Raw genomic sequence first — 57,671 nt, 5'->3', positions numbered from 1 at the left:
ACAACTACGCCATTCCCTACTCCTTTGGCTCCTAGAATCATTCACTTTTAAGTATTCTTACCGGATATCTCATCTTGTTTATTCGTTTGTCGCAGCTGCGACTTAATACATTATCTGTATTCGCCATGACGTTTCAAACTCCTGCCATTTTGACATACAGAAAAGGCACCGCCGTGGCGGTGCCTTTTTATCGCTGGTTGCCGGTGGCAATCAGATCATGTTCTTGACGTAGGAGTCGTAGAGGCTCTTGAGCTCTTCGACTTTGTCGTACATCTCGACCTGCAGGCCGGATGCCGTTGCGTAATCGCCATCGTTGAGGGCGTTGATGAGGAGCGTGAAGAGGGACTTCTCATCGATGCTGTCCTTGGCAAGGTAGCTGCGGATGCCGTTGATCTTGTTCCAGTTGTAGGAATCGAGGTCGGTGACGAAGTCCGTTTTGGCTTCCTTGGCTGCGCGGACGATGTCGCGGTTCTCCGGGATGATGCGGGCGATGAGCTCGGTCTTCCAGCGCGTCAGAGCACCAGCGCGGAAGGCTTCGATAATCTGGTCACGCAGTGCGCCGCCAGCCGTGATGACGGCGAGCTTTGCCGGGTAGTTCTCGAAGTTCTGCATGTTCTCCCAGACCGTAGCTGGCGGAGCACCGAAGAGGCGCGTGCGCTCTTCTTCCGTGTAATCTTCGAAGACATCGTCTTCACTGCGGTATGCGCGGTCTTTCTCGAGGTAGAAGCCCTCTTCACCGGCATCCTTGGAGATCTCGGCGAGGCATTCTGCCGTCGTATGCGTAGCGCAGGCCTTGACACCGTCGAGGCAAGCCGAGTAGATGGCTGCGAGGACGAGGTACGTATTCGTGTACGGGTTGCATGCACGCAGCTCGAAGCGCGTTGCATACGGGTTGCTGAGATCGCGGATCAGGCCAGCGAGGATCGTGCGGTTACGCGACGGGATCTCCGGCGTATGGCCGAGGGACGTGACGACGCAGACCGGAGCCTCGAAGCCCGGTTTGAGGCGGTTGAGGGAATCGTTCGTAGCGGAGACGAACGGGTTGATGACCTCGTAGTTCTTGAGCAGGCCCATGAGGGAGCCGTAGCCGATGGCGCTCATGAAGTCTTTTTTCTGATCGTCAGCCGTGAAGAGGTTGTGGAGCTTGCCGTCTTTCGTGATGGCAGCCATGCCGATGTGCGTGTGCTCGCCGTTGCCAGCCAGGCCGATCATCGGTTTTGCCTTGAAGTTGACTTCGAGGCCCATGCCGCGGAAGACTTCTCTTACGATCGTGCGGACGAAGAGCTCATTGTCGGCAGCCTGCAGGGCATCTGCAAAGCGCCAGTCAATCTCGAGCTGCTCGCAGACATGCGTCATGCGGCCGCTCTCGTCAATCTGTGCTTTGAGACCGCCGACTTCCTTATGGCCCATCTCGACCTTGAAGCCGTATTTATCGAGGACGAGCAGGCACTGCTCCATAGCCGTGCGGACGATGCCGTGCGTGCGCTCCCAGTACTGCTCCTGCAGAACCTGCGAAGCAGACATCTCTTCGATGGCAGCATCCTCAAGCGGCGTCTTGACCCAGAACTCGAGCTCCGTAGCGGAGGTGAACTGGATGTCCGTCACATCCGTGCCGTTGACGCTCTCGATGCCGGAGATCTGCGGGTGCTCCTTGAAGAGGGCCATCAGCTCTTTCTTGACATAGGCGAGCGTGTCAGCGAGGACAGCGCGCGAATCGACGCGCTTGCCTTCGTGGATCAGGAAGGACGGGATACGCAGCGTGCCGATTGGCTTGCCCGTCTCCTCGTCGTAGTTCTCCATGTTGTAGTCGACGAACCAGTTGACGGAAGGATCGACCGGCATATCGACTTTCGCGTTGTTCAGGGTGGCGATGCCCGTCAGTACGACGGAAGAACCATCCGTCTGGACAGCCGTGCCAGCATAGAACTCATCGATATCCTTGAGGAAGATGCGCATCGGGATCTTCTCATCCGTATCGTTGCCGGCCATATCGATGCCGACCAACGATACGAACTTGATCTCGGGATGTGCTTTGAGCGTGTTCAGGATTTCTTCTTTTTCGGAGTTTGCAGGAATCACATAAAGTAACTCGTCCATGTTTATACCACCCTTTTTAAAATTAAGCAACAAAAAAGCCATGCAGAAAAAACATCCAGATCATACGAATCGGAAGTATCACCTCTGCATGGCGCCATTGCCATATGACTATTCGTCTCGTTCGAGCGCACCCGCTTGAACAATCCCTATGTTAGCACAGCCTCATCCATTTGTAAAGAGGGCTAGCGTGTATACATGTCCTGCACCTCGCGGAGCAGCCTCGTGGACGCTGCTGACGCGTAGACGGATGCGCCTTCCCCGTAAGTGCTGCGGAAGGCCTTCTCGCCGTCGCCGCCCGCTAGACTTGTGGCGCGCATCCACTTGGCAAAGCTGCCCCAGCCCCGGCGCGCCAGAAGATCGTATGCCGTGAGCTCCGCGACGAGCGAGCACGACTCGTCGCCAAATGAAGCGACGGACTGCTCATACGATTTCGGCGCGGTCAAGTCTGCGCCATCGGGGAAGCGCCCCTTCTCCTGGAGCACACTGAGCCAGCTGCGGCGGTAATCCTCGAAGCCGCCGAGCCCTTCCTCGCTGAGGCGCAGCGTGCCGATGAGATAGGCCGTGCCGCGCGCAAGCCAGGCGACTTCCTGCTCGGTGCCGCCCATGGCCTGTGCCTCCATGACGCGCGTGAGCATGACGCCCATACTGAAGATCTGCTGGCGGCGCGAGTCTAGTGCTGCCGCATCGAGGAAGACCGTGCTGCCGTTCTCGAGCCAGAGGCTCTCGCCGACATTCTTCCGCGCTTCATCGATCGTCATATCAGAACGCGCGCTGACAGCCTGTGCGAGCTCTTCTTTGCCACTGGCGAGCACGAGCGTGTAGCTGCCGCGCAGCGTCTGGCCGAAGCGGCGCTGCAAGAGCGACTGCACGGCCTCGGCCTCGGCGGCGTAGGCGTCTGCCTGGGCGTTGGTCACGCCTTCACCTGTCTCAATCTGTATCTTGGCCGGCTCGCTCTTCTGCGCCTGCCACCAGGCGGCAAACTCCTGGAGGAAATCGTCGAGCGTCAGGCCGAAAGTCTGCGCAAACGCCTCCTCCCCTGACTTTCCCTCACCGAGAGCGGTGAAGTAAGCAGCGAGTATCTGGCCGCGCTGCTCTTCGGGGAAGCGCGCAAGCAGCTGCACGGTCATCATGTCGGCCATCTCGTAGGCGTGGTATTCCTTTGCCATGATGGCCTTGCGCTCGGCAAATTCCAGGTGGATGAGCTGGTCGGGGCGCGCGGCGTGCGGCGCGCCCAAGAGATTGTCGAGCACATCATTCTGCCAACGCGCGAGCTTGCGGCCGCCGAGATGCTCGGCCATCATGGCGCCGACATAGTCAGCAGAGCCCTCTTCCAGCCAGAACAAGGCTTCCTTGTCCGTGTCGCGCCCGCGGCTCAGCTCGTACTGGAGCTGGTGGAAGAGCTCGTGCGCCGTCGTCGCATAGCGGTCGCTATGGCTGTCCATGACGCCGGCCTTCGCGTTGACCGCCGTGACATGCAGGCGCCCACCCGACCAGCCGCCCGAGATGGCGGCGACCTCCTGCGCCTCCTCGTCGGAGAGCGAGAACTCTTCCTTGAGGATGCGGCGGTAATCCGCATCGGAAGCGGCCACGAATACGCGGACAGAATGATGGCGCACGGCGCTGAGTTTTTCCTGTGTCAGTCCGTCAAAGGCAGAAGCCGCCTTCTTGACATCCGGCAGGGCCGCGCCGCTGCCCTCGACGTGGATGGCCCCGTCATCGCGCTCGAAGTGACTCAACGCATCATCTGCCAACCGCTGCGCCTGCGGCAAGAGTTCAGGCGCATGGAAGCCGGCCCAGCCCGCGCCGACGATCAGCATGAGCACCACAAAAACAAATTTCTTCAAGCCAAGCGCCTCACTTCCGCTGCCAGCGGCAAGCCACATGCTCAAAGCAATCGATGATGCCGAAGAGCAGGAGGCCCATGACGCTGAGGACGAGGATGCCCGCGTACATCTCCAAGTAGTTGACGCGCAGCCAGGCATCCATGATGTAGTAGCCCATGCCGTACTGCGTGCCGAACGTCTCCGTGAAGAACAGCACAGAGACGGCCGTCGCCATCGCGACGCGGATGGCCGTGATGAACTTCGGCAGGGAGGCCGGCAGGATGACGAAACGGAAGATCTGGCCAAGCGAGGCGCCGAGCGAGTAGAGCGGATAATAGCGCTCCTCCGGCAGCGTGCGGATGGCGTCGCGCACCGCCACGACGACCTGGAAGACGATGATCAGGAAGATCATGAGGATTTTCGATAGCTCGCCGACACCGGCGAGCAGCATGAGGATTGGCAGCAGCGCGATCTTCGGGATGGGGTACGTCAGGTAGACGAACGGGGACAGGAAGCGGTCGGCCTGGCGGAAGTAGCCCATGATGACGCCGAGCGGATAGCCGATGCAGACAGCCAAACCGAGGCCTGCTGCAATGCGCCAGAGGCTGTAGGCCGCGTGCTCGAGGATGTCGCGCGCGAAGACGTTTGTCAAGCGCACGAACACCTTATCGGGCGTCGGCACGATGGGCAGCTCGAGCAGCAGCGCGAGCCCCCACCAGATTGCGAGCAGGAAGACAGCTGCAGTAAGGTATGAGAGCAGGGTGTGCGAGATGCCCTTCATGACGCCGCCCCCTCTCCTGCATGCTGTGCGCTGATGCCCCGTATCTCTTCGCGCAGGGCACGGCTCATCTCAAAGAATTCCCGGCTGCCGCGCTTTTCCGGGCAACCGCCGAGCGAATTGTCGAAGACGCGAGCGATGCGGCCTGGATCTGCCGCCATCAGCGCGATCTTCTGCCCGAGGTAGAGCGCCTCCTCGACGTAATGCGTGACGAGCAGCGTCGTGACATGCTGCTCCTGCCAGAGCGCTAGGAAAACATCCTGCATCTCCTCGCGCGTGATGGCATCGAGCGCTGAGAAGGGCTCGTCCATCAGCAGGATGTCCGGCTGCAGCAGGAAAGAGCGTGCGAGGCTCACGCGCTGCTGCTGGCCGCCGCTGAGCTCATGCGGGTAGCGCGTGGCGAGCCCTTCGATGTGGAGTGCTGCCATGAGCCGCGCCAGCCTCGCTTCATCCTCCTCGCGGCCCGCGTGCCAGTCGTGGCGGATGCGGCAGCCCAGCACGATGTTCTCGCGCACTGTCTGCCACGGCAGCAGGCCGTAGTTCTGCGGCATGAAGCCGATGCGGTACTTCTTCGGGTCCGCCTTGCCGCCTGCAATCTTCACGCAGCCGCCCTCAGGCCGCACGAGCCCCGCCACTGCCCGCAGGAGCGTCGACTTGCCACAGCCTGAAGGGCCGATGATAGCACAAACCGTTCCTTGCGGAACGGTCAGGCTGACATCGGCAATCGCAGCAGCTGCAGCGCACTCTGCACTCCGGTAGCGCACCGTCAGGTGGTCGAATGCAATCATGTCAGTTGGATTCATATGCCATTTCATTCGCCGAGCAGATTGATGACGAGGTCATCATACCCGTACGTCTCCTTTACCAAATCTTTGTCGTTGAGCCACTTGATGCAGTCCGTCACGTCCTGCTCCTTCGGCAGTGCTGCCTTGTGGTACGTCGGCAGTTTCAGTGCCTCTTTGGCGGCAGGCGGGAAACCGGCCTTCTCGATGACGAAGTCAATGTATTCCTCACGCGGCGCATTGTTGAGGTAATCGACGGCACGGTTGTAGGCGCGGTACATCGCCTGGATCTCTTTCTGCTTGTCCTTGGTGGCCTTATCCGTGAAGAGGATGACGCCCGGGTTGATGCCGAGGTCATCGGAGCTCTTGAGGAGGCGGCCGCCATTATAGATGGCGATACTGGCCATCGGCTCAGGCAGCGTTGCGGCAGCGAGTTTGCCGTTCTGCAGCATCTCGAGGCGCGTCGGGATCTGCGGGATGATGACCTTGTTGATGTCATCGCCCTTCAGGCCATCCTTCGCGAGGATCTCGTCCGTCACGTACTCGATGATCGTATTGCGCGAGACGCTGACATCCTTGCCACGCAGGCCCTTGACATCTGCGGCAGGCTCTGCCTTGCCGGCGATGAGCTTGTAGCTGCCGTCCGTCGAGGATGTGACCTTGACATCGAAACCGCCGTCCTTGGCAAAGGCAGCGGCGAGCATGTCGGAGACAGCGCCGTCGAGATGGCCGCTCTGCATGGCAGAATCACGATCCATCGCGCTCTTGAACGGCTTGAGATTGACCTTGACGCCTTCGTCTGCAAAGTAACCCTTCTCTTCGGCAATCAGGAATGGCAGGGAGTCCGTATCCGGCATCAGGCCGATGGAAAGCTCCTGCATCTTGCCCGAGCCGGCCGACTGGCTGCCCGTGCCGCAGCCAGCGACTGCGAGCATCGCCGCGGCTGCAAGTGCGAGGCAGCCTACTCGTTTCCAAATCTTCATCTTCACTTTCACATTTCCTTTCTATCCAGTATGCCTGCACAACACCTGTATCGCATTGTCACAGGCTCACGGGAGCAGCAGATTGCCGAGCATCGCGGCGCCCTCCTTGGCATAGGAGAGCACAGTGTCGATCGTGTCCTTGTTTTCCGCATACGCACTCGCCGCCTTGTCCTTGACCCTGCCAGCCTCATTCTTCATGGACTGCACATCGTCGAGCTTCTGCTGGACGTCGTCGAGCATCGACTGGGCATCGTCGAGGGATTGCTGCACACTGGCAGCTGATGCGGCGGCATCAGCACCCTGCCGCCGGTTCTCCTCTGCGGCCTTCTGCTTCTTCTCTGCCTGCCCTGTCACCTTGTCGAGGAACTTCTGGACACCCGATTCACCATCGGCGCTGTCCTGCAGGGCCTGACCGCGCCCTTCAATGCGGCCCTGCTCACGCTCGAGACTGCGCTGTTTCTCTTCGAGCGCCTTCTTCTTGGCCTCGAGAGCCTGGCGCTGTTTCTGCAGGTCGCTTTCCTGTGCATCGAGCTTCTGTGCGCGCTCCTGCATCTGCTGTTCCTGATGCTGGCGCTCGTTGTTCTGGAGGTCGGCCTGGTCCTGGCGATAGCCAGCGAGCGCAAAGCCGATGAAGACAGCGATGAGGAAGCCGACGCCGAGCAGCAGCGCCTTCTTGTGGCGCACGGGCCAGCTCTGCTGTTTTTTCCTGCCCTCTGCTTGCTCCTTTGCCTGTTCCCGCAGATCCTTGTCGGGTGCGAGCTCGCGCACATCGCCGCCAGCTGCAGATCCGCCCGCCTGCGGGAAGGGCTGTTGGATGGGCTCTTCCTCAGTCGCTGCCGAAACTGCAAGGTCAGGTGGCAACTCCTGCGTATCGTCGAGGCGCGCTGTCTTGTCGAGCGAGGCCGTGCGGCCACGGCTTGCTGTCCGATCCACTGGTTCAGCTTTTCCCGCCGCACCGGGTCTCTCCGGCTTCCCGCCTGCGCCCTTGCTCAGATCGCGTTTCGTGTCATTCATCGCCGTCGCCTGCAGCCTCCTGCTTCTTCTTTTCCTTCACTTCTTCCATCTCGATCATCGCCGCATGCTCCTTCTGCATCGTCTCGCAAAGGCGGCGCAGTGTCCAGAGCGTGTTGAACGGCGTGACGACCGACTTGTAGTGGACCTGCGGCACACCGGCGTCCTTAAGGGCCTTGAGAACGGCGTCGAGGCGCTTGTTGCGGATGTGCTGCAGGACCATGACCTCATGCGGGAAGACGAACGGGTCGCCTTCGTAATCCTCTGGATTGGCCGCGCGGAAGCCCTTGAGGCCCAGCAAATAGCCGATCTTCTCGCGCCACGCCTCTTCCGGCAGCACTTTTGTGTGTATGCCGAGGCGGTGCAGCGTCTTCTGTGCGAGCGCGAGCTTCTCGTCATCACGGAATTGGTAGAACAGGACCAGTTCTTCTCGTTTCATTTGTATATATCCTTTCCATCAATCATTGTCCATCTGTCATCGCTATCATCGGGAGAGACCGCGCGTCAAAAGATACGTGATGAGTTCATCCATCGTGACTTCCTCTTCCTGCATGCGCGCTTCGAGCTGCTTGCGAAGCGTCTTCGGCAGGCGCACGACAAACGTGCCTTCCGGCAGTGCGGCCGCCTTGCTCTTGTGCTCATGCTGGACCGCAGGGGATGGCACCGGTGCAGTCGCAGCTTCCTGATGATTGGCCTGCTCTGCTTTCTCGGCGCTCTCGGCTTTCACCGCTTTGCCCGGCTTCGCATTCTTAGCCGGTTTTGCGGCTTTCACCTGCTTTGCAGCCTTGGCAGGCTTTGCCTCCTTTGCTTCTTTTACCTCTTTTGTATTCTTCGTTTCTTTTGCAGCTTTTGCGGCCTTGGCCGCTTTTTCCTGCTTCTCGGCTTTCACCGCTTTTTCCTTCTCGTTCTTCTCGGCTTTATTTGCCTTGGCCTTCTTGGACTTGGCATCCTTTTTCGGCTCGGCTTTCTTGGTATCAGTCTGCTCGAGAGCCACTTCAGCCTTCTCGCCCGCCTCTGCGCCCTTGCGCGCGTGTTTCTTTCTCACAGTCTCTTTCTCCTCCGCTGGATACACGATGAATTCATCGTAGGCATTGCGCAATGTCTCACTGGCCTGCTTCGTGCCAACACCGATGATATAGGACTTCTCCTTCGAGTTGAGCATCTGCGCGATGCGCACGAAATCCGAGTCCGTCGTGATGATGAAGTAGCGGCGCACGCCCTCTTCGTAGAGCAGTTTTGCCGAATCGTAGAGGGCCGAGTCCAGCGAGTTCTTGCCGAGGAAGGTCCTGCTGATCTGGCGGAACGTGAAGCCCGGACGGCGCAGGAGCTTCTCCCAGCGCTTCTGTTCGGGGCGCTCCTCCCAATCCGAAATCACGATCGTGCGGCACGGCTGGAATCGGCGCGCCTTACCGAGTGTGTAGTTGAGCATCTCAAACGGCGCATTCTCAATGTCGTAGAGGATGCCGACCGTCGTATTGCTGGATTCCAGTGTCATACCTCTTCCCCCTTCCGCAGTGCCTTCTCGATGATGCCGCCGCCAACGACCGTATCGCCGTCGTAGAAGACGACCGATTGCCCCGGCGTCACCGCGCGCTGCGGCTCTTCAAAGCGAACCTTCACTTTGCCACCCACAAGCGGCTCGACATGCGCGCGGCCTTCGCGACGGCCGTAGCGTACCTTGGCCGTGACCGCGATGGGCGCCTCGAGTGCATCGATGGCAATCCAGTTAAGGTCGCCCGCTATGAGGCCGTCCGCATAGACATCCTTTGCTCCGCCGACGATGACGCGGTCGTGCGCCATGTCGAGGTTCACGACGTAGAGCGGCTCCGGATGCGCGATGCCGAGTCCCTTGCGCTGGCCGATCGTGTAGAGCGGCACGCCCTCGTGATGGCCGAGTACATGGCCTTCCGTGTCGACGATGTCGCCCGGATGCAGGCAGGCGGGGTTCTTCGCGCGCAGGTATGCCTTGTAGTCATCATGCGGCACAAAGCAGATCTCCTGGCTGTCCGGCTTGTGGGCGACGGGCAGCTTGTAGCGCTCCGCCAGCTCGCGCGTCTCCACCTTCGTGTAGTCGCCGAGCGGCATCAGGAAGTGCGCAAGCGACTGCTGGTTGAGGTGGTAGAGCGCGTACGACTGGTCCTTGTGTGTGTCGATGCCCTTCTTGAGCACATAGCGGCCCGTCTCATCCTGCCCGATGCGCGCATAGTGCCCCGTCGCAACGTATTCCGCGCCGAGCTCCATCGCCTTCTGCAGGAGGCCTTCGAACTTGACATAGCGGTTGCAGGCGATGCAAGGATTCGGCGTCCATCCCTTCGCGTAGTCCGCCAGGAAGTAGTCGATAACCTTCTCCTGGAACATCTCCTTGAAATTCATGACATAGTGCGGGATGCCGATGATCTCCGCCACGCGGCGCGCGTCGTCAACACTGCTGAGACTGCAGCAGCCGCGGTCATTCTCATCAAAATCACGGCTCTCCTCCGACAGGCGCATCGTCACACCGATGGCCTCATAGCCCTGCTCCTTGAGCAGCGCCGCCGTAAGCGAGCTGTCCACACCGCCGCTCATCGCGACGACTACCTTCTTTTTCGTCATTCTGTTATCATATCCTTTCTTCTCTTCTTTCGTATCTATACACATCGGTCAAGCCGATTCCCTTCTATGAAAAAGACAGCCCGATGACTGCCCGTATATCCTAGTATACCATATCCGCAGGAAAAGCCCAAACAGATTGGACGCGGAAGGGGGCTTCTGCTAGACTAGATAAAGAATCCAGCAAACGTCTGTATAATAAATGATTCCCACCGCTGATTCTTGGGGGCTCGGTGCATCAGCAAGGGAGCGGGGGGATATGTTCCGGCCCTTGTCGCAAGTACCTCATACATCGAATCGATCGTGGTACATGCCATACATTCGTATCTAGTTATCACACGAAAGGAGCTCTTCCTTATGCATGTCGTTGGCATCATCGCCGAATACAATCCCTTCCATCAGGGCCACGCCTATCAGCTCCGTGCCATCCGCGAATCCGTGCGCTCCCGCTTTGACGATGATGCGGCTATCATCGCGGTGATGAGCGGCAGTTTCACGCAGCGCGGCGAGGCGGCAATCTTTGACAAGTGGCAACGCGCGGACCTCGCCGTGCGCGGCGGCTGCCAGCTCGTCCTCGAACTGCCCTTCCTCTTTGCCTGCCGCAGCGCCCAGGACTTTGCGCGCGGGGGCGTGCGGCTGCTACAGGGGCTTGGCTGTGTCGAGACGCTTTCCTTTGGCGCGGAATGCCCCGAACTCACGCCGCTCATGACAGCAGCCCGCGCCATCGACGCACCAGAGACGCAGGCAAAGCTCCATGAAGCCCTGCGCGCAGGCGCTTCATACGCAAAGGCCCTGACTGCGATCTTAGCGCAGGAGAGTGGCCTTGCGGCAGATCTTCTGCGGCAGCCCAACAACATCCTCGCCATCGAGTACCTGCGCGCACTGCAGCACTATGCACCGGGCATCGAGCCGCTGCTAGTCGCGCGGCGCGGCGCGGGCTACCATGCGCCGTCACTCGGCCACTTTGCCAGCGCCTCGGCTATCCGCAGAGAGCTCGCAAAAGCGCAGCCCGACTTCGCGGCACTGGAGGAGTCCCTGCCCGAGGCGACGTACGCTGCCATCCGTCAGGCGTGCCCCGCGGAGATTGCCTCGACGGAGCGTCTCTTTGCCCCCCTGCTCGCGCGGCTGCTGACGATGCAGGAAGGCGAACTCAAGGCGGTCTTCGGCCTGCAGGAAGGGCTTGCGAACCGGCTGCTCGCCAAAAGCGCACAGAGCCGTTCACTTGCAGGACTCCTCGCCAAGATGGTCACCAGCCGCTATCCCGCGAGCCGTATCAGCCGCATCATCCCGCATCTGCTGCTCGGTTCGACGGAGCATGCTGCCCGTACCGCCGATGAGACAGGCCCTCTATACGCGCGCGTGCTCACCTTTGACGAGACAGGCCGCGAGCTCCTGCACGAGATCAAGAAGCGCAGCACGCTCCCCCTCATCACCAAGGTCAGCGCCGCACTCAACTCCCGCCAGCGCCTCGAAGGCTGCCTGACACCGCTGCAGGCGATGCTCGCCCTCGACACCAAGGCCACCGAACTGCGCGCCCTGGCCTTGCCCGCAGAAGCGCCGCTCGCGAGCCTCAAGCAGAGCGATTTCACCAGCTCACCGCACTTCCTCACGAACGCCTCACATGCCTGAATCTCAGTTTACATGTTTACAATCATGCCGATACAGAGTATAATGAGGAGACTATCTCACTAACACATGCATTTTATCAGGAGGAATTACCATGTCTGAATACCCGAATCTGCACAAACTGCTGATCTGCCGCAGCCTGCTCGATGACACGGCCATCCAATCGTTGATGGCCGTGCTCGACGGCGACAAGCGCCAGACAGGGCCGTGCGCCGCGAAAATCATCGAGACGGCTGAAGATGTCGGCCTGCACGGCAACCTGCTGCGCAGCTACATCATCTACCTGCTCGTGCACGACCCCAACCTCGCTGCCCAGACCATCGAGATGCACGACAGCCCCGTCGGGACGAGCCTCAAGCAGGCCTTCCTGCACGACCTCACGCTGCTCCTGCCCTTCCTGACTGAGCCAGCGAGCCTCTACCTCGACCTGACGCTACTCGACGCCTACAAGCCGACCGTGCCGCTCCACACAGAGGCCTCGACCGCACTCGAAGAGCTGCTCAAGAACGCCCGCACTGCCGAAAATTTCGCCGAGGCCCTGCTGCGCTACTACCAGAGCTTCGGCTACGGCGACATCGCCTCCTTCAAAGCCTTCCGCTGGGATGCGAAGCTCCAGCGCCTCATCGGCATCCGCCACTTCGAGGCCATGCAGATGGAAGACATCATCGGCTACGCGCACCAGAAAGAGCAGCTGATTGACAATACCGAAGCCTTCGTCCAGCGCAAGCCCGCCAACAACGTCCTGCTCGTCGGCGCACGCGGCACCGGCAAGTCTTCCGCCGTCAAGGCCCTCGCCAACGTCTACTACAGCCGCGGCCTGCGCATCCTACAGCTCACCAAGCCCCAGCTCAGCCACCTGCCCGACATCATGGACGCCCTGCGCTACTTCGCCAGCAAGCGCTTCATCATCTTCCTCGACGATCTCTCTTTCGAGGAATCCGATGCCGAGTACAAGTACCTCAAATCCGCCATCGAGGGCGGCGTCGAATCGCGCCCCGAGAACGTCCTCATTTACGCTACCTCCAACCGCCGCCACCTTATCCGCGAGAGCTGGCGCGACCGCAGCGAGAGCCAGGACGACGTCTACCGCGACGACAGCATGAACGAGACGATCTCCCTCTCCGACCGCTTCGGCCTGATCATCCAGTACTACGCTCCCGACCAGAAAGAGTACCTCGCCATCATCGACCACATGCTGCGCAAAGAGGGCATCAAGCTGACGCCAGAAGAACTGCGCATCGCAGGCGTCCGCTGGGAAATGACCCACAGCGGCCGCAGCGGCCGCACCGCCCAGCAGTTCGTCGCCCACTACCTCGGCCAGCTCGATGATCACGATGCATAATACCGGGGTACCATTCGGCTGAACGCTGAAGCCGGAACGCACACCCATTCCATACTGAAAAAGACTGCGCATCGATCGTAACCATGATGCGCAGCCTTTTTATATGCAGTTGTAGGTGTGTTTCAGCAGTAAATCGCCACTGCCCGCGGCACGGTCTCGATGCGCAGCGGCAACATCGGCCCGCACTCACCGTCGATGTCGCTCTCGACTGAGATGCCCGACTCGATGTGGAACGACTTCGCCTGCACATGCAGCACGTTCTCCCGCTCCGACACCGGCTTGCCCGCGATGAGGTCTGCCGTGATGCTCATGAGCTTCGGGATGCTGCACTTGCCGATTGACAGCAGATCGAGCTTGCCGTCATCGACCGCCACACCGCGCGCCACATTCTTCATGCTGCCGACGACCGGACTATTGATGATGACGAAGAGGAACGTCTCGAGCTCATAATGCGCCCCATCCGCCTCAATCTTGAGCGGAAAGTAGCGGAACTTCGGCAGATCCCCGATACCCTTGAGGTAGTACGCCATCTTGCCGAGCGAATTCTTGATGCGCACATTGACCTCGTGCGCGATGCAGGCCATCGCGCCGCCGCTCGCGACATTGATGAAGTACGTGCCGTCCACGAGACCGAGGTCCACGCGGCGCGAGCGGCCCGAGACGATGGTATCGAGGTACGCCTCAAGGTCCGCATTGACGCCGAGATACGTCGCAAAGTCATTCGACGTGCCGCTGCCGATGATGCCGAGCGGCAAGTCGAGATGGCCCCTCATCATGAGGTTGACGATCTCATGGACCGTGCCGTCGCCGCCTGCGACGAGCAGGCCGTCAGGATTCACCTCGCGCACGAACGGGATGAAGGCCTCATTGCCCTCCTTGCGCGTGCGGTAAAAGACGACGAGGATGCCGCGGCGCTGAAAAGCCTCGACCATCCAGTCGAGCTTATTCTTGAACGCCGCATGCCCTGAAACAGGATTGTAGAAGAGCACGAGCTTCTTCAAGATGCGTTCCCCCTATCTATTCCGAAATGATATTCTCACGATTTGAATACGCCGATGCGGCGCAGGATGCGGATGCCGATGCGGCCGATCATCGGCATGCGTGCGAGGTCATCCTCGAGCAGGCCGCCGACGAGCAGCATGACCGCGATGTAGACAAAGCAGCCGAAGAACACCGCGCCGAACGTCGAGATGGCACCGATATTCCACCAGGCCATCGTCCAGTCATAGAAGAAGTAGACGGCGACCGCCATGACTGCCGCGGCAAACAGCGTTTTCAAGAGCTGCGGAATCTCCATGCGGTAACCGATGAACTTGTAGATGAAGAACAGGTTGATGATGGCTGCGACACCCATGTCCGCCGCCGTCGCCCAGGCCGCACCCATGATACCGAGCCACGGCAGAGCGGTGAGTTCCCAGTTGAGGATGACTTTAGCGGCCGCCGCGAGGATCATGTTGACCATCGGGATGGTCGGATGGCCAAGGCCCTGCAGGATGCCTGTCGAGACCTGATGCAGGCCGAGCAGCACGATGCTGAAGGCCGAGATCATGACGGCCGGGCCGGCGCCCGGCGCATTGTAGATGAGCGACGAGATTGGCGTCGCGAGCACGAAGACGATGACAAAGGCCGGGAAGCAAACAAAGTTCGAGATGCGCACCGAAGCCGCTGTCTGATTGTAGACGCGCTTCATGTCGCGCAGGGCCCGCGCCTCCGAGATGGCCGGCACGATGCTCATGGCCATCGAAGCCGTGATGATGCACGAGAGATTGACGAGCGGCACCGCCATGCCAGTCAGGTAACCGAAGAGCTCCGTCGCCTCATTGACGCTGTAGCCCGCGACCTCGAGACGCTGCGGCACAATCATGAGGTCGAGGTTCGAGACGACCGGCAGCATGATGCTCGCCGCCGAGACTGGCAGCGACAACATGAAGATGCGGCGCATGATCTTGAGGATGGACTCGTGCTCCGTGCCCGGCAAGGGCTTTATGTCGTGGCCGTAGTCGCGCTCGATATCGCGGTCGAGCTTCCAGTGGTAGTAGACGAGCACGATGAGGCCCGTGACCGCGCCGACGAGTGCGCCGAGCGAAGCGCCGGCCGAAGCGTACTCGAGTCCCCAGGGCAGGAAGAGCTGCGCGAGGAGGATCATCGTGATGACGCGGAAGATCTGCTCCACAATCTGCGAGACGGCCGTCGGCGTCATGCGCTGCCAGCCCTGCAGGTAGCCGCGCGAAGCCGCGAGGAAGGTCACGAAGAATACCGTCGGCGCGAGCACGACCATCGAGAGGTACGCGCGCGCATCGCGGATGAAGTGCCACTCGATGAGCCAGTCCGCTGCGAAATACGTCAGGATGGAGAATAAAAGGCCCGTGACGAGCATCAGTCCCATCGAGATGCGGAAGACGCGCTTGGCGCCATAGATATCCTTGAGCGCCACGCGCTCCGCCGTGATGATGGAGATGGCCACCGGCACGCCGGCCTGTGAGACCGTCATCGCGAAGAAATAGATTGGGAAGGCCATCTGGTAAAGGCCGATACCCTCACCGCCGAGGATACGCGATACGAAGATCCAGTTGAGGGAGCCGATGACCTTGACGACAAAGCCGGCAATCGTCAGGATGAACGTGCCCTTGAGGAAGGACTCTCCCTTACTGGACTTCTTCCCCGCTTCCGGGGACTTCTGAGGCTGCTGCACCGACTGCACATTTGCCTCTACATCTTGCTTGCTAATGGAAAACACCGCCTACGTGCATAGATTTGCGAAAACTGCTGGAACCAGCTGGAACTAGGAAAGAAGAAAGGCAGGTTCCCCCGCCTCTCTCAAATTGCAAAAACGTCCGTATACCGCTATAATGGTACTCAACATTGAGATTATATCATTATTGGACGAATCAATCCAGTAGTTTCTTGACAAATATAGAGAGGAAAGCAGCATGGACATCAATCTCATGGGCTTCGACGTCAGCGCAGCCCGCCATAAACCCGAAACGATACGCCACAGCGAGCAGGCCTGCCCGTTCTGCGACCGCGCGAACCTGACGGATGTCATCGCAACGGAGGGCGACATGATCTTCCTGCGCAACAAATACAATGTCATTGAAGGCGCCGACCAGTTCGTGCTCATCGAGGGGCGCGAATGCAAGAGCGACATGCCCGCCTACACGAAGGAGCACATGCACGCGCTCATCCGCTTCGGGCTCCGCATGTGGCAGGAGCTCAGAGAAAGCTGCCGCTATGAGGCCGTGCTCTTCTTCAAGAACTACGGACCGCTCTCCGGCGGCACCATCCGCCACCCCCACATGCAGCTCGTCGGCCTTCCACACGTGAAGAAGGAGCTGCTCTGCCACCCGGAAGAGTTCGAAGGCCCCGTCATCTGCGAGCGCGACGGCGTCACCCTCAATGTCTCCGATGTGCCGCGCATCGGCTTCTGGGAGTTCAACATCCTGCCAAAGAAGCTCACGTCAGCTGCCATCGACACGACGGCAGACTTCATCCAGATCATCGTCGACTTCCTCACGCATCACTTCGGCAGCCAGACGCAGAGCTACAACATCTTCTTCTACGACCTCGGCGGGCGTATCGCCGTCAAGCTCCTGCCGCGCTTCGCCACGCCGCCGATCTTCGTTGGCTACGGCATCCACTTCCGCCCGAGCAGCCTCGATGAAGCCATCCACGCCATCCGGCAGCGCTATTTCTGAACACCCACGCACTCCAGCCAGGGATATGTCAACATTTATCCTTTGACAAAGTGCGCCAAATAGATTAAACTAGTTAACGCAACTTAAATTAACTAGTTAATATTCATATCGAAAAGGAGTGGTCGTCTTCATGACAACAGAAAAACTTTGGTCCCGAGATTTCATTGCTTTGACTGCGGCAAATGGCCTGCTGTTTGCCGGATTCCATATCCTGCTCCCGACGCTGCCCATCTACGTGGCAAGCTTGGGTGCATCTGGCTCAGAGATCGGCTTGATTGCCGGCATCTTTGGGTATTCCGCCATCTTCATCCGCCTGTTCACCGACACCGGCGTGCGTGCCTTCGGCAAGAAGACCTGTCTCTATGCCGGTCTTCTCTTCTCCCTGCTGGCAACGGCGGGATACGCACTGCTGGATTCCGTCGGTGCCATCGTCATCGCCCGCGTCATCCACGGCTTCGGCTTTGGGCTCAGCACGACCTTCGCCGCAGCGCTGGTCGCTGACGTCATCCCTGCCTCGCGCCGCGGTGAGGGCATCGGTTACTTCGGCCTTGGCAGCACGATCGCGATGGCACTGGCTCCGGCATTCGGCCTGGTGCTGCTTTCCGACATCAGCCCCTGGGCCCTGTTTATCGCTTCTGGCGTCGCGACGCTCGCAGCGCTTCTTGCCGCCCGCCAGGACCGCACAGCCGAGAGGGAACCGGCGCTCCCCGTGCCGGCCGTGCACCTCTCCTTCCGCAACCGCCTCTATGAGTCAGGGACTGGCGTCCCCGCCATCCTGACCATCCTCTTCGGCGCCGCTTACGGCAGCGTCAACACGTTCATCGCGATGATGGCCGCTGAGGCCGGCATCAGCAGTGCCGGCCTGTTCTTCATCGTGGGAACCGTCTTCATCTTCCTGTCCCGCCCGTTCGGCGGTCGCCTTCTCGACCGCTACGGCGCCTTTGCCGTCGTGATTCCAGGAGCCCTGCTCTACTGCGTGGCCCTTGCCCTGATCCTCGCAGCAGGCAGTCTGCCCATGCTGCTCACCGCCTCCGTCTTCTACGGCCTCGGTGCCGGCCTCCTGCTGCCGGCACTCATGACCTGGATGCTCAATGTCGTCCGGGCAGACCGCCGCAGCGCTGCCAGTGCCACCTTCTACAACATGCTGGACATCGGCACGAGCACCGGCATCGTCGTGCTCGGGAGCCTGGCCGACACGGTCGGCTACATCACCATGTACCGCTATGTCCTCGCCATCATGGCCGCCTTCGTGTTATTCGGCCTGCTGACGCACCGCCTGTCCCGCCAGGTGCGCCAGCCAGAAGAAGCAGAGGAGTAAACCATGGACAAGACCATCTGGCAGGAGAGCGACAGTGACCGCCTGATTCACCAGCTCTACCAGACGATGCGGCTCTTCTCCAAGACGCTGAATCAGGAGATTGCCGACACTGGCATCTATAGCTCCGAATGGACCATCCTGAACCTGATCCATCACCGCGAGGACTGTGCACAGACCGCACTGAGCCAATACCTGGGCGTAGAGCCCGCGGCCATCTCCAAGACCTTGACGAAGATGGAGAAGAAAGGCCTGATTACGCGCGTCGCCCATCCCAATACCCGCGGCAAATTCATCGAGCTCACGGAAAAGGGCGCACAAGCCCACCGCGACTTGTCCAGCGCCGTGGCCGAACACCGCCGCAAGGCTCTGCAGGGCCTTTCACCCGAAATGCTGCAGGGCCTCAACGATGTGATGCTGCGCATCCAGCGGAACTTATCCTCAGGAGAATAAAAGAACCCCAGACAAGGCTTTCGCCCTGTCTGGGGTTTTCTGATGCCAAAAACGGCGCGTCAGGCCTCTTTGCGATCAAACGGCACGTGATTGAGGATGAGGTCCGGGTTGTTGTCCATGATCCAGCCGAGTGCCCACTCGTTGCTGACGAGCAGCACCGGGTTGCCCTTGCGGTCGTAGACGAACATGCCGCGGTCGGCGCCCTTGAGAGCAGCCGGCGTGACTTCACGGCCGTCCTTGAAGGCGAGCCAGCGCGCGACCTCATACGGCTGCATGTTCATCGTGATGTCGACGTTGTACTCGTTCTTGAGGCGGTATTCGAGGACCTCGAACTGCAGCGTGCCGACTGTGCCGACAATGTACGACTCCATGCCGGCACCTGCCTGCTGGAAGAGCTGGATAGCACCTTCCTGCGTCAGCTGCTCGATGCCCTTGACGAACTGCTTGCGCTTCATCGTATCCTTCGCCTGTACGCGCGCGAACTTCTCGGGCGGGAAGACCGGGAAGTCAGCGTACTTAAACTTGTGGCTCTCGTCGCAGATCGTATCGCCGATGCCGAAGATGCCCGGGTCGAAGAGACCGACGATGTCGCCCGGGTAGGCCGTGTCGATGATCTGGCGGTCCTGCGCGAGGAACTGCTGCGGCTGCGCGAGCTTGATGATCTTGCCCGAGCGCTCGTGCCAGACGCTCATGTTGCGCTCGAATTTGCCCGAGCAGATGCGGATGAAGGCCAGACGGTCGCGATGTGCCGGATTCATGTTGGCCTGGATCTTGAAGACGAAGCCCGAGAACTTCTCGTCGTCCGGCGCAATGAGGCCATCGCTCGACAGACGCGGCTGCGGCGTCGGCGCCATGCGGATGTAGCCCTCGAGGAAGTCCTGCACGCCGAAGTTCGTCATGGCCGAGCCGAAGAACATCGGCGTGAGCTCGCCTGAATTGACCTTCTCCATGTCGAACGCCTCGCCGGCCTCGTCGAGCAGCTCGATGTCGTCCTGCAGGGCCTGCCACGTATCCTCGCCAATGCGCTCGATGACAGCCGGGTCATCCGGCTCGTAGACATCGGCGATGCGCGCCTCCTGCCCGTGCGTCGTATCAGCGGCAAAGAGCAGGACCTTCTTGTTGCGGCGGTCATAGACGCCCATGTACTGACCGTCCTGGCCGATTGGCCAGTTCATCGGATACGAGCGGATGCCGAGCACGTTCTCGATCTCGTCCATGATGTCGATCGGCAGCTTGCCGTAGTGGTCGAGCTTGTTGACGAACGTGAAGATGGGGATGCCGCGCTGCTTGCAGACCTTAAAGAGCTTCTTCGTCTGCGCCTCGACGCCCTTCGCGACATCGATGACCATGACGGCACTGTCGACGGCCATGAGCGTGCGGTACGTGTCCTCCGAGAAGTCCTGATGGCCCGGCGTATCGAGGATGTTGATGCGGCAGCCCGCGTAGTCGAACTGCAGCACCGACGACGTGACCGAGATACCGCGCTGCTTCTCGATCTCCATCCAGTCCGACACCGCATGGCGCTGCGTCTTGCGCGACTTGATGGAGCCCGCGAGGTGGATGGCACCACCGTAGAGCAAGAGTTTCTCCGTCAGCGTCGTCTTACCGGCATCCGGGTGCGAGATGATCGCAAACGTGCGGCGCTTCTTGATTTCCTTATCGAGTTCTTCGCTTAAAGCTGACAAAATCCTTTTCCTCCCAATATATATGAATGATACAGGTCAAATTGCACTGCTTACCATTCTATCATAGAGCCTTCTCCTCCTGCAATCCCATTTTTCCTGCATGAGGCGTCCGGCCATGAGCTATGGTATAATAGAGACATCTCACATCTGCCTACAGGAGGTTCTTATGAACGAAATCAAGCCGTCCGTCTGCCCCTACGACTGCCCCGACTGCTGCGGTCTGCTCGTCACCGTGCAGGATGGCCGCGCCGTCCACATTGCAGGCGACCCCAATCACCCCTTCACGCGCGGCACGCTCTGCCCCAAGATGGCCCACTACGAGCGCACCGTCCACGCCAAGGGACGCATCATGACACCCTTGAAGCGCATCGGCAAGAAGGGGGAAGGACGTTTCAAGCCCATCAGCTGGGATGCAGCCATCGCTGAGATCGCCGAGCACTGGCAGTCCATCATCGATGACTTCGGCGCCGAGGCCATCCTGCCCTACTCCTATGCCGGCACGATGGGCACGATCGGTTACAGCGCCGGTCATGCGCTCTTCTACGCGCTCGGCGCCACGAGTCTCGACCGCACCATCTGCGCGCCGGCTAAGAGCCGCGGCTACCGCGATGTCATGGGCGCGACTCTGCCGACTGCCCCGCAGGAGGCACAAGAAAGCGACATGATCATACTCTGGAGCATCAGCATGCTCGCGACCGACATCCACTTCCGCCATGACATCGAGGCTGCCCGCAAAAGGGGCGCGAAAATCTGGTGCATCGACACGTACCGCACGAAGACGGCCGATTGTGCCGACGCATTCCTCTGCCCGCGGCCCGGCACCGACGGTGCTCTCGCCCTCGCCGTGCTGCACGTGCTTGCCAAAGAAGGCCTCTGCGACCGCGCTTTCCTGCGCAGGCATGTGCAGGGTGCCGAAGCACTCGAACGCAAGATCCTGCCGCGCTACACGCCAGAAGCCGCCGCAGACATCACCGGCATCCCCGCTGAAGACATCCGCAGCTTCGCGCGCGCCTACGGACGTGCCCGCGCCCCCTTCATCCGTCTCGGCAGCGGCCAGTCGCGCTACACCAACGGCTCCATGACGACGCGCCTCATCACCTGCCTGCCCGCCTTCGTCGGCGCCTATGCAAAAAAGGGAGGCGGCCTCCTGACCTCCGCCTCTGGCAGCCACGCCTTCGACAAGAGCATCATCCGCCGCCCTGACCTCGAACGTCCCGGCGTGCGCCACATCAACATGTGTGAGCTCGGCCGCGCGCTCAACGATGCGAGCCTGACACCGCCCATCAAGGCGCTCTACGTCTACTCCTCCAATCCCGCCTGCACCGCTCCCGACCAGAATCAAGTCCTGCGGGGCCTTCAGCGCGAAGATCTCTTCACCGTCGTCCACGAGCGCTTCCTCACAGACACCACCCGCTATGCCGACATCATCCTACCCGCCACCACCTCGCTCGAGAGTGAAGACATCTACTACTCCTACGGCCACTACGCCATTCAGCGCGCCCGGGCCGTCATCCCGCCCGTCGGCGAGAGCAAGAGCAACTGGCAGACCGCCCGCCTGCTCGCAAAAGCCATGCACCTTGCTGACCCCATCTTCGACAAGAGTGAAGAAGAACTCGTCGAAGAGCTCATCGACAGCACAAAGAGAGCCTGGCCCCTGCCTCTCGGCGAAGACGCGCTCCAGCAGCTCCGAGACTGCCGCCCCGTCAACCTGCCTCTGCCCAAAGACTACAAGATGGACTTCCAGACACCCTCCCAGAGAATCGAGATCGAGAATCCAGCCTGCCAGCCATCCCTGCCCGACTACTTCCCGCCCCACGGCGACGCAGAGCCCTTCCCACTCATCAACGCCCCCGACATGCGCATCCTCGACAGTTCCTTCAACGAACGCGAAGAGCTCACGCGCGATGGCGTCATGACACTCCTCATCCACCCAGACGACGCCGCCGAACGCAGTCTCCAGGACGGCGACCCCGTCCGAGCCCGCAATAAGCGCGGCCAAGCCCACTTCACCATCAAGACCTCCGACCGCGTCAAGCGCGGCACTCTCGTCACCGAAGGCGTCTGGTGGCAGTGCTACACCAAAGACGGCAACACCAACCGCCTGACCTCCATGCGCCTCACCGACAAAGAGGGCGGCAGCACCTTCTACGACGTCAGCGTAACGATAGAAAAAGGCTGACTTCGGCGAAGCCGGAGCAGGTGCCCTCGCCCGCCCCACACGATGCAAAACAAAACCCGGTACGAGGATTGGCTCGTACCGGGTTTTCCTATCTCAATTTTAAACGCTCTTCACACCTCAGAACGCCTTTCCATCCAGCGCCTTCTCGACGAGCGCATCTCCCACATAGCGGAGTTTCAGCGAGAACACCGCCTCCTGCTGCTCCATCAGCCGGAAGAAGATCTTATCTCCCTCCCAGATGGGCAGGTTGTAGACCGCATCCTTCGCCACCCACTCGAGCGTGCCCTCGCGGCAGTCGTCGCGGCCGACGAGCTGCCCGTGGAACGCATCTGCCGTGTAGAGGAACATGTACTCCGTCTGCCACTTGTCCGACATGAACGTGATGATGCCGCGCAGCCGGAACGAGTCGAGCACGAGCCCCGTCTCCTCCCGCACCTCGCGCAGCAGGCACTCCTCCGGCGTCTCATCCGGCTCAAAGTGGCCGCCGACGCCAATCCACTTGTCGTGATTGATGTCATGCGCCTTCTTGACCCGGTGCATCATCAGGTACTTGCCGTCCTGCTCGATGTAACAGAGCGTCGTCAGATTCGTCTTCTTGCGGCCCTTCTCCAGAGCTGTCGCTATCATGCTCTGAGCTCCAGTCCGACCGGGCAGTGGTCGCTGCCGAAGATCTCGTTGTGGATGGTCGCATCCGCAATCTTCTCGCGCAGCCGCGCCGACGTCACAAAGTAGTCGATGCGCCAGCCCGCATTCGTCTCACGCGCCTTGCGCAGATAGGACCACCACGTGTAGATGCCCGCGCGGTCCGGGTAAAGTGCGCGGAACGTATCAATGAAGCCCGCATCCAGGAGTTCCGTGAACTTGCCGCGCTCCTCGTCCGTGAAGCCCGCATTGCGGTGATTCGTCTTCGGGTTCTTGAGGTCAATCTCCGCATGCGCGACATTGAGATCACCGCAGACGATGACGGGCTTCTTCGCATCTAAGGTCACGAGATACGCGCGGAACGCATCCTCCCACTCCATGCGGTAGGCAAGGCGCTCAAGCCCGCGCTTCGAGTTCGGCGTGTAGACCGTCACGAAATAGCAGTCAGGGAATTCCAGCGTGATCACGCGTCCTTCATGGTCATGCTCCTCGATGCCGAGGCCGTACGTCACCGAAAGCGGCTCGATGCGCGAAAAGACCGCTGTGCCCGAATAGCCCTTGCGCTCCGCGCTGTTCCAGTACTGCTTGTAGCCCGGCAGGTCGAGGATGGCCTGTTCAGGCTGCATCTTCGTCTCCTGCAGGGCAAAGATATCTGCATCGAGCTTCACGAACGACTCCATGAAGCCCTTCTTGAGGCAGGCCCGAAGGCCATTGACATTCCAGGAAATGCACTTCATCTATACGTCCCTCCCCGTCAAGGCAGCGTCTTGAACGCGCTGAGCGGCCAGAAGACGAGCACGGCCTTGCCCTTGATGAGCTTGTAGGGCACGAAGCCGACATCGGCGAAGCGGCTGTCCTCCGAGTTGTTGCGGTTATCGCCCATGACGAATACCGTGCCCTGCGGCACCGTCGCCTTCGGGTACTCGCTGCGCGTCTTCTCGAGGATGTAGTCCTCATCGAGCATCTGGTCGTTGACGTAGACGCGGCCATCCTTGATCTCGATGGTGTCACCCGGCGTCGCGATGACGCGCTTGATGAAGTCGCGGCTCGTATCGCGCGGATACTCGAAGACGAGGATCTCGCCCTTCTGCGGCGCGCGGAAATCGTAGATGAACTTGTTGACGACGAGCCTCTCCTGCGACTGCAGAGTCGGGCGCATCGACGGGCCGTCGACGATGTAGAGCTCGACAACGAACTGACGGATGATGAAGGCCAGGACAATCGCGATGACAATGGATATGACCCAGTCTTTAGCCTCTTCTCCCAATGAACTCATAGTGTTCCTCCTGTTCACAAACAAATAGGGACTGCCAAAGCAGTCCCTACCGTACGCAGATTAGCGTTTTTCTTTGATACGAGCAGCTTTACCCGTAAGGTTGCGCAGATAATAGAGTTTTGCACGACGGACAATACCCTTGCGGAGAACGTCGATCTTCTCGATGCGCGGGGAATGTACCGGGAACATACGCTCAACGCCGATACCGTAGGAGATGCGGCGAACCGTGAACGTCTCACGGACACCCGTGCCCTGACGGCTGATGACGACGCCCTCGAACATCTGGATACGCTCGCGGGAGCCCTCGACGATCTTGGCATGGACGCGGACCGTGTCACCAGGTGCGAAATCCGGAATATCCGAGCGGAGCTGTTCTTTTTCTAAGGTTTCGATGATGTTCATTTTTTTCCTCCTTGATGTCAGACGTTCATGGCAAGCCCGATGCTCACTCAGAGGACCGTCCATATACCTAGATAGCATACCATAAAAAAAGGGCGGTTTCAACCGCCCTTCACAATTTTTTTAGATCCGGCGTCACTTGCCGATGCGCGCGGCCATCGCAGCGCGCACGATGTCTTCCGGCACATCGTTGCGGCAGGTCACCTCGCCGATTCCCTTCATGAGGACCCAGTTGACTTTGCCATTGATGGTCTTCTTGTCGTGGAAGATATCCTGATACATCGCGTCGACCGTGCAGCCCTCTGCTACAGTCGGCAGGTGCAGGCGCTCGATCAGCGCTGTGACGCGCGCGACATCCGCCTCCTCTATCATGCCGAGGCGCGCGCTGATGTCCGCCGCGCCGACCATGCCGATGGCAACGGCTTCGCCGTGGTTGTAGCGGAGATAGCCCGTCTCTTTCTCGATGGCATGCGCCATCGTGTGGCCGAAGTTCAGGATGCGGCGCAGGCCGCTCTCCTTCTCGTCCTGGCTGACGACGGCCGCCTTGATCTCGCACGAGCGCGCGATCATGTGGACGGCAGCTTCCTGCTCGAGCGCGAGCACGGCATCGGCATGCTGCTCAAGATACGAGAAGAAGTCCGCATCGTAGATGATGCCGTACTTGATGATCTCGCCGAGGCCCGTGTAGATCTCGCGCTTCGGCAGCGTCTCCATCATGGCGAGGTCCATGAATACGGCCTCAGGCTGGTAAAAGGCCCCGATGAGGTTCTTGCCAAGCGCGTGGTTGACGGCCACCTTGCCGCCGACGCTCGAGTCGACCTGCGCCAGGAGGCTCGTCGGCAGCTGCACGAACGGAACGCCGCGCATGTACGTCGCCGCGATGAACCCTGCGAGGTCGCCGACGACACCGCCACCGAGCGCAAAGATCGGCGACTTGCGGTCGAGGCCGAGCTCGATAGCCCTCGTGTAGAGCTTCTCCGCAACAGCGAGGCTCTTGGAACTCTCACCGGCGGGAATCGTCACGACCGTCACCGAGAGGCCGCCGGCCTCTAGGATGGCGCGAACGTTCTCGCCGTAGAGCGGTCCGACATTGCTGTCTGTTACGAGCATGGCCTGGCGCGAAAAGCCGGCTCCCTGCACGAATGCCCGAAGTTCCTGTTCCAGACCGTAACCAATCACGATATCATAGCTCTCTTCTCCGAGAGCGACGCGTACCTTACGCATGGACGACACCTCTTGCTTTCAGATAATGAAGGATTTCCTCGACGACCTGCAGCGGCGAGAGCTTGCTCGTATCGACCGAGAAGTCCGCCTGGCGGTAGAGCTCGCGCCGCTCCTCGATGAGCTTCTCGATTGCCAGGCGGCGGTTGCCCTGGTCCTCCTTGTCGAGAACGGGTCGCTCGCCCTTGCTGGCCGTGCGCTCGAGGATTGTCTCGACGTCTGCCTGCAGGCAGACGATGACGCCGTTCTCGCGCAAAGCTGCTACATTCCGGGGATCTTTGACCGTGCCGCCGCCCGTCGAGATGACGGCGTTCCTGCGCCCTGCAACGCGCTCGACCATCTCGTGCTCTCGCGCGCGGAAGTACGCCTCCCCCTTCTGCGCGAACATGTCGGGGATGGCCATGCCCGCCTCGCGCTCGATCTCCTGGTCGAGGTCGAGGAAGGCGGCACCGAGCTTCTGTGCGAGCACGCGGCCCGTGCTCGTCTTGCCCGTCCCCATGAAGCCGATCAGCACGATGTTCTTCACCGCCATCACCATTCCTTCCCGATGCGCGCCTTGTAGGCGGCGAGAGCTGCCTGGAGGTCCACCATCGCATCCGAGCCGAACTTGTCGCAGATGGCCTGCGCCATGACAAAAGCCGTCATGGCTTCGCCGACAACAGAGGCTGCCGAGACAGCACACGTATCGCTGCGCTCCTTGCAGGCCAGCACTTCCTCATGGCTCTCGATATCGACCGAATGAAGCGGCTGCATGAGCGTCGGGATTGGCTTCATTGCCGCCTTGACGACAAGCTCTTCTCCATTCGTCATGCCGCCCTCAAGGCCGCCCGCGCGATTCGTCTTGCGGTAGACCTTACCCGCCTCGTCGAGGAACATCTCGTCGTGGATCTGGCTGCCCGGCAGGATAGCGCAGTCAAAGCCTGCGCCGATCTCCACGCCCTTGATGGCCTGGATGGACATCAGGGCGCCGGCGAGCTTGCCGTCGAGGCGGCGGTCCCACTGGATATGACTGCCAAGTCCTGCCGGCAGGCCGCGCACCGTGATCTCAAAGATGCCGCCGAGCGTATCGCCCGCCTTGCGCGCCTCCTTGATCTTCGCCTTCATCTTCGCCTCTGCCTCGGCGTCGTAGCAGTTGAGCTCCGAGCCGACATCCTCGCCAAGTTTTGCGCGGTCGACCTTCGCCGGGTCAATAGCCACCCCGCCGATGTTCACGACCTGTGAGACGACTGTGATGCCGAGTGCCTTGAGGAATTCCTTGCACACGGCACCAACGGCCACGCGCATCGTCGTCTCGCGCGCACTCGAACGCTCGAGGATGTCGCGGACATCTTCGCGGTCATACTTGCGGATGCCCGTGAAATCCGCATGGCCCGGGCGTGCCGCCGTGACCTTCTCACCGGCCGGCTCGCCAAACGCCGCCATGCGCTCGCCCCAGTTCTGGAAATCGCGGTTGACGACCTGCAGCGTGATGGGGCCGCCAATCGTCTCATTGAAGCGCACGCCTGAGAGGACGTTGACCTTGTCCTTCTCGATTTTCATGCGGCCGCCGCGGCCGTAGCCCTGCTGGCGGCGCGCCAAGTCCTTGTTGATTGCATCGAGATCTAGCTTGAGACCGGCTGGCAGGCCCTCTAAGATAGCCGTCAGGCACGGACCGTGTGATTCGCCTGCTGTCATAAAACGCAATTCGCTCATATTCATACACCTCACGTATTTCAAATCATTATTGATTACAGTGTAAAGGATACGAGCCTATAAATCAAGGTCTTATTTCAGCATCCAGATGTCATCACTCACGAGACATTCCTTCCTCGCCTTCCATCCCGTCCTGCGCGCCGTCCTGTGGCCAGGCGTAGGCTGTGACAACAAGCTGACACTGAAGCGCCCCGACTTCCGATTGCGCTTCCGTGCGCTGCTCGATGCGTGTCTCATGGATAGAGAGCAGGCGCTCTGACTGCTGCATACGGCGCAGGAAGTCGAGCACAGCAAAGTACGAGCCGCTGCAGGATATGCTGACAGGCATCTGCTGCACGCCGTCCACCGTGCGCGTCTCAGCCGGTACGACTTTCTGGAGCTTCACCTGACTCTGCAGGGCTTTTTGCTGGAGCTCCTGCAAGAAGACGCCCTGCCCGAGACTCATCGGCAGCACGCGCTGCGCGCGCACCTCCCGATCTGAGAGTTCTTTGGCGTACGCCGCCATATCGCCGTGCACATTCTTGAAGTTCATGACAGCGGCCAGACGCCCGCGCAGTTCCGCCCGCCGCCCCTCGTACGAAGCGCATGCCTCCTGCAACGGCAGGTGCACGAAGAACAGATAGAGCAACAGTGCCGCGAAGCATGTGAGACAGCAGCCGAGGGAAAAGCGGCCTTCCCCGCCGCAATGCTTCAGCCATTTTACTCCCTTCACCATACCCAGCCCCCTTTACGCTAGATGCCCAAGCTGATGCGGAATGTGATGCCAGGCTTCTCTGCTTCCGTTTCCTCTGCTGACTCCTCGAGTATCGGCCCCTGCGGGAAGAAGTCCCGGTCCGCCTCGAAGGACTGCAGGAACGAGGAGAGCGCGCCGTAGCTGAGCGCCGCGCCGCGTATCTCGATCTTCTTGTCCTGTCGCAGCGCGACGGACTTGAGCCAGACGCCTTCCGTCTGCAGCTCCGGCCGCCCGAGATGGACCATCACGCTGTACCAGGGCATGGCGCCCTCCACGAGGCGCGCTGCCTTCGCATCGCGCTGCTGGATTTCCTGCTGCAGCTTCGCCGTCATCCTCATCGTCTTCTCGTCGCGCTGCAGCAGTGCGAGCGCCTGCTCCTCCCGCTCACAGTCACGCTTTGCCTCGAAATAGGCCCGCGTGTCAAAAAAAGCCGCGGCAAAGAGAATGAGGAATGTCACGGCGCAGCAGAGAGCGGCCAAGCGACGGTAGCGGAAGTGACGCCTCGGAATCATCTCGCCCCAAAGCCGCAGGCTCAGAACCAGCTCGTCCGAAAGCGCAGCAAGGGCAGCGGCGATGGCCGGCAGGAACATGCGCTGCGCCGGCAAGAGCTCCAGGCCGTGCGCGGCCATCAGAGCCTCACCGCTGCCATCATCAGGCGCAAGAGCAGCCATGCCGCGCAGGGCGATGCCCTGTGAAGCAAAACCTGCTTGGAGGCCTTCCAGATACTGATGCTCAGCAGCGGCGAGCATCACAGAAACCTCGCCCTGGCGGCGATAAGCCATCGCATACGCATCAGCATCGAGCCCCTCGGCCATCAGGCGCGCATCGAGCTCCCAGTGCGCCGCCTCGCGCCACTCGTCTCCTTCCATGTGAGGCGGCAGCTCCATCTCATAGAAGCGGACCACCTCATCTGGCAGACAGACGGCAAAATCAAGCGCCTGCCAGCCTTCCCGCTTGGCGCGCATGGCAGCGGCCTCCGCCATCGTGACATCGCCTGCAAGCTGCTCTTTTGCCGTGCGCACGAGCTGATACGACTCGCCCTCTGCCAGCAGCTCGGCAAAGAGCAGAGCCCTGCCTCCGGAGGCCTCGGCAATCCCGACGACGCGACGGCGCCCATCCCAGAGCCAGCTGCTCTCACGGACTGCATCTCTGCTGCGCCACGCTGCCAGCAGGCCGCGGCAGAGCGCCTGCAGACTCCCCATCCTGCCGCGTGCCTCAGCGGCTCCTTCCCTTCCAGACATAGCCATCCTCCTTCTTCTCTAAGCGGGCTCGCGCGATCTTATGGCGCTGCCAGACGTCACCCGACTTCTCGCGCGCCACAGCGACGAGCCAGTAAGAGCCCGCTTTCTGCTCCGCTGCGGCCTGCACGACGAGCGTGCCCTTCTCCGTCTCGACCTCGCGCGGCGCGATTATCATGCCTGTATCGACGAGAACAGGCTCCTTCTCGACACGCTGCAAGGCCTCCAGCAAGGCTGCCTCTGCCGCCAAACGCAGTGTCACTTCGCGCTCGTATGAGGCCGCCATCTTCCGGCTGTTGTAGGCTGTGTAGCAGACGGCCGTGGCGAGCATCATGGCAAATATTGTCACTAGAAGCGCCCAGATGACAGCCGACCCCTGCTGGCCCTCCCGTCCCATCGCCTTTCCCTCCTTCACTAATCCATCCGCTCTGGCCCGTAGACACAGACGGCAAGTGTGTAGCTGTGGCGCGTCACGCGACTCCTGCCCGTCAGCCGTATCTCGTGCAGGCGCGGTGCGACCTCGCTACAGGAGAATGCCGTGATGTCGACGCCCGCCAGCGAGTGATTGCCCGTCAGCGGACGCATCTCATCCTTCCAGACGAGCTTGTCCACATTCCCCACCTTATGGACCCAGTATTGCGTGCGGAACGTACTCGAGGAAGCTTCATCCGGCGAGCGGTACTGATAGAAGGTGTAGCCAGGTTTCTCGTCCTTCGTGAAGCCTCGGATTACATACGAGGTCCGCGCGTCTTCAGCTACCTGGCGCACAGCCATCTGGACCTCCTGCTGCAGCTCACTGTCCGCCATCATGAAAAAGGCAGCGCGGAAGGCCATGACTGCCATGGCCCCCATCGCTGCCAGGAGAAAGACGAGGATGGGCAGAGAGACGAGCATGTCGAGCAGGATGAATCCCGATGTGTTACGGCTCCCTTTCATACACTCCTACCCTCCTCTGATACGACTGTTTGTGCTGTCGCCCGCCGCGCGTCTGCCATGCGACGGTCACGGCAGCGAGATAGGTGCCCTCCTGCTCCATCCGCTGGATATCCGTGCGGAGCAGGAAGTCACCTCCCGTTTCATCCTCAGTGGCAGATCCAATGGCAGCCGGTGAGAACACGACGTATTCCCTGCGCTCAGACGCGCCTTCTGTCAGCGTTCCAGCTGCGGCGCGGTACTCGATGTGAGCCAGTTCTGACTCCGCCAAGCAAGTCGCCGCCGCCTCGAAACGAGTCTGCTCCTCCATGAGCACACCCTGGCGGAAAAGCATCAGGGCACCGGCCATCACGATGAGCACGGCCGCCACCCCCATTGTCTCGAGCAGGAAAAAGCCGCTCGCATCCGACCATCGCGTCATTTTACACTCCTCTCCACGCGGCAGCGGCCGCCCGCACTCAGGATCAGCTTGCGCGCCGACTGCGGATGGCCCTCCATGTAGATCAACATCGTGCACGGTGTCGCCAAGAGGCCGTCATCACCAAACGTCAGAGCAATGCCGTCCCTCGAGCTTGTGGCAAAGCGCCCCGTGATCACGATACCTGGCAGGAAATCATGGCTGCTGTGCACAGCCGAACCAGCCAGCATGGTGTAGCCGCCGCGCCGGAATCGCATTTGCGCCTGGCGGCGCAGCGGCAGCTGATACGCATCTCTCCGCTCCATGCTCTTCGGCCAGCGTTCCGTCGTGCGCGAGACCTCGCGCATGTAGCGGATATCGCTCAGAAGGCACTGCACTTCGTACTCCACTGCCGCTTCGCGGTAGATTGCCAGCCCGTTCGGCAGCGCCACCATCGCAAACACCGCGAGGACGGCGCAGGCGATGATGACCTCGATGAGCAGAGAGCCATGCTCCTTCATAGCAGGACCTCATAGGCAGACCAGAATGCCGCACTGCCGATGTAGCTCAGGTATGCCCCCGCCGACAGGAACGGGCCAAAAGCCAGCCTGTCCCGACGGCCCAGCCGCCCAATGCCGAGCAAGACGAGCGCCAGGCAGGCCCCGAGAGCAAAGGCCAGCATGAGAGCCAATAATGTTCCCTGCCAGCCGAGCCAGATGCCGAAGGCCGCCGCATACTTGACGTCGCCGAGCCCGATGCCGCCGCGCGACAGCGTGCGCAGAGCAAAGAGCAGGGCTGCGCCGAGCAAAGCGCCCAAGAGTGCATCCCGCAGACTGCCCACGATTGCAGCCATCACCAGACCGAGAGCGGCCAGATAGAGATTTCCCTTATCCGGCAGCAGTCCTGTGCGGAAGTCGATGACTGCCATGGCGAGCAAAAACACGCAGAACAGACCACCGCGGGCCATCGCAAGGCACTCCATGTCAACCAGTGACAGTCCGGCAAACATCAAAAACAGTATCATCATGATAATGATGCATACCTGTAAGGACAGTTGCTTAGCCATTACTCAACCACCTGTACCAGTATTTCCACTTTCCGGTTTCACATCTGCAGCTCTTTTCTCTTTTGTGAATGCACCGACGGTCTTGCCCTGGCAAAGTGCCCTGCTGTTCGCCGTATCGATGGTGTACTCTTTAGCCGTGATCTCTGTAGCTGCACCCTCTAAGTAGCATTTCCCCTTCGGCGGCGCTATCGTCGTATCCTGCAGATAATCCTTCAGGTCCGCGATTGCCCCCGGCGTCTTGCCCGTATCGATCTCATAGACGGCAATCGCTGTGTCCAGTGTGGACAAGTCAGACTGGATCTTGGCCGTATTGGCCGACGTGATGGCAGAAGTGAATTTCGGTACGGCAATCATCGCGAGGATTGCCACAATGCCCACGGCAATCAGCATGCCGATCAAGGTGAAACCTGCTTCATTCTGTCGAGTTTGCATGAAAGAATCCTCCTCTCGAATCAAATACTCTGCTCCGCCTTCCGGAGCTGATACGGTGTACACATTCCCGCACCCTACTTGTCTACATCCAGCGGATATTTATATTTTCTGTGCAGATACCTCCAAATCCTGCAAAGATTTAAAATATTTATATTATTACAAATAGCTATTCGTAAAAAAGAGCACCCTCTCTAGAATACCGATTCTAAGAGAAGGTGCTCTTTCAGAGAATAGCAAACAGCTATGTGATTCAATACCAGTGCGTGAATCCCAGCGAGAAGCCGACGCCATTGTAGCCCGGATTGTGGGTGCCCATGCCGTTCGACGAATGATGGAAGAGGTAGGCAAGGCTCAACGAATCGCGGTCGGTGTAGTGATACGTCAGGCGCGGGCCGATGCGCCAGAGGAAACCGTAGGCACGGCCATTGCCCGGATGTGCGTGGTTGTAGGCCAGCAGGCTACCCGAGGCGTCGACGGAGCCGTCGAGCTTGCCCGAGACGTGCTTCGTCCAGCGCATCATGTAAGATGGGCCGAAGCCGACGGCCTCAGCATCGCGCCAGATATCATCCTCTGTCGTGTAGCCCGTCGCGCGTTCGAACGTCAGGCCGTAGTGCAGCGAGAGCGCGCCAAGCTTTTTGTACTGGCGATAGACGTGCACATTGTAGAGATCGACGTTGCGCTTCTTGAAGAAGCGGCCGTCAAGATACTCGAGCTGCACCTCGACATCCTTGCGCTTCTCCTTGGCAGCTTCAGTCTTTGCCTCAGCTGCTACAGTTGTCTCAGACACTTCGCGAGGCTGCATATGAGGGCTTGCAGCCTCTCCCTTCATCGCATCTGCACGCTCTTCCTGCTGTGCAGATGGTGCTGCTGCCGCCCGTCCCTTCTCTGCCGTCTGTGCAACCGGTACAACCTGCCCCGCCTGTGCTACCGCAGGCACAGCAGCCAGAGCAGCACTCTGCCAGGCAATCAGTCCGAGAGCAGCCATCGGCAGCATGAAACGCGCCGCACGTCTCTTCTCCATCGCACGATCGTGTCGATGACCGCACTTCTTGTCACATTCTCCAGACATGATGATGCACCATCCTTTTTATCTTCTTTCTGTCTCCTATCTTCAGGGGCCGCATGCTCTGCGCCCAATCAGTCTTTCCTCATTCTATCACAGATGCCATGACCGCTCAATTCTTTTCAGCTACGCACATCATCCAAGGGAAGGCAAACAAAGAGGCCGCCCCTGCGGGCGGCCTCTTTGCGGACCGTATGCGGATTCCTCATTTCTCGTCGAGCAGTTCGACGAGCTCATCGTAATCATGCTTGAGCTTGTCGTACTCATCGACGATCTGCAGGGCCGTAAGCACAGCGATCTTCGTGCCGTCAAAGCTCTTGACGCTGCCCGCCATCTTTTTCATCAGATGGTCAAGGCCGGCTGCGAGCTTCTTGAGGCGCTCGGGGTCATCTGTCCGCAGCGGGTAGCTGTCGCCGAAGATCTCGACGACGACGCGCTGTGGTGTCTTTTGTTCCACATCAGCCATGCGATGCACCTCCAGTCATGCTGTCATTCCTGTCATGCTCTTGACGGTCAGGCGCGCAGCTCTGCTGCGAAATGCTTCTCGACAGCCTTGAGGATATTCTTGAAGGCTGCATCGGCTTCTTCATCCGTCAACGTCTTATCCTTCGACTGGAACTGCAGGTTGAAGGCCATGCTCTTCTTGCCCTTTGCGACATGCTCGCCCGTGTAGACGTCGAACAGCGTGACATCCTTGAAGTGCTTGCCGCCGTTCTTCGCGATGACGCGCTCGATATCGGCCGAAGCAACGTCTTCGTCGACGACGATGGCGAGGTCACGCGCAATGGCCGGGTACTTCGGCAGCGACTCGAAGTGGAAGCTCTTGCCCGTGTACTTCATGAGGACCTCGAGGTCCATCTCGAAGAGATAGACCTTCTGCTTGATGCCGAAGTTCTCGGCAGCCTGCGGGTGGAGCTCACCGACAGAAGCAATCACCTCGCGGCCCTTCTTGAAGAGGGCCGTCTTGCCCGGATGCATGGCGAAGTGCTCGCCTGCCTCGACCGTGTACTTCGAGATGCCGAGGGCGCGGAAGAGTTCCTCGACAATGCCCTTCATGTCGAAGAAGTCAACCATCTCATTCCCCTGATTCCAGCCGACTTCCTCGCGGCGGCCCGTGATGAGGCCCGCGACCATCAGGCGCTCCTCCGGCAGTTCCGTCAGCGGCAGCTGTTTCGGCAGGAATACTGGTGCGACGTCGAAGAGCTTGATGTCGTTGTTCTTGCGCGAGAAGTTGCGCACGGCATTCTCCATGATGGAGGTCAAGAGGCACGTGCGGACGAGCGGCGCCTCATCCGTCAGCGGGTTCAGGATGGGGATGGCCTGGCGGAGCGGCGAATCCTCTGGCACGAGCAGTTTGTCGAAGAGATCCGTGCTCGTAAAGGCGAACGACAGCTCTTCCGTCATGCCGAGGCTTGTAAGCGTGTGCTTGATCTTGTCGACAAAGTTCTGCTTCGCGCTCTGCTTGCCCTGGACCATGCGCCCGAAAGGCGTCGTGCTCGCAATATTGTCGAACCCATAGATGCGCGCGACTTCCTCCGAGAGGTCTTCCATGTACGTGCAGTCATTGCGCCACGACGGCACCGTGACATGGTAGCTCTCATTGCCCTTGGCCTCAACCTCAAAGCCCAGCGACGTCAGGATCTTGACCATCTCCTCGCCCGGGATAGCCGTGCCGAGTCGGCGATTGATCTCGTCCGTCGTGTAGTCGATCGTCACCGGCTGCTTCTTATCCGGGTAGCAGTCAACGATGCCCTGCGTGACCGTGCAGGCGCCCATGTCCTGCAACAGCTGGCAGGCGCGCTCGAGTGCGCGCGGCGTATTCGTCACGTCGACGCCGCGCTCGAAGCGGCCCGAAGCCTCCGAGTGCAAGCCGCAGGCGCGCGCCGTGCGGCGGATGCTCGGCCCGTTGAACGACGCAGCTTCGAGCACGACCGTCCGCGTCTTCTCCGTGACCTCTGTCTCAAGGCCGCCCATGATGCCTGCGAGGCCCGCCGGATGCTCTGCATCCGCGATGACGAGCTCCGTGCCCTTGGCAAGGCGCGAGCTGTCGTCGAGCGTGTGGAGATTCTCGCCCGCTTTTGCGAGGCGGGCCGTCAGCGTGTGGCCCGTGATCTCATCGTAGTCGTAGGCGTGCATCGGCTGGCCGAGCTCGATCATGACGAAGTTCGTCACATCGACGACATTGTTGATGGCGCGGATGCCAGCACCCTCGAGGCGCTGCTGCATCCACTCAGGCGACGGGCCGATCTTGACGTTCTTGATGACGCGCGCGCTGAAGCGGTCGCAGAGGTCGCGCGCCTCGATGCCGACCGAGACCATGTCCGCTGCCTTGGCTTCATCATCCTCCTTGCAGGCGATGACCGGCCATTTCGGCTTGTTGCCCGTCAGCACGGCGATCTCGCGCACAAGGCCGATGACACTGAAGCAGTCGCCGCGGTTTGCCGTGAGCTCGAACTCGAGCACAACATCGTCGAGGCCGAGCACATCCTTGGCCGGCACGCCGACCGGCGTGTCCGACGGCAGGATGTAGATGCCGTCCTTCTCTTCCTCCGTCAGCTTCGTGAGGTCGAGGTGGAGTTCACCGGCCGAGCAGAGCATGCCGTTCGACGGCAGCCCGCGCAGCTTGCCCTTCTTGATATGAAGGCCATTCGGAAGATGCGCGCCGATCATCGCGACCGGCACGACTTGGCCCTCTGCCACATTCTGGGCGCCCGTGATGATCTGGACGAGCTCCTTCTCGCCGACATTCATCTGGCAGATCTGGAGGTGATCCGAGTCCGGATGCTTCGTAAGCTTCTCGATGCGGCCCGTGACGACCTTATCGAGTCCTTCATCTGCGCGGATGACGTTCTCGACTGGCACGCCGGCCATCGTGAAGCGATCAGCCAGTTCCTCTGCCGACCAGTCAAAATCGATATAATCCTTCAACCATTTAATGGAAACCTGCATTTTCTATCTCCTCTCTCAGAACTGGCGCAGGAAGCGCATGTCATTGTCGTAGAACAGGCGGAGATCGTCGACGCCGTACGAGAGCATCGCGATGCGCTCCACGCCCATGCCGAAGGCGAAACCGGATACCTTCTTCGGATCATAGCCGCTCATCTCCAGCACATGCGGGTGCACCATGCCGGCGCCGAGGATCTCGAGCCAGCCCGTACCCTTGCAGACCTTGCAGCCCTTGCCGTGGCACATGACGCAGGAGATATCGACCTCCGTCGACGGCTCCGTGAACGGGAAGAAGCTCGGGCGCAGGCGGACCTTGACATCCTCGCTGAAGATCTGGCGCAGGAAGAGCTCAAGCGTGCCCTTGAGGTCAGCGAACGTGATGCCCTCATCGATGACGAGGCCCTCGACCTGCGTGAACATCGGCGAGTGCGTCGCATCGTACTCATCGCGACGATAGACGCGGCCCGGCGCGATCATGCGGATCGGCGCGTTCGGCTCATTCTTCTGCATCGTGCGCGCCTGCACCGGCGACGTCTGCGAGCGCATGAGGATGTCCTCCGTGATGTAGAACGAATCCTGCATGTCGCGTGCCGGATGGTCCTTCGGCAGGTTCAGCGCCTCGAAGTTGTAGTAGTCCTTCTCAATCTCCGGGCCTTCCTCGACAGAGAAGCCCATGCGGAAAAAGATGTCCTTGATGCGCTCGAGCGTCAGCGTCAGCGGATGCAGGTGGCCGAGCGGCTGCTGGCGGCCCGGCAGCGTGACATCGATCTTCTCGCGCTCGAGGCGCTGCTGCATCTCGCGTGCCTTGAGCTCCTCGTTCTTCTGCTGGATCAGCTGTGCAATCTCCGCCTTTGCCTCGTTGACGATCTTGCCGACCTTCGGACGGTCTTCCTTCGCGAGTGCGCCCATGCCGCGCAGGATCGTCGTGAACTCGCCCTTCTTACCGAGGAACTTGACGCGGATGTCATCGAGCTCCGAGAGATTCCCTGCAGCGTTCTTGATAGCCTCGGCAGCCTGTGCCTTCAGCTGTTCAATCTTCTCCTCCATTGTATACCTCCTAAAAACAAAAAACCTCCGCCCCGAAAACGAGGGGCGAAGGTATGATTCGCGGTACCACCCTGATTTATAGCTTCCTTGCGGCTCTAACGCAGCTCTGCGTCCGCCCTTTCCTGCGGAGACTCCGAAGCGAACTTCACCCGTGCACACCATCCTGCTCCCAGTCCAGGCAGGACTCCCTGTCGATGCGCGCTCAGGATACTCTTCTTCATCATCGTCATGATTCTCTTAATATAGCACAATGACGTGGAAAATGCAAATCGTCCTCTTTGCCCCTGCCGCATGCATCGCACATATAAAAGATAGAAATTGATAGAATGGGAAATACCTGATATAATATTGGAAGTCATCTTTTGTCGTAGCTGTTGTTATTCTTGGTTCTATTTTCGAATTCTTTTCAAAAAAGGGAGATTTTTACAACTATGTTACTCAATCGCAAATCGGTAGAGCTCCTGGCCCCGGCCGGCACGTGGGACGCGCTGGTCGCTGGCGTGGAGTCTGGCGCAGATGCTGTCTATCTCGGCGGCAAGCACTTCAACATGCGCATGCACGAGGGCGAGTTCAACTTCGACGATGCGCTCTTGAAGAAGGCCATCGACTACGCGCATGAACACGGCGTGCGCCTCTACATCACGCTCAACAACCTCATCAGCAACGAGGAGATCCCGGCGCTGCGCGAATACCTCGCCTACCTCAACGAAATCCACCCCGACGCACTGCTCGTACAGGATTTCGCGGTGCTCGAGCTCGTGCACGAGATGGGCATCACGATCCCGCTGCACACGTCGGTCATGATGAACACCCACAATGAACATGCCATCGAGAAGCTCAAGGAATACGGTATCACGCGCATCGTCGTCGGCCGTGAGATGACGCTCTCCGAGCTCAGCCTCTTCCGCGAGCGCACGGGCATCGAGGTCGAGTACTTCATGCACGGCGACATGTGCATCAGCGAGTCGGGCCAGTGCATCCACTCAGGCGTGCTCTTCGGCCAGAGCGGCAATCGCGGCCGCTGCCTCAAGCCGTGCCGCTGGGCCTACAAGCTCATCGACGAGAAGACGGGCGAAGTCCTCGACAAAGATGGCCCCGGTGCCTACAAGCTCGCCCTCAAAGACATGTGCATGTACCGCGCCATCCCGCAGCTCATCCAGGCAGGCGTCTTCTCCTTCAAGATTGAAGGCCGCATGCGCCCGGCTGGCTTCATCCGCCGCATCGTCTCGACGTATCGCAAGGCCATCGATGCCTACATCGCAGATCCGAACGGCTACACGACAGATGAAGAGGGCTGGAAGACGCTCTACGACAACCGTGCGCGCGATTTCACGACGACCTTTGCCTTCGGCCAGCCGGGCAAGAAAGACATCGGCTTCACGGGAGAGCGCGAACCCCGTTTCTTCAGCCACGCTGTCAAGGAAGCAGGCTTCCAGGACGAGGTACTGCGCCAGGAACGCGATATCGAGAAAGAAAATGCGGCACACCGCGTGCTCAGTGTGCGCTGCAATACGGTCGAATCGGCCAAGGCAGCTATCCGTAGCGGCGCCGATACGGTCTACGTCGGCGGCGAGGCCTTCCGCCCGCTGCGCCCGTGGAAGCTCGGCGACTACGCAGAGATCCTCGCCTACGCCAAGGGAAAAGCGCGCGTTGTCGTCACGACGCCGCGCACGACGATGCGCCGTGAGTGCGGCGAGCTCGAGCAGTTCTTCACCGCTCTCAGGACCATCCGCCCGGACGGCCTGATGGTCAGCAATCTCGGCTCGCTGAAGCTCGCACAGAGCCTCACGGACCTTCCTGTGCAGGCCGACCTCTCGTTCAACCTCTTCAACCAGCTCGCCGCAAAGTTCCTGAAGGAAAACGGCCTGTCCATGGCCGCGACATCGTACGAGCTCTCATTCGAGCAGCTGCGCGAAATCGTCGAGACGGCAGAACTGCCGCTCGAGACGGTCGTACACGGCTCCTACGAGTCGATGATCTGTGACCATGACTTCCCGGCGATGAGCCTGCCGGAATTCAACGAGCTCGACAACCCGGAGGTCCTCGACCGCCACTACGCGCTCCTCGACACGGCCGGCGAGAAACACGCCATCCGCATTGACCAGTACGGGCGCAATCATCTCTACTTCGCCAAGGACCTCTGCCTCTACCCGTACCTCGCGAAGTTCAACGGGCTCGCCTCCTACCGCATTGAGGCGCAGGACTACACGCCCGAACTCACGGGCCGCGTGACAAAGCTCTACCGCGAGGCGCTCGACGCGCTCGCAGCCGGCAAGAGCGCTGAAGAAGCCTTCGACCACGCAGCGTTCGAGGAAGTAGAGCGCCTGAGCCCGCGCGAGTGGGGAATCGGCACCTATCGCTTCCGCCAGAGCCGCAACTCCATCTGACCGGCACTCGCTTCATCATATACCACGATACATCCATCACATGCATTAGGAGGGTTTCATTTGGCAGAGAAAGCTTACATCGGCCCAAAGGCCATCATCGAGAAGAAGAAGAAGTACATCATGCCCTGCCTCGGCCACTTCTACAAGGAGCCGCGCCAGTTCGTCAAGGGCTCCATGCAATACCTCTACGACAGCGAGGGGCGCAAGTACCTCGACTGCTTCGCAGGCGTATCGGTCATGAACTGCGGCCACTGCAATCCGGAGATCACGAAGAAAGTCCAGGAGCAGGTCGGCACGCTGCAGCACGTCTGCAACATCTACCTGACGGAGAACTTCGTGAATCTCGCCGAAAAGCTCGCCGAAGTGACGCCGGGCAAGCTGCAGAAGACGTTCTTCTGCTCGACCGGCTCAGAGGCCACGGAGGGCGCGCTGCTGCTCGCCTCCATCTACACGGGCAACAACGAGATCATCGCCCTGCGGAACGGCCTGCACGGCCGCACGAAGCTCGGCATGAGCGTGACGGGCATCCAGATGTGGCGCACGGATGAGAATCCTGTCGGCGGCATCCACTTCGCACCGAACCCGTACTGCTACCGCTGCCCGCTCGGCAAGAAGCGCGAGACGTGTGACCTCGCCTGCGCCAACATGGTCGAGGACGTCATCCAGACGTCGACGGCCGGTCATCCCGGCGCCTTCATCGCGGAGACGATCCAGGGCAATGCAGGCATCGTCGTGCCGCCTGAGGGATACTTCCAGCGCGTCAAGGAAATCCTCGCACAGCACAACACGCTCTTCATCGCCGACGAAGTCCAGACGGGCTTTGGACGCACGGGCAGGATGTTTGCCATCGAGAACTTCGGCGTCGTGCCGGACATCATGGCCGTAGCCAAGGCACTCGGCAACGGCGCTCCGATCTCGGCCTTCATCTCGACGGCGGAGATTGCCGATACCTACACGCGCCCAGGCGCCTCGACGCTCGGCGGCAACCCCGTCTCGACGACGGCCGGCCTCGCCGTGCTCGACTACATCGAGAAGCACGACCTCTGCCAGAATGCCAGCGAACGCGGCGAGCAGCTGCGCGCCGGCCTGCGCGAGATCCAGAAGCGCCACGCCATCATCGGCGATATCCGCGGCCTCGGCCTCATGACGGGTGCTGAGTTCGTTCACGCCGACAAGAGCCCTGCTGCCGCAGAGCTCGACGATGTACTCGAGACGCTCAAAGACCGCGGCTTCATCATCGGCAAGAACGGCGTCGCCCGCAACGTCATGGCCTTCCAGCCGCCGCTCGTCATCACGGCAGAAGACATCGACAACGTGCTCAATGCACTCGAGATGGTGCTGACCGAGAAGAAGCTCTGATACGCTTCACTGCACATCTCCGACAATGAAATGAGCCCCGACACAAAGAGGCCGCCCCCATCAACAAGGGGGCGGCCTTTTTGTATCCAGGTCATCATCCTTTATGCGTTATCGTTCTTCACTTCATCGGGATTGGGCTTCGTCTCGCTGCCACGCTCCTCTTCCGGCAGGAAAGCGAGCTTCTTCGCCTTTTCGGCATCCGCCCTGTCATCTTTCGCTTCATCTGCGAGGAGTTTCTGCTCGGCGGCTTCGACCTGCGGTTCTTCCGCTTTGTCACCTTCGAGGATCTTCATGAACTCTTCGCCGGTGATTGTCTCCTTCTCGTAGAGGTAGGAGGCGAGCGCGTCAAGCTTGTCCATGTGGGCCTTCAATAGGCCGATGGCCTTCTCGTGCTGCTTGCGCACGAGCTCGACGACCTTCTTGTCGATCTGCTGCTGCGTGGCAGCAGAGCAGGTCAGGCTCGTGTCGCCGCCGAGGTAGCGGTTATTGACCGTCTCCATGGCGACCATGTCGAATTCCTCGCTCATGCCGTAGCGCGTGATCATCGCACGGGCGAGCTTCGTCGCCTGCTCGATATCATTCGAGGCGCCCGTGCTGACGAGGCCGAACTTGACCTCCTCGGCTGCGCGGCCGGCCGTGAACGTCGCGATCTTGTTCTCGAGCTCCTCGCGGGAGAGAATGTACTTATCCTGCTGCTCGACCTGCATCGTGTAGCCGAGAGCACCTGACGTGCGCGGGATGATGGTGATCTTCTGAACCGGTGCGGAGTGCGACTGCAGAGCCGCGACGAGCGCATGGCCGATCTCGTGATAGGCGACCGTGCGCTTCTCGGCATCCGACAGGATGGCGTTCTTCTTCTGGTAGCCAGCGATGACGACCTCGATGCTCTCCTCGAGATCCGCCTCCGTCACCTCGCTGCGGCCCGAGCGCACAGCGCGCAGAGCGCCCTCGTTGATGATGTTGGCGAGCTCTGCGCCAGAGGCACCGGCGGCCATGCGCGCGATCGTGTGGAAGTTGACATCGTCTGCCATGCGGACCTTTTTTGCATGGACCTTGAGGATATCCTCGCGCCCCTTGAGGTCCGGCAGTTCGACTGGCACGCGGCGGTCAAAGCGGCCCGGGCGCAGTAGCGCCGGGTCGAGAGAATCCGGGCGGTTCGTCGCCGCGAGGATGATGACACCCGTGTTGCCCTCAAAGCCGTCCATCTCGGTCAACAGCTGATTGAGCGTCTGCTCGCGCTCGTCATTGCCCATCGCCGCGCCCGTGCGCTTCTGGCCGATTGCATCGATCTCATCGATGAAGACGATGCACGGCGCCTTCTCCTTGGCCTGCTTGAAGAGATCGCGGACCTTCGAAGCACCCATGCCGACGAACATCTCGACGAACTCCGAGCCGGCAATCGAGAAGAACGGCACATTGGCCTCGCCGGCGACAGCCTTCGCGAGCATCGTCTTGCCGGTGCCCGGAGGGCCGACGAGCAGCACGCCCTTCGGCATCGAGGCGCCGATGCTCGTGTACTTCGCAGGATTGTGCAGATAGTCGACAATCTCGGAGAGGTTCTCCTTGGCCTCATCCTCGCCAGCCACATCACTGAAGTGGATGCCCTCCGACGATGGCACGTATATCTTCGCCTGATTGCCTGAGCCGCCGAACATCATCGAGTTACCCCCTGCCCGGTCCATGATCTTGCGGCTCATATACTGGCCAATGGCGAAGAAAATCAAGAGCGGCAGGATCCAGGCCAGGAAGAAACTCATGAGCGGCGATGTCTCCTCCTTGATATCCTGTGTGAAGGTCGCCCCCGACCCCATCAGTCGCTGCGCCAGCGTCGGATCGTTCATGATGCCGGTCTTGTACTTCTTGTGGTCGTCCTTGACCGTGTAGAGGATCTGGTTCGACTGGATCTCGACGTGGTCGACCGTCTTGTCGTCGATGGACTGCATGAACGTGCTGTAGTCGACCGGCACGATCTGTGCCTGCTCCATGTAAGGCCTGGCCATCTCGTTGAAGAGAAGGATCAGGGCCAAGACGACGATATAGTAAAAAGCCATCGGCTTCTTTGGCGATTTGACTTCTTTCATAGTAGTCACCTCCAGATAAAGAAAAGCCCCCGCAGCCTCTCGCGGGGGCACGATCATGCTCGTACGTAGAGTGTCTTGACGACGATGTCCACCTCGTGGACAATCATGCCGGTCATGAACTCGACATGGCTCGTGACCTTCTCCTGCGCCTGCTTCAAGAGCGTCGGGATGTGGTTGCCGTACGTCAGCACGACGTTGCAGGAGATGCGCAGTCCCTGGTCCTCATCGCCGACGAAGAGGTGCTTGACCTCCACATCGCTGACCTTGCTGAAAGGCCCCTCTGCGAGGATGACGTGGCGCACGATGCCCTTGATGGCCGAATCATCGATGATGAGCTTGCCGTAATAGCTGAAGACCGGCCGCACAATGGACTTCTCGCCGAGGCGGCGGCGCCGCGTCGAGGAACGCTTGAAGAACGACTGCAGCGGATCGATGAGATAGCCGGAGAAATGCGGCTTGAGCTCGATCGTCGGCACAGGGATGATGTGCTTGCCCTGCTTGACGCGGTAGAAGCGCGCCTTCTCCATCTCCGACCGCGTCGCGATGTCCTCGATGCGGATGATCTTCGCGATGGGCGGCAGGCGCAGGGCCTTCGTGATCTTCTGGACCATGTTCTCCGAGGTGCCGAGGATCAGGATGCGGTGCGGCTTCGAGTTCTCGATGGCCTTGCGCACCTCCTCTGCATGACCCGGCAGTACAAAGATAGCCCGGCGGACGGCCATGATCTTGCTCTGCTCCTTCTTGGCAGAGTGGCCCGCCAAGATCTTGCCGTCCTTGATGAGGATGCCATCATCGATGATGGCATCGGCACCATTCTTATGCGCGACAATCAGCGCGCGATGACTCTTTCCGGTCCCACTCGGACCGACTAAGGCAATGACATCCATCTTTTTCCCCTTGCTTTTAGAGTTTCTGGGCCGGGCGGTATAGTTTCTCCGCCCAGCAGTCATCGATGGTGAAGACGCCGAGGTCCTGCGGGTAGCGCGTCGCGAAGCCATGGTAATCTGAGCCGCCCGTCACGAGCAGCTGATAGCGCTTCGCCATGTCGAGATAGCGCGCTGTGTCAGCTTCATCGTGCTGCGGATAGAAGACCTCGAGACCCTCGATGCCGCGGCAACAGAGCTCCTCGACAAGCCTGTCGTCGCCGATAAGCTTCGGGTGCGCGAGCACGGGAGTACCGCCAGCCGCCTTGATGAGGCCGATGATGTCCTCGACCTCGAGGTGATAATGCGGCACATAGGCGGGCTTGCCCTTCATGAGCATCGCTTCAAAGGCATCACGGACCGTCGGGAAATACCCCTTCTTGACGAGGACGCGGCCGATGTGAGAGCGGCTGATGGAACGGCTCGTGCCCGCAATCGTCAGGACCTCTGTCTCACTGATCTCATAGCCGAGATGCTGGAGCTTCTCCACCATCTCGCTGAAGCGCGTCCAGCGCGCCTCTGTGACATCGTTGAGCTTATCGACGAGTTCCCCGTAATAGATGTCGACATTGTATCCCAAGATGTGGATTTCACGCGTCGGATGATGCGCGCTGAACTCTATCCCGGGGATGATGTGTATCCCCCTCGCCGGGTACAGGCCGTTCTCGTAGAGATGGCTGATCCCTTCCACGGTATCGTGGTCCGTGATGGCCATGTACGTGAGGCCAGCCTCCTTCGCCTTTGCCACGAGTTCCTCAGGCGTCAATTTGCCGTCCGAGTACGTCGTGTGCATATGCAGATCACTTGGCATCCTGATTTCACTCCTAAATCGTCTCTTGATCCATCACCAGAGCCGCCTCAGCGGGGCTCCACAATCAGCTTGATTGCCGTGCGCTCTTCCCCGTCGATCTTGATGTCGGTGAAGGCCGGGATGCAGATGAGATCGACGCCGTGTGGTGCGACAAAGCCACGGGCAATCGCGACGGCCTTGACGGCCTGATTGAGCGCACCGGCTCCGATGGCCTGCATCTCCGCACTCCCATTCTCACGGATTACGCCAGCCAATGCGCCGGCAACAGAATTCGGATTCGACTTTGCAGAAACTTTCAAGACTTCCATGATTAGCACGACCTCCTTGTTCACCTACTGCTGGAATATGAATCGCTATGCATGCTGTTATTCATACTATCACTAGTTTCTATTATTCGTCATCGAGTATGGAAATCCTTCTTTTCCCGCGCTATTTCTCAAAAGTGTGTTTGCACTCCGTGCTCAGAGCGCATCTTCCTGCAGCATGATGCGCTCGATGCCGCAGGTCTTATTTGTCGCCGTGTCGATCTCGACGATCAAGGCTGAGTAGACGCAGGGGCCTTCAGCGACATCGAAGCGGACGGGCATGGCCGTCGTGAACTTCTTGAGGATGAGGTCAGTCTTGACGCCGAGCACAGAGTCGCGCGGACCGACCATGCCGAGATCCGTGATATAGGCCGTGCCCTGCGGCAGGATGCGCTCATCGGCTGTCTGCACGTGTGTGTGCGTGCCGACGACGCCGTTGACGCGGCCATCGAGGTACCAGCCCATTGCAATCTTCTCGGACGTCGTCTCTGCATGGAAGTCCAGGAAAATGATGTCGCACTCATCCTGCATCTCGTGCAGGAGCTCCTCGACCTTCTGGAAGGGGCAGTCGAGTGGCGGCATGAAGGCGCGGCCCGAGAGGTTCATGACACCGATGTTCTTCGCCTTGAACGGGTACGAGCACCAGCCCTTGCCAGGCGTGCCCTCTGGATAATTGGCTGGGCGGATCAGGAATGGCTCCTGATCGATGAACTCGAGCACATCCCGCTTGTCCCAGACGTGATTACCCGATGTGATGACATCGGCACCGCCGCGATAGAGCTCATCGAGCGACTTGCGTGTGAAGCCCTTGCCGCCCGCGGAGTTCTCGCCATTGACGATGACGACGTCAATAGCCTTCTCCTTGCGCAGCTTCGGCGTGATCTTGCAGAATGCCCGTCGGCCCGAGTGGCCGATGACATCTCCTACCAGCATGACTTTCAACATATCTCCCTCTTTCTTCTGCACAGCAGCGTATCAGCGCGTCAGCGATTGTAGACGACGACGCGGTCGTTCTCGCGCAGGCCGACCATGTGCATGCGGAAGCGGAACTCCCGTCGCTGGACCTGGTCGAGCATCTGGTCAAGAAGCTCACTCTGCACCGTCGCGAAGTCCTCTTCGAGCTTCTGCAGCGAGTGCTCGTCGACGAGCAGCGCCTTGCCGAAGCGCTCCGTGAACAGGCGTGCGATGAGCGTCAGCTCGTCGCGCTCGAGTGTCATGACATCGCGCTCGACATGGAACATGACCGTCTTTTTCTCGGCAGAGACTTCCTCGACCCAGATGTTGGCGCCGACCTCTTCGTCGGCGACCAGCACGTGGTATGTCTCAATGCTCTCCGAGAGAAGCCGCGCAAAGGCATCGAGCTCGCGTGCGGGGTAATCGCCGCGTACGATGAACTCAAACGTCAGCGTCGAGCGTCGCGGATCGTACGACAAAGAGCTGATCTCCGGATAGCAGACGAGCATCGAAGCCAGGAACTGGATGCCTGCCTTCTCCTCCTCTTTGCTGCGCTGTGATCTGAAACCAAACATGATAGTATCCTCTTAACAGACTGAGGGTCCGGGACAAAGCCCGCACCCTCAGTACAGCAGAACCGTTTATTTTGCATAATCGACGACGCGCGTCTCGCGGATGACCGTGGCCTTGATCTGCCCCGGATACTCGAGCTCGTCTTCGATCTTCTTGACAATGTTATGAGCGAGTGCTGCGGCCTCCGCATCGTCAACCTTGTCCGGCTTGACCATGACACGGATTTCGCGGCCTGCCTGGATGGCAAAGCAGCGCTCGACGCCGTCGAAGGATTCGGCAATCCCCTCGAGGCTCTTGAGGCGCTTGAGATACGACTCAAGGCTCTCGCGGCGTGCACCCGGACGCGCTGCTGAAACAGCGTCAGCAGCCGACACGAGAACCGATTCGACGCTCGTCGCTTCGACATCACCGTGATGCGAGAGGATCGCATTGATGACGTCTTTCGACTCGCGGTACTTGCGGGCGATATCGGCACCGATGGTCGTATGCGAACCCTCGACCTCGTGGTCGATGGCCTTGCCAATATCGTGCAGCAGACCGCCGCGCTTCGCGAGCATGACATCACAGCCGAGCTCAGCTGCCATGACACCGGCGAGGTGCGCGACTTCGATGGAATGATTGAGCACGTTCTGGCCGTAGCTCGTGCGGTAGCGCAGGCGGCCGAGCAGACGGACGAGCTCCGGATGGAGTCCGTGGACGCCCGTCTCGAACGTCGCCTGCTCGCCGGCTTCCTTGATGCGCTGGTCGACTTCGCGTTTCGCCTTCTCGACCATCTCCTCGATGCGGGCCGGATGGATGCGGCCGTCCTGGATGAGCTTCTCGAGCGCAATGCGAGCGATTTCGCGGCGCACCGGGTCGAAGCCCGACAAGATGACAGCTTCCGGCGTGTCGTCGATGATGAGGTCGATGCCTGTCAGCGTCTCGAGCGTGCGGATGTTGCGGCCCTCGCGGCCGATGATGCGCCCCTTCATCTCATCGTTCGGCAGAGCGACGACAGAGACGGTCGTCTCGGCGACGTGGTCGGCAGCGCAGCGCTGGATGGCCGTCGAGAGGATTTCGCGAGCCTTCTTGTCCGACTCATCCTTCACCTGCTGCTCGTACTCCTTGATCTTCATGGCCTTCTCGTGCTTGAGCTCTTCCTCTGCCTCTGCCATGAGAGTCGTGCGGGCTTCCTCTGCCGTCAGGCCCGAGATGCGCTCGAGCTCTGCCTTCTGCTGCTCGTGCATCTCATTGACGGCAGCCTGGCTCTTGTCGAGGCGCGCTTCCTTGCGCGACAAGGATTCTTCGCGCTTCTCGATGGAATCGAGCTTGCGGTCGAGGTTCTCCTCTTTCTGGACGACGCGGCGCTCCTGGCGCTGGAGTTCCGAGCGACGTTCTTTCGTCTCACGGTCGAGTTCCTGGCGCAGGCGATGGATGTCTTCCTTCGCCTCGAGCAGAGCTTCTTTCTTCTTCGTCTCGCCACGCTGGGCTGCATCATCTACAATCCGTTTTGCTTCAGCTTCCGCCGAGCCGATCTGCGACTCCGCCGTGCGCTTGCGCATGACGTAGCCGACACTCGCGCCGACGAATGCTGCTACTATTACCGCTAATATTATTGTAACGATAATATTCACCCCCCTTTTCGTTTTTTTGCTTTCATGCATATTTATATCGGTAGTTGTGACATAACTATACCTTTCTATCTTACAGATTTTTTCCTTTAGTGTCAAGAAAACTCATCGCGCTGGAGAGATGCTGTGAAAATATTTCTGTCAAGAAGAGCATGCAACAAAGAAAATGAGAGGACAAGGAAAAGCCGGCCTCCGCAAAAATCACGGAGACCGGCCTTGATGAAGCGGCAGAGGGAATCACGCGAGCATCATCTTGACGATGTCGCGGCGGCTGACGATGCCGAGCAGATGCTTCTTCTCGTCGAGCACAGGCACGCGCTTGACATGCTTGTTGTAGAGGATCTTCGCCACCTCGCTGACATCATCGTCTGCCTTGACGGAGATGATCTTCTGCGTCATGAGCTGCTCTGCCGAGATGGCCGCGATCTTGCGGAAGGCGTCCTGGTACTCGCGCAGGCCCGAGTAGTAGATGACCGCGCCGAGGATGCAGAGCTCATCCGGCAGTTCCGGCGCAAACTCCTTGCGCACGAGGTCGCCCTCGCTGACAATGCCGCAGACCGTGCCGTCATCGTCCATGACCGGCAGCCCCGAGACATCGTGATCCACGATCGTCTGCGCAATCTCGCGGATCGACGCCTCCTTCTTGACCGTAACGACATCCTTCGTCATGATATCTTTCACCAGCATATGAAACACCTCATTCCTGATTGATGGCACAATACACGAGGAATCACCCTCTTTGCTTAAGGATTCGCTATCTTTCGACGATTTACCTTCCTGTCATAAAATTTTCTGCAAATCACGGTATGCATCTTCCGCCTTTATCTTGTTTTTTCTCACTATTCTCCCTATAATAAAAGTGAACCAGCAAGATCCAGAGGATACATTTTCAAGACAGTCTGATGGCATAGCACCTCAGCAGTGGAAGGATGAGCATTATGAAAATCAAGAAATCCTTGCAGAAACGAATCGTCTCCGTCCTCGCAGCGGGTATGATCATGATTCCCGGCGCGTACGGGCTCGCCCCGGCATCAGTCGCCCATGCGGAGTTTGGGTGGGGAAGCATCATCGGCGCTGGCATTCAGGGCGCGGCAGCGCATGCACAGCTCACAGCGTTCCTCAAGAAGTACAATGACTCCGAAGAAGGCCGCCAGGAGTTCTTCGAGGAGATGAAGAAGCAGTACGGCGTCAACTACAACACCTACTACAACAACAAGATCGACACCATCATGGCGAACCTGACGGCAGCAATCGGCGCGGTCGATCCGACGATCTACGACAAGCCCTACAACTACTTCATCAATCAGGACAAGAGCTTCAATGCCTTCTGTACGCTCGGGCACAACATGAGCATCAACACAGGGCTCTTCAGCGTCCTGACGAATGACGACGAGATTGCCGTCGTGCTCGGCCATGAAATGGGGCATGGCCAGAAGGACCATCCGGCCAAGGGCGCGCGGCGCAGCCTCAACATGTCGATCCTCGGCGCGGCGACAGGTACGGACCTCGGCGTCATCGTGGCGAACGTCATCAACAACCGCAACATCACGAAGCCGATGGAGCGCGAGGCAGATGCGCTGGCCTTCGAGTACATCACCCACTCCAACTACAACCCGGGTGCCTGTGCCGCGGTCTGGCAGCGCGTCATGGATAAGTCCAAAGGACAGGAAAACGTGATGCAGCAATTCCTCTCCGACCATCCATCGGACGGCGACCGCCGCGACGCCTATGCTAAGAAGCTCTACGAGTACAGCAACAAGCACGTGACAGTCAAGGACGGCACGGTCAAGGTCAACGGCAAGGACTTCGTCACGCCAGCTGCCCTCGGTGATATGTCTAGTGCTGAGCGCTCCTACTTCGTTGTCGGCAATCTCGCGGCGGCCTACCACAACGGTCACAACAAGGACGCCGCCTATGTCGACGGCAAGACGGTCATGCTCGGCGTACAGCCCATCATGACCTGCACCTACGACGACGAATCGGCCCAGAAACTCGCCGACCGCCTCAACAAAATCAAATAATTTGCAGATGCACCTACGAAAAAGCTGCTGCCCAGCAATCAGGCAGCAGCTTTTTCATATGCAGTAAATCGTGATAAACGAACACAGCGGGTACCGAAGATTCAAATCAGTCCTGACACGGGCAGTTCTCTTTGTGGAAGTACTTATTGATGATCTCGACAGCGCAGTAGTCGCCGCACATCGAGCAAGCACCTTCGTCTGCCGGATTGCGGGCGCCGCGCTTCTTCTTGGCGAGCTCCGGATCGATGGCGAGTTCCATCTGGCGGTTCCAGTCGAGGACCTTACGCGCCTTGGCCATCTCGAGGTCCCATTCGCGCGCACCCGGCACGCCGCGCACGAGGTCAGCGGCATGGGCGGCGATACGGCTCGTGATGACGCCCGTGTGGACATCCTCGATCGTCGGCAGCGCCAGGTGCTCGGCCGGGGTGACGTAGCAGAGGAAGTCCGCGCCGGAGACAGCGGCGAGCGTGCCGCCGATAGCCGCCGTGATGTGGTCATAGCCCGGTGCGATATCCGTTACAAGAGGTCCAAGCACATAGAACGGCGCGTGGCGGCAGAGGCGCTTCTCGAGCTTCATGTTCGCCTCAATCTGGTCGTACGGCACGTGGCCCGGCCCCTCGACCATGACCTGGACGCCGCGCTTCCAGGCGCGGTCCACGAGCTCGCCGAGCGTGATGAGCTCCGTGAGCTGGCCGCGGTCCGTCGCATCGGCCGTGCAGCCCGGGCGCATGCCGTCGCCGAGGCTGATGGTCACATCGTACTTCTCGCAGATGTCGAGGATGTCGTCGTAGTGCTCGTAGAGTGGGTTCTCCATCTCGTTGTGCAGCATCCAGCCCGCGATGAAGGAGCCGCCGCGGCTCACGATGTCCATGACGCGGCCCTGGCGGCGCATGCGCTCGATGGCGCTGCGCGTGACACCGCAGTGCAGCGTCATGAAGTCCGCGCCGTCCTTGGCCTGCTGCTCGATCGTCTCGAGGATGTCATCATCCGTCATCTCGACGACAGCGCCGTGCTCGCGGATGGAGCGCACCGTCGCCTGATACAGAGGCACTGTGCCGACCATGATCGGCGAATGCTCGATGATGCGCTGACGCGAGATGTCGATGTTGTTGCCCGTCGAGAGGTCCATGACCGCATCGGCGCCGCAGCGCACGGCCTCGTCGAGCTTCTCGAGCTCCGGCTCGATGTCCGGGAAGGTGCTCGACGTGCCGATGTTCGCATTGACCTTGACGCGCAGTCCCTCGCCGACGCCGCGCGGGCGCAGGTTCTCGTGATTGACATTCGCGCAGATGGCAATCGTGCCGTTTGCCACGCGCTCGCGGATTGTCTCGACAGGGATGTGCTCCTCCTGTGCTACAATCTTCATCGCATCGGTGATGCGGCCCTCACGGGCCTGCTGCATTTGTGTCGCCATGTAACAATACCTCCTGAAAAACAAAAGCCGCCCGGCGTACCGGACGGCAAGATATGCTCTGTCACTTCCCTACGCAGGTCTTAACCCAACAGGTTCCAAGGGTCGGAATACTCCTCTCAGCCAGATGGCTCCCCTAGTGAATCGTCTTTTATGCGGTTTTTACCTGCAGAAGCAAGCTTCTCTATCAGTTTATCAGAATTCATCACAAAATGCAACACCTCGAGAGACTGCCTCAAGGCAGGACAAGGCGGAAGCGGCGCATCGTGCGGCCACAGGTGCAAGGCGCGGGAATCGGCTCGACATAGAGGCCCGTGCGCAGGCGCACGAGCGGCATGGCCTCCGCCAGCAGAGTCGTCAGGACGAGCTCACCGGCTGCCTCTGCCGGCTCTCCGGTCTGCGGGTCGATGACCTCGCCCAGCACGAAATCTTCCTGGAGGTGAAAGGCCAGCTCACCAGGCTCACAGGGCAAAAAAGGCGCCGCCGTGCCGAGCTCCGGCAGGGCTAGCATGTGATAGACCCTGGCCGACGTCATCGCCTGCAGCGACGCGGCGAGCTCAGCGCTCGGCGCGCTCTCATGCAGGAAGATGATGCGCGAGAGCGGCAGTTCGCTGAGGCCGCTGCCGCGCTGCAGCAGGGCATCATCGAGTGCAAGCAGGCGCTCAGGCGTACCGATGAGCGTCTCCGGCGTCACGAGATCCAGCTGCTCTGCCCATCGCTCCGGCTCAGTGCCAAGCATCATGGTGGCCGCGCCGATGAACTCGAGCGCATAGTGGACATCCATGATGCGGCTGTCTGCGCCATCGCCGAGCACGGCTGCAAGCGCGGCATTGTGCAGGCCGCAGGCCACGAGGCTCCGCGTCACCAGTTCGATGCGGTGTGCGATATCGCCATTCGTCGCAAAGTGGACGAACGGCTCCCCCTCGCCGCTTGCCGCCCGCATCTGCGAGATGCGCAGCAGGCTCGAGAGCGGCATCGTCAGGAAGTCGAATGATTTCCGGCCCGCAAAATCAACGGCGCTGAGCAGCGGCAAGGCCTGAAGCGCACCCGTCTCCTTCAGCTCCTTCAGCGACTGGCCGTTCACGCCCCGCTCGGCAAACGCCTCGCGGTAATGCGCGCTCTTCTCCGCGGCCCAGCGCAACTGCTTCTGCAGGCGCTTCTCCTGCAGCGCCCGCAGCTCCTCGGGCGCAATCTGTTCCATCGATGGATTGGCAAACAAAGATATCTCTCCTCTTGTCCCGTCGGGCAGCCCGCGGGAATCTCACTGGATATCGAATACGGTCTTATTCGTCTCTGCCGGCTCTTTCGGCAGGACGATGTGAAGCACGCCGTCCTCGAACGAGACGGAGACTTCATCCTTGACAATGCCGTCGATCTCGAAGGTGCGCTCGAAGGTGCCCGTGCGGCGCTCGCGGCAGATGTACTTGACATCCATGTCCACTTCCGGGCGCTCTGCCTTGATCGTCAGGTAGCCCGTGCCATCGTCATACGACACCGTGATCTGCTCCTTGTGGAATCCCGGCAGCTCGGCGAAAATCTCATAGCGGTCCGGCGTGTCGATGACATCGACGCGGAACGACGAAAGTGCCCCACTGACGCGGCCGAGCGGATTGCACGGCTGCTCCGTCATGAAGTCGAGTGCCTTCTCGAGGACCTCACGGCCTCGCTCAGCATTCTCACGGATATTGAAGGGAATCGGTCTGATCATCATAATCGCCTCCAGATTCTTTTGAATCGATATACATGTTCTATCGTTATCCCCATTATACAAGAAATGTGTGAAAATTACAAGAAAAGCCAGCTTCTCTTCTGTGAGAAACTGGCTTTTGCCTTTCTGTCCCCTATCGTCTGCGGAAATCAGAAAATCACTTCTGGAATTTATCGAGAGCCTTCTGGAAGTCCTGGACGAATTCGACCGTACCCATGTACTCGCCATCGTCATCGTAGACGGCCATGTAGCGGACGCCGACAGGGCGGCCCATGATGCGGCGATAGATCTCCATCTGAGTGCGCTTCTTCGCCTTGAAGTCGAGTATCATCTGGCGCACAACGGGGATGATCTCGGGCGGATGGCAGCTGTAGACCTCGCGCCCGAGCGCCGAGAGCGGACGCGAGAAGACCTTGCCCTCGTTGAGGAAGTAGCGCAGGATATCATCCTTGTCGATGAAGGTGATGTCGACGTCGAGAAGCTTCAGGATGCCCTGGAGCTGGCGCAAGGTCAGCTCACCGGTCGGCAGCTTGACCTTGCCCTCGAGGATTTCCGGCTTCATGGCCGATGACGACTGCTGCTTCATCCAGGCCTCTCCCTCTGGCCAGCGCGGCATCGTCTCGACATCGACGAAGGCCATGCCCATCTCGAAGAGGTCGCGGTAGACCATGAACCACTGTTCCTGCGTCAGATAGCGCAGGGAGAGCGGGAAGAGGATGCGGTCTTCCTTGAAGACCATCTCGCGGATGCGCGCGCAGAGCGGCTCGATACGGCCCTTGTAGAGCGGATAGTTCTCGCTGTCCGCCTTGAGTGCCTTCGTGATGACGCCGAGCTCGCGCTTGATCTCGTCATCGACGCCCCACATGACCTGTGACGGACCCGTGACGCCGTAGTCATAGAGCAACGGCATCAAGAGTTCTTCTTTCTTGGCATAGTGCGAGCGCACAGCGTTGAGCGCGGCGATGAGCCCCGTGAGCTTTGCCGCATCCTCCTCGCCGACCATCTCGTGGTGGATGGCGTCGAGGTGGCGGACAAGTGCGTCATTCTCGAGGCGCAGCAGGCTCAGCGGATGGCCCTCGGGCAAGTCGTCTGCCGTCAGGAAGGCCGCTGCAGCGTGCGTCTTCTCAGCCGTCTTGCGCAGCGCTGCCTGCTCCTCGTCCTTGCCGCTCTCCGCACAGTCGTGGAACAGCGCGGAGTGGACGTCGCAGAGGCGCTGGACATCCTTCAGTGGTACGCCGCCCTTGATGAGGTCCTGCTCTGCCTCCGCAATCTCCTCGGCCTTGACGTCCTCGAAGTGGCGCACGAAATCGGCGCGCACCGATTCAAGCGATTCGCCGCCATTGAGTCGCGCGATGTACTCGCGCAGCATGGCCTGGCGCGCCTGTTGCTCAGCGCCCTTCAGGACAAAGCCCTTCGCCTCGAGCGCCGCGCGAATCTTCTCCATCGGGATGCCCTTGACGACAGCGCCGCGCGGCAGCGTCATGATGCTGCCCATGAGCTTCAGGGCAGCGGGCTTCATGATGTCTTGAAAGCCGATTTCCGCGAGGATTTCCTTGAGTTCTGGGTATTCGCGGACGAGCTCCGCTACGCTTTTCTTCAGATCGAGTTCTTTCATCGAGATTGCTCCTTACACTATCCGTACATTATCTATCGTATCATCATGTTGATTCCGTATGCATGAGACTAGTATAGTACAGCAAGCACCGTTTTGTCGTACCATTTGTTACACACCTGTGAGGCACAGCCCTCTCTCATGCTTCGACATAGTGGCTGAAGCTGCCGATGACGAGCTGCGGGAATTCCTCGTGGAGCGCAGCGATGAAGCGGCGCGTGCCGAGAATCTTGCCCTGCGGCTCCGGCATGATGTCGAGGAAGGCATCCGGGTCGATGTTGAGGTTGCGCACCTGGATCATCTGCACGGGCAGCTCGCGGAAGAATTCCTGCCAGGCAGCGAGTTCCTCCTCGCGGTCGTTGAATCCCGGAAAGTAGAGCAGGTTCAACGAGACGTAGACGCCGTGGTCGAGCGCATAGCGGATGGATGCCTTGACATCGGCGAGGTGGTAGCTCGCGCGATAGTAAGCGTCGTAACCTTCCTCGCGCGCGCTGATGATGGAGACGCGCAGCGAATCGAGACCGGCATCGACGATCTTCTTGATGCCCTCGGTCCAGCCCGCATTGGAGTTCATGTTGATCTGGCCCTTCTTCGTCTTCGCGCGGATGAGCTTGATGCCCGCCGCGATGTTGTCAGCCGCCAGCGACGGCTCGCCCTCACAGCCCTGGCCGAAGCTGATGATGCCATCCGGCGCCACCGAGAGGTGGTAGATGCCGACCTCGGCGATTTCCTCTGGCGTCGGGCGGAACTTGATGCGCTCCTGCGGCGACGGGCAGCACTCGGCCGGCTGCAGTGAGATGCAGCCGAAGCAGTTCGCGTTGCAGACCGGCGATGTCGGGATGCCGCACTCCCAGCGGCGGTAGAAGAGGTTCTGCGCCGTGCAGCAGTGCCACTTCAAAGAGCAGCCGCCGACCTGCTCGACGATGCGGTTGCCGGGCAGGTCCTTCTTCGTGCGCTTGACGAGCTTCGCGAGTTCCTTCGTGTTGTAGTGGACCGGGTCCCACTTCTCGTTCTCATCCGTGTAGACGGCCGCACAGTAGAGCTCATCGCGATAGACGACAACAGCCGTGTAGCCGTAGAGCGGTAGGCGCTGTGCCTCCTCTGCCCGCTCGTAAGCCGGCATGTAGAGGCGCGTGTAGCCTGCCGGCAGGATGGCGGCCACGGCGAGGCCGCTGATTGGCATCGTCTCACCGTCCGCGCTCTGGCCGACGGCCAGGCGGTCGGGAAGCAACATGAGGTCCGCGCTCTCCGGCAACGGGATGAGGTCCTCAGGCTTCAGCAGGACATTCATGCGGCCCGTGCGACCCATGCCACGCATGCCCGGCGCGTCGAGGATGTTGCCGTCCTCATCGGCGTAAACGGCCGTGATGGCCTCATTCTGCTTGCTCATGATGTTCCTCCCTTGCCTTTCCTTCTGCTCCGGCTGCTCCTTCGCTCGCTTCTGCGGTCTGTGCCTTCTTGGCCTTTTTCTTCTTCTTGGGGTTGAACTGGTTCATCGCCATGTCGACATCGTGCGTCACGATGCACTCCACCGCAGGGATCAGGTAGTCGATGGCCTCGCGAATCTTCAGCTGGTCCTCCTCCGGGAAGGCAGCGAGCACGTGGTTGACGACAGTCCAGCCCGGCAACGGGCGGCCGATGCCGATGCGCACGCGCGCGAAGTGCTCGTCACCGACATGTGCGAGGACGGACTTGATGCCGTTGTGTCCGCCCGCACTGCCCTTCTTGCGGATGCGGATCGTGCCGGCGGGGATGTCCATGTCGTCGTGCGCGACGATGAGGTCTTCGGGCTCGAGCTTGTACCAGTTCATCAACAGGCCGATGGCACGGCCGCTCTCATTCATATAGGTCTGCGGCTTGACGAGCACGACCTTCTCGGTGCCGATGCGCGCATCCGCGACTTTTGCGTCGAACTTGTCCTTCCAGTCTGACGCCGAGAGTCCCAGCGCATCCGCCAGCGCGTCGACGAACATGAAGCCGACATTATGTCTTGTCTTCGCATACTCCGCACCGGGGTTGCCAAGACCTGCAATGATTTTCATAGTGCAATCGATCTCCTGTATCGTTCTCTTTACTCTAATCTTCGTCTTTCCAGTGTATCACATCTGCCTTTGAAAGACAAAAAACAAATAAATATCCCCCGGCATAGCCGGGGGTTTTATATTTACGGCCTTATAAGGCCTCTGCTTACCAGCTGCGCTTAAAAGCGCTTGTCGGTCCGTCATACGCTTACTATTTCCGGCTACCCGTAAACGGGTCTGTCATATCCAGTACCAACTGTTCCGACATGTAATCTTCCTTCAGCTGGTTCTGAATGTATTCCGTTATTTTCTTTTCGTTCTTGCCTACCGTACTTACATAGTACCCTCGACACCAAAAGCTTCGATTTCTATATTTGTACTTCATATTCCCCCATTTCTCGTAAATCATCAAACTGCTCTTCCCCTTCAAAAAGCCCATAAAATTAGACACG

55 protein-coding genes and 1 riboswitch are annotated in these 57,671 nt (G+C 59.9%); of the genes, 9 read left to right on the top strand and 46 right to left on the bottom strand.

Annotation, left to right across the window (positions count from 1 at the left end; translation table 11 throughout):
- Positions 1-210: 210 nt before the first annotated feature.
- The 9 genes from T518_RS07955 to mnmA all read right to left on the bottom strand — a co-directional run bounded on the left by T518_RS07955 (position 211) and on the right by mnmA (position 10,066).
- On the bottom strand, positions 211-2,097 hold the full coding sequence (locus T518_RS07955; RefSeq protein ID WP_036377926.1) for a glutamine synthetase: 1,887 nt from the start codon (positions 2,095-2,097) through the stop codon (positions 211-213).
- A 182-nt stretch (positions 2,098-2,279) separates the two neighbouring features.
- Positions 2,280-3,941 carry a hypothetical protein gene (locus tag T518_RS07950; protein WP_155948111.1) on the bottom strand — a complete coding sequence of 554 codons (1,662 nt, stop codon included), beginning with the start codon at positions 3,939-3,941 and terminating at the stop codon, positions 2,280-2,282.
- Between the two features lie 10 nt (positions 3,942-3,951).
- A complete protein-coding gene (locus tag T518_RS07940) occupies positions 3,952-4,701 on the bottom strand; it encodes an ABC transporter permease (protein ID WP_036377922.1) in 750 nt (249 codons plus the stop codon).
- Positions 4,698-5,486, bottom strand: a complete 789-nt coding sequence (locus T518_RS07935) for an ABC transporter ATP-binding protein (RefSeq protein WP_036377921.1) — start codon at positions 5,484-5,486, stop codon at positions 4,698-4,700. Before T518_RS07935 ends, T518_RS07940 begins: the two co-directional genes overlap by 4 nt.
- A gap of 23 nt (positions 5,487-5,509) precedes the next feature.
- Complete coding sequence (locus T518_RS07930) at positions 5,510-6,463, bottom strand: ABC transporter substrate-binding protein (protein WP_036377953.1); 954 nt, start codon at positions 6,461-6,463, stop codon at positions 5,510-5,512.
- A gap of 66 nt (positions 6,464-6,529) precedes the next feature.
- Complete coding sequence (locus T518_RS07925; protein WP_036377919.1) at positions 6,530-7,477, bottom strand: hypothetical protein; 948 nt, start codon at positions 7,475-7,477, stop codon at positions 6,530-6,532.
- Positions 7,470-7,913: a DUF3783 domain-containing protein gene (locus T518_RS07920; RefSeq protein WP_036377918.1), complete on the bottom strand. Its 444-nt coding sequence runs from the start codon at positions 7,911-7,913 to the stop codon at positions 7,470-7,472. The genes T518_RS07925 and T518_RS07920 overlap by 8 nt, the downstream gene beginning before the upstream one ends.
- Before the next feature lie 45 nt (positions 7,914-7,958).
- Positions 7,959-8,969, bottom strand: a complete 1,011-nt coding sequence (locus T518_RS07915) for an NYN domain-containing protein (protein ID WP_036377916.1) — start codon at positions 8,967-8,969, stop codon at positions 7,959-7,961.
- Entirely contained in the window at positions 8,966-10,066 is a 1,101-nt protein-coding gene (mnmA, locus tag T518_RS07910) for a tRNA 2-thiouridine(34) synthase MnmA (RefSeq protein ID WP_036377914.1), read from the bottom strand. The genes T518_RS07915 and mnmA overlap by 4 nt, the downstream gene beginning before the upstream one ends.
- 354 nt (positions 10,067-10,420) lie before the next feature.
- On the opposite strand from mnmA, the gene T518_RS07905 reads away from it, so the two are divergent.
- A complete protein-coding gene (locus T518_RS07905) occupies positions 10,421-11,692 on the top strand; it encodes a tRNA(Met) cytidine acetate ligase (RefSeq protein ID WP_036377912.1) in 1,272 nt (423 codons plus the stop codon).
- A gap of 91 nt (positions 11,693-11,783) precedes the next feature.
- Positions 11,784-13,031: an ATP-binding protein gene (locus T518_RS07900; RefSeq protein ID WP_036377911.1), complete on the top strand. Its 1,248-nt coding sequence runs from the start codon at positions 11,784-11,786 to the stop codon at positions 13,029-13,031.
- Between the two features lie 122 nt (positions 13,032-13,153).
- On the opposite strand, the gene T518_RS07895 is transcribed toward T518_RS07900, so the two are convergent.
- A complete protein-coding gene (locus T518_RS07895) occupies positions 13,154-14,032 on the bottom strand; it encodes a diacylglycerol/lipid kinase family protein (protein WP_036377909.1) in 879 nt (292 codons plus the stop codon).
- A gap of 35 nt (positions 14,033-14,067) precedes the next feature.
- A complete protein-coding gene (locus T518_RS07890) occupies positions 14,068-15,723 on the bottom strand; it encodes a putative polysaccharide biosynthesis protein (protein WP_036377950.1) in 1,656 nt (551 codons plus the stop codon).
- A gap of 238 nt (positions 15,724-15,961) precedes the next feature.
- On the opposite strand from T518_RS07890, the gene T518_RS07885 reads away from it, so the two are divergent.
- From T518_RS07885 to T518_RS07875, 3 genes are all read left to right on the top strand, one after another.
- On the top strand, positions 15,962-16,726 hold the full coding sequence (locus tag T518_RS07885) for a DUF4931 domain-containing protein (protein WP_036377907.1): 765 nt from the start codon (positions 15,962-15,964) through the stop codon (positions 16,724-16,726).
- A gap of 169 nt (positions 16,727-16,895) precedes the next feature.
- Entirely contained in the window at positions 16,896-18,044 is a 1,149-nt protein-coding gene (locus T518_RS07880) for an MFS transporter (RefSeq protein ID WP_248617172.1), read from the top strand.
- Positions 18,045-18,047: 3 nt separating this feature from the next.
- Complete coding sequence (locus T518_RS07875) at positions 18,048-18,494, top strand: MarR family winged helix-turn-helix transcriptional regulator (RefSeq protein WP_036377903.1); 447 nt, start codon at positions 18,048-18,050, stop codon at positions 18,492-18,494.
- 59 nt (positions 18,495-18,553) lie between these two features.
- Here T518_RS07875 and T518_RS07870 read toward each other — a convergent pair whose 3' ends face one another.
- On the bottom strand, positions 18,554-20,179 hold the full coding sequence (locus T518_RS07870) for a peptide chain release factor 3 (protein WP_036377902.1): 1,626 nt from the start codon (positions 20,177-20,179) through the stop codon (positions 18,554-18,556).
- Positions 20,180-20,345: 166 nt separating this feature from the next.
- Between T518_RS07870 and T518_RS07865 the strand changes: the two genes are divergently transcribed.
- On the top strand, positions 20,346-22,358 hold the full coding sequence (locus T518_RS07865) for a molybdopterin-containing oxidoreductase family protein (protein ID WP_036377900.1): 2,013 nt from the start codon (positions 20,346-20,348) through the stop codon (positions 22,356-22,358).
- Positions 22,359-22,475: 117 nt separating this feature from the next.
- On the opposite strand, the gene T518_RS07860 is transcribed toward T518_RS07865, so the two are convergent.
- The 19 genes from T518_RS07860 to pheS form a co-directional block, all read right to left on the bottom strand.
- Positions 22,476-22,985, bottom strand: a complete 510-nt coding sequence (locus tag T518_RS07860) for an NUDIX hydrolase (RefSeq protein WP_036377898.1) — start codon at positions 22,983-22,985, stop codon at positions 22,476-22,478.
- Positions 22,982-23,737: an exodeoxyribonuclease III gene (locus tag T518_RS07855; RefSeq protein WP_036377896.1), complete on the bottom strand. Its 756-nt coding sequence runs from the start codon at positions 23,735-23,737 to the stop codon at positions 22,982-22,984. Before T518_RS07855 ends, T518_RS07860 begins: the two co-directional genes overlap by 4 nt.
- 17 nt (positions 23,738-23,754) lie before the next feature.
- The gene (gene lepB, locus T518_RS07850) at positions 23,755-24,276 is read right to left on the bottom strand and encodes a signal peptidase I (RefSeq protein WP_036377894.1); all 522 of its coding nucleotides are present in this window, start codon (positions 24,274-24,276) and stop codon (positions 23,755-23,757) included.
- Between the two features lie 60 nt (positions 24,277-24,336).
- Positions 24,337-24,678: a 50S ribosomal protein L19 gene (gene rplS, locus T518_RS07845; protein WP_036377891.1), complete on the bottom strand. Its 342-nt coding sequence runs from the start codon at positions 24,676-24,678 to the stop codon at positions 24,337-24,339.
- A 132-nt stretch (positions 24,679-24,810) separates the two neighbouring features.
- A complete protein-coding gene (aroB, locus tag T518_RS07840; protein ID WP_036377888.1) occupies positions 24,811-25,899 on the bottom strand; it encodes a 3-dehydroquinate synthase in 1,089 nt (362 codons plus the stop codon).
- A complete protein-coding gene (locus T518_RS07835; RefSeq protein WP_036377947.1) occupies positions 25,892-26,422 on the bottom strand; it encodes a shikimate kinase in 531 nt (176 codons plus the stop codon). Before T518_RS07835 ends, aroB begins: the two co-directional genes overlap by 8 nt.
- Before the next feature lie 5 nt (positions 26,423-26,427).
- Positions 26,428-27,588 carry a chorismate synthase gene (gene aroC / locus T518_RS07830; RefSeq protein ID WP_036377944.1) on the bottom strand — a complete coding sequence of 387 codons (1,161 nt, stop codon included), beginning with the start codon at positions 27,586-27,588 and terminating at the stop codon, positions 26,428-26,430.
- A gap of 94 nt (positions 27,589-27,682) precedes the next feature.
- Positions 27,683-28,303, bottom strand: a complete 621-nt coding sequence (locus T518_RS07825; RefSeq protein WP_036377885.1) for a type IV pilus inner membrane component PilO — start codon at positions 28,301-28,303, stop codon at positions 27,683-27,685.
- 17 nt (positions 28,304-28,320) lie between these two features.
- Positions 28,321-29,562, bottom strand: coding sequence for a PilN domain-containing protein (locus tag T518_RS07820; protein ID WP_155948109.1), 1,242 nt, complete (start codon positions 29,560-29,562; stop codon positions 28,321-28,323).
- On the bottom strand, positions 29,537-29,956 hold the full coding sequence (locus T518_RS07815; protein WP_036377879.1) for a hypothetical protein: 420 nt from the start codon (positions 29,954-29,956) through the stop codon (positions 29,537-29,539). Before T518_RS07815 ends, T518_RS07820 begins: the two co-directional genes overlap by 26 nt.
- Before the next feature lie 17 nt (positions 29,957-29,973).
- On the bottom strand, positions 29,974-30,495 hold the full coding sequence (locus tag T518_RS11425; protein ID WP_051652254.1) for a hypothetical protein: 522 nt from the start codon (positions 30,493-30,495) through the stop codon (positions 29,974-29,976).
- Positions 30,479-30,913: a hypothetical protein gene (locus T518_RS07805; RefSeq protein WP_036377876.1), complete on the bottom strand. Its 435-nt coding sequence runs from the start codon at positions 30,911-30,913 to the stop codon at positions 30,479-30,481. Before T518_RS07805 ends, T518_RS11425 begins: the two co-directional genes overlap by 17 nt.
- The gene (locus T518_RS07800; protein WP_036377873.1) at positions 30,910-31,410 is read right to left on the bottom strand and encodes a pilus assembly FimT family protein; all 501 of its coding nucleotides are present in this window, start codon (positions 31,408-31,410) and stop codon (positions 30,910-30,912) included. The genes T518_RS07805 and T518_RS07800 overlap by 4 nt, the downstream gene beginning before the upstream one ends.
- Positions 31,407-31,916, bottom strand: coding sequence for a prepilin peptidase (locus T518_RS07795; RefSeq protein ID WP_162177220.1), 510 nt, complete (start codon positions 31,914-31,916; stop codon positions 31,407-31,409). Before T518_RS07795 ends, T518_RS07800 begins: the two co-directional genes overlap by 4 nt.
- 42 nt (positions 31,917-31,958) lie before the next feature.
- Positions 31,959-32,387, bottom strand: a complete 429-nt coding sequence (locus T518_RS11420; RefSeq protein WP_051652252.1) for a competence type IV pilus major pilin ComGC — start codon at positions 32,385-32,387, stop codon at positions 31,959-31,961.
- Positions 32,388-32,637: 250 nt separating this feature from the next.
- Positions 32,638-33,456: an acyloxyacyl hydrolase gene (locus tag T518_RS11415; protein ID WP_051652251.1), complete on the bottom strand. Its 819-nt coding sequence runs from the start codon at positions 33,454-33,456 to the stop codon at positions 32,638-32,640.
- 199 nt (positions 33,457-33,655) lie between these two features.
- Positions 33,656-33,916 carry a cell division protein ZapA gene (locus tag T518_RS07780; RefSeq protein WP_036377870.1) on the bottom strand — a complete coding sequence of 87 codons (261 nt, stop codon included), beginning with the start codon at positions 33,914-33,916 and terminating at the stop codon, positions 33,656-33,658.
- A 47-nt stretch (positions 33,917-33,963) separates the two neighbouring features.
- Complete coding sequence (gene pheT / locus T518_RS07775) at positions 33,964-36,399, bottom strand: phenylalanine--tRNA ligase subunit beta (RefSeq protein WP_036377867.1); 2,436 nt, start codon at positions 36,397-36,399, stop codon at positions 33,964-33,966.
- Between the two features lie 15 nt (positions 36,400-36,414).
- Positions 36,415-37,443, bottom strand: coding sequence for a phenylalanine--tRNA ligase subunit alpha (pheS, locus tag T518_RS07770; protein ID WP_036377866.1), 1,029 nt, complete (start codon positions 37,441-37,443; stop codon positions 36,415-36,417).
- A gap of 431 nt (positions 37,444-37,874) precedes the next feature.
- Between pheS and T518_RS07765 the strand changes: the two genes are divergently transcribed.
- Positions 37,875-39,830, top strand: coding sequence for a peptidase U32 family protein (locus T518_RS07765; RefSeq protein ID WP_036377864.1), 1,956 nt, complete (start codon positions 37,875-37,877; stop codon positions 39,828-39,830).
- A 120-nt stretch (positions 39,831-39,950) separates the two neighbouring features.
- Complete coding sequence (locus T518_RS07760; protein ID WP_244881844.1) at positions 39,951-41,189, top strand: aspartate aminotransferase family protein; 1,239 nt, start codon at positions 39,951-39,953, stop codon at positions 41,187-41,189.
- Positions 41,190-41,290: 101 nt separating this feature from the next.
- Here T518_RS07760 and ftsH read toward each other — a convergent pair whose 3' ends face one another.
- The 8 genes from ftsH to T518_RS07720 form a co-directional block, all read right to left on the bottom strand.
- Entirely contained in the window at positions 41,291-43,270 is a 1,980-nt protein-coding gene (gene ftsH / locus T518_RS07755; protein WP_248617171.1) for an ATP-dependent zinc metalloprotease FtsH, read from the bottom strand.
- Between the two features lie 53 nt (positions 43,271-43,323).
- A complete protein-coding gene (locus T518_RS07750) occupies positions 43,324-44,157 on the bottom strand; it encodes an Asp23/Gls24 family envelope stress response protein (RefSeq protein WP_036377860.1) in 834 nt (277 codons plus the stop codon).
- 16 nt (positions 44,158-44,173) lie between these two features.
- Positions 44,174-45,004: a PHP domain-containing protein gene (locus tag T518_RS07745; RefSeq protein ID WP_036377859.1), complete on the bottom strand. Its 831-nt coding sequence runs from the start codon at positions 45,002-45,004 to the stop codon at positions 44,174-44,176.
- Positions 45,005-45,051: 47 nt separating this feature from the next.
- Entirely contained in the window at positions 45,052-45,312 is a 261-nt protein-coding gene (locus T518_RS07740) for a stage V sporulation protein S (RefSeq protein ID WP_036377856.1), read from the bottom strand.
- A gap of 153 nt (positions 45,313-45,465) precedes the next feature.
- Entirely contained in the window at positions 45,466-46,251 is a 786-nt protein-coding gene (locus T518_RS07735) for a TIGR00282 family metallophosphoesterase (RefSeq protein ID WP_172674662.1), read from the bottom strand.
- Between the two features lie 41 nt (positions 46,252-46,292).
- Complete coding sequence (locus T518_RS07730) at positions 46,293-46,838, bottom strand: hypothetical protein (protein ID WP_051652250.1); 546 nt, start codon at positions 46,836-46,838, stop codon at positions 46,293-46,295.
- Between the two features lie 66 nt (positions 46,839-46,904).
- Positions 46,905-48,479, bottom strand: a complete 1,575-nt coding sequence (gene rny / locus T518_RS07725; protein WP_051652249.1) for a ribonuclease Y — start codon at positions 48,477-48,479, stop codon at positions 46,905-46,907.
- A 204-nt stretch (positions 48,480-48,683) separates the two neighbouring features.
- Positions 48,684-49,133 (bottom strand): CBS domain-containing protein, encoded by a 450-nt coding sequence (locus T518_RS07720; RefSeq protein WP_036377852.1) that lies wholly within the window; start codon positions 49,131-49,133, stop codon positions 48,684-48,686.
- A 251-nt stretch (positions 49,134-49,384) separates the two neighbouring features.
- Here T518_RS07720 and T518_RS07715 point away from each other — a divergent pair, with 251 nt between their 5' ends.
- Complete coding sequence (locus T518_RS07715) at positions 49,385-50,467, top strand: M48 family metallopeptidase (RefSeq protein WP_155948107.1); 1,083 nt, start codon at positions 49,385-49,387, stop codon at positions 50,465-50,467.
- Between the two features lie 106 nt (positions 50,468-50,573).
- On the opposite strand, the gene thiC is transcribed toward T518_RS07715, so the two are convergent.
- The 7 genes from thiC to T518_RS07680 form a co-directional block, all read right to left on the bottom strand.
- The gene (gene thiC / locus T518_RS07710; protein WP_036377846.1) at positions 50,574-51,881 is read right to left on the bottom strand and encodes a phosphomethylpyrimidine synthase ThiC; all 1,308 of its coding nucleotides are present in this window, start codon (positions 51,879-51,881) and stop codon (positions 50,574-50,576) included.
- A gap of 49 nt (positions 51,882-51,930) precedes the next feature.
- A riboswitch (TPP riboswitch) is annotated at positions 51,931-52,026 on the bottom strand.
- A gap of 87 nt (positions 52,027-52,113) precedes the next feature.
- Positions 52,114-53,097, bottom strand: a complete 984-nt coding sequence (locus T518_RS07705) for a phenylacetate--CoA ligase family protein (RefSeq protein WP_036377844.1) — start codon at positions 53,095-53,097, stop codon at positions 52,114-52,116.
- Between the two features lie 42 nt (positions 53,098-53,139).
- A complete protein-coding gene (locus T518_RS07700) occupies positions 53,140-53,586 on the bottom strand; it encodes an Hsp20/alpha crystallin family protein (RefSeq protein ID WP_036377842.1) in 447 nt (148 codons plus the stop codon).
- A 157-nt stretch (positions 53,587-53,743) separates the two neighbouring features.
- Complete coding sequence (locus tag T518_RS07695) at positions 53,744-55,201, bottom strand: DUF438 domain-containing protein (protein ID WP_036377840.1); 1,458 nt, start codon at positions 55,199-55,201, stop codon at positions 53,744-53,746.
- A gap of 136 nt (positions 55,202-55,337) precedes the next feature.
- Entirely contained in the window at positions 55,338-56,588 is a 1,251-nt protein-coding gene (locus T518_RS07690; protein ID WP_036377838.1) for a radical SAM family protein, read from the bottom strand.
- Positions 56,572-57,240, bottom strand: a complete 669-nt coding sequence (pth, locus tag T518_RS07685) for an aminoacyl-tRNA hydrolase (protein WP_036377836.1) — start codon at positions 57,238-57,240, stop codon at positions 56,572-56,574. The genes T518_RS07690 and pth overlap by 17 nt, the downstream gene beginning before the upstream one ends.
- A gap of 190 nt (positions 57,241-57,430) precedes the next feature.
- Positions 57,431-57,671 (bottom strand): IS200/IS605 family transposase (locus T518_RS07680; RefSeq protein WP_036376852.1); only part of this gene is annotated, 241 nt, incomplete at its 5' end.

Origin of the sequence: Mitsuokella jalaludinii DSM 13811 (assembly GCF_000702905.1) — a bacterium.
Taxonomy (GTDB): domain Bacteria; phylum Bacillota; class Negativicutes; order Selenomonadales; family Selenomonadaceae; genus Mitsuokella; species Mitsuokella jalaludinii.
This window is presented reverse-complemented; position numbering and strand designations above follow the sequence as displayed.

Bases quoted from the DNA above. Each gene is read 5' to 3' on its own strand.
- pheT (WP_036377867.1), bottom strand. From the start codon at position 36,399: ATGCAGGTTTCCATTAAATGGTTGAAGGATTATATCGATTTTGACTGG.
- ftsH (WP_248617171.1), bottom strand. From the start codon at position 43,270: ATGAAAGAAGTCAAATCGCCAAAGAAGCCGATGGCTTTTTACTATATC.
- T518_RS07940 (WP_036377922.1), bottom strand. From the start codon at position 4,701: ATGAAGGGCATCTCGCACACCCTGCTCTCATACCTTACTGCAGCTGTC.
- T518_RS11420 (WP_051652252.1), bottom strand. From the start codon at position 32,387: ATGCAAACTCGACAGAATGAAGCAGGTTTCACCTTGATCGGCATGCTG.
- T518_RS07765 (WP_036377864.1), top strand. From the start codon at position 37,875: ATGTTACTCAATCGCAAATCGGTAGAGCTCCTGGCCCCGGCCGGCACG.
- T518_RS11415 (WP_051652251.1), bottom strand. From the start codon at position 33,456: ATGTCTGGAGAATGTGACAAGAAGTGCGGTCATCGACACGATCGTGCG.
- T518_RS07820 (WP_155948109.1), bottom strand. From the start codon at position 29,562: ATGTCTGGAAGGGAAGGAGCCGCTGAGGCACGCGGCAGGATGGGGAGT.
- T518_RS07875 (WP_036377903.1), top strand. From the start codon at position 18,048: ATGGACAAGACCATCTGGCAGGAGAGCGACAGTGACCGCCTGATTCAC.
- T518_RS07715 (WP_155948107.1), top strand. From the start codon at position 49,385: ATGAAAATCAAGAAATCCTTGCAGAAACGAATCGTCTCCGTCCTCGCA.
- T518_RS07900 (WP_036377911.1), top strand. From the start codon at position 11,784: ATGTCTGAATACCCGAATCTGCACAAACTGCTGATCTGCCGCAGCCTG.
- rplS (WP_036377891.1), bottom strand. From the start codon at position 24,678: ATGAACATCATCGAAACCTTAGAAAAAGAACAGCTCCGCTCGGATATT.
- T518_RS07805 (WP_036377876.1), bottom strand. From the start codon at position 30,913: ATGACGCGATGGTCGGATGCGAGCGGCTTTTTCCTGCTCGAGACAATG.
- T518_RS07740 (WP_036377856.1), bottom strand. From the start codon at position 45,312: ATGGAAGTCTTGAAAGTTTCTGCAAAGTCGAATCCGAATTCTGTTGCC.
- T518_RS07825 (WP_036377885.1), bottom strand. From the start codon at position 28,303: ATGGTGAAGGGAGTAAAATGGCTGAAGCATTGCGGCGGGGAAGGCCGC.
- T518_RS07720 (WP_036377852.1), bottom strand. From the start codon at position 49,133: ATGCTGGTGAAAGATATCATGACGAAGGATGTCGTTACGGTCAAGAAG.
- T518_RS07815 (WP_036377879.1), bottom strand. From the start codon at position 29,956: ATGGGACGGGAGGGCCAGCAGGGGTCGGCTGTCATCTGGGCGCTTCTA.
- T518_RS07885 (WP_036377907.1), top strand. From the start codon at position 15,962: ATGGACATCAATCTCATGGGCTTCGACGTCAGCGCAGCCCGCCATAAA.
- T518_RS07730 (WP_051652250.1), bottom strand. From the start codon at position 46,838: ATGTTTGGTTTCAGATCACAGCGCAGCAAAGAGGAGGAGAAGGCAGGC.
- T518_RS07905 (WP_036377912.1), top strand. From the start codon at position 10,421: ATGCATGTCGTTGGCATCATCGCCGAATACAATCCCTTCCATCAGGGC.
- T518_RS07780 (WP_036377870.1), bottom strand. From the start codon at position 33,916: ATGGCTGATGTGGAACAAAAGACACCACAGCGCGTCGTCGTCGAGATC.
- aroB (WP_036377888.1), bottom strand. From the start codon at position 25,899: ATGCGTAAGGTACGCGTCGCTCTCGGAGAAGAGAGCTATGATATCGTG.
- T518_RS07760 (WP_244881844.1), top strand. From the start codon at position 39,951: ATGCCCTGCCTCGGCCACTTCTACAAGGAGCCGCGCCAGTTCGTCAAG.
- T518_RS07925 (WP_036377919.1), bottom strand. From the start codon at position 7,477: ATGAATGACACGAAACGCGATCTGAGCAAGGGCGCAGGCGGGAAGCCG.
- T518_RS11425 (WP_051652254.1), bottom strand. From the start codon at position 30,495: ATGAAAGGGAGCCGTAACACATCGGGATTCATCCTGCTCGACATGCTC.
- lepB (WP_036377894.1), bottom strand. From the start codon at position 24,276: ATGAGTTCATTGGGAGAAGAGGCTAAAGACTGGGTCATATCCATTGTC.
- pheS (WP_036377866.1), bottom strand. From the start codon at position 37,443: ATGGAGGAGAAGATTGAACAGCTGAAGGCACAGGCTGCCGAGGCTATC.
- T518_RS07745 (WP_036377859.1), bottom strand. From the start codon at position 45,004: ATGCCAAGTGATCTGCATATGCACACGACGTACTCGGACGGCAAATTG.
- T518_RS07800 (WP_036377873.1), bottom strand. From the start codon at position 31,410: ATGAAGGAGCATGGCTCTCTGCTCATCGAGGTCATCATCGCCTGCGCC.
- T518_RS07690 (WP_036377838.1), bottom strand. From the start codon at position 56,588: ATGAGCAAGCAGAATGAGGCCATCACGGCCGTTTACGCCGATGAGGAC.
- T518_RS07920 (WP_036377918.1), bottom strand. From the start codon at position 7,913: ATGAAACGAGAAGAACTGGTCCTGTTCTACCAATTCCGTGATGACGAG.
- T518_RS07935 (WP_036377921.1), bottom strand. From the start codon at position 5,486: ATGATTGCATTCGACCACCTGACGGTGCGCTACCGGAGTGCAGAGTGC.
- mnmA (WP_036377914.1), bottom strand. From the start codon at position 10,066: ATGACGAAAAAGAAGGTAGTCGTCGCGATGAGCGGCGGTGTGGACAGC.
- rny (WP_051652249.1), bottom strand. From the start codon at position 48,479: ATGCATGAAAGCAAAAAAACGAAAAGGGGGGTGAATATTATCGTTACA.
- aroC (WP_036377944.1), bottom strand. From the start codon at position 27,588: ATGAGCGAATTGCGTTTTATGACAGCAGGCGAATCACACGGTCCGTGC.
- T518_RS07915 (WP_036377916.1), bottom strand. From the start codon at position 8,969: ATGACACTGGAATCCAGCAATACGACGGTCGGCATCCTCTACGACATT.
- T518_RS07750 (WP_036377860.1), bottom strand. From the start codon at position 44,157: ATGGATGTCATTGCCTTAGTCGGTCCGAGTGGGACCGGAAAGAGTCAT.
- T518_RS07795 (WP_162177220.1), bottom strand. From the start codon at position 31,916: ATGATGATACTGTTTTTGATGTTTGCCGGACTGTCACTGGTTGACATG.
- pth (WP_036377836.1), bottom strand. From the start codon at position 57,240: ATGAAAATCATTGCAGGTCTTGGCAACCCCGGTGCGGAGTATGCGAAG.
- thiC (WP_036377846.1), bottom strand. From the start codon at position 51,881: ATGGCGACACAAATGCAGCAGGCCCGTGAGGGCCGCATCACCGATGCG.
- T518_RS07700 (WP_036377842.1), bottom strand. From the start codon at position 53,586: ATGATCAGACCGATTCCCTTCAATATCCGTGAGAATGCTGAGCGAGGC.
- T518_RS07695 (WP_036377840.1), bottom strand. From the start codon at position 55,201: ATGAAAGAACTCGATCTGAAGAAAAGCGTAGCGGAGCTCGTCCGCGAA.
- T518_RS07955 (WP_036377926.1), bottom strand. From the start codon at position 2,097: ATGGACGAGTTACTTTATGTGATTCCTGCAAACTCCGAAAAAGAAGAA.
- T518_RS07865 (WP_036377900.1), top strand. From the start codon at position 20,346: ATGAACGAAATCAAGCCGTCCGTCTGCCCCTACGACTGCCCCGACTGC.
- T518_RS07855 (WP_036377896.1), bottom strand. From the start codon at position 23,737: ATGAAGTGCATTTCCTGGAATGTCAATGGCCTTCGGGCCTGCCTCAAG.
- T518_RS07930 (WP_036377953.1), bottom strand. From the start codon at position 6,463: ATGAAGATTTGGAAACGAGTAGGCTGCCTCGCACTTGCAGCCGCGGCG.
- T518_RS07860 (WP_036377898.1), bottom strand. From the start codon at position 22,985: ATGATAGCGACAGCTCTGGAGAAGGGCCGCAAGAAGACGAATCTGACG.